Source organism: Hymenobacter sp. UYAg731 (genome assembly GCF_054061335.1).
The window spans coordinates 803,437-861,107 of sequence record NZ_JBSSEC010000003.1; the positions used below are offsets into that span (position 1 = coordinate 803,437).

Here is a 57,671-nt window from a genome sequence, read left to right on the forward strand (position 1 = left end):
ATCAGGTCCTTAAACAGGTTCACTTCTTCCGGAACGGCGTAGTTGCTTTCGTCCTTGTATGGGTTCTTCTCGGGGAACATGCCCTCGTTGATGTTCTTGCGGTTGAACTTCACGCCCTTGGCAATCATCTCCTCGCCGAAGCGGTGTTTGATGCCCTGCGACGTTTTGCCTTCCAGCAATTGCACCAGCTTATCAATCATGATGGCTTTCACGCCACGCAGTTCCTGCGCGTAAGTCCCTTTCAGGTCTTCCACTTCCTTTTTCGACTTGGCCCGGAGGTTTTTGTCTTTCTTCGGACGCGAGAAGAGCTTGGTGCCGATAACCACACCCTGCAGGGAGGGCGGCGCTTTCAGCGAAGCATCCTTCACATCGCCGGCCTTATCGCCGAAGATGGCGCGGAGCAGCTTCTCTTCCGGCGTCGGGTCCGTCTCGCCTTTCGGCGTGATTTTACCAATCAGAATGTCGCCTTCCTTCACCTCCGCGCCAAGGCGGATGATGCCGTTGTCGTCGAGGTTGCGCACGGCTTCTTCGCTCACGTTCGGAATCTCCGAGGTCAGCTCTTCTTCGCCGCGCTTGGTCTCGCGCACTTCCAGCTCAAACTCCTCAATGTGAATCGAGGTAAAGATGTCGTCGCGAACCACGCGCTCCGAGATGACGATGGCATCCTCAAAGTTGTAGCCCTGCCACGGCATAAAGGCCACCTGCATGTTGCGGCCCAAGGCGAGCTCGCCCCGGTTAGTGCCGTAACCTTCGCAAAGCGCCTGGCCTTTGGTTACCCGCTCGCCGCGCTTCACGAGCGGCGTCAAGTTGAGGCAGGTGTCCTGGTTGGTGCGGCGGAACTTGATGAGGTCGTAAGTGATACGCTCAGCATCGAAGCTCACCATGATGTCGTCGTCCGTGAGGTCGTACTTCACCACGATTTTGTTGGCATCCACGTAGTCAATCACGCCTTCGCCTTCCGACATAATCAGGGTACGCGAGTCGCTGGCAATACGCGCTTCCAGACCCGTGCCCACAATCGGAGCCTCGGGACGGAGCAGCGGCACGGCCTGGCGCTGCATGTTCGAGCCCATCAGGGCGCGGTTGGCGTCATCGTGTTCCAGGAACGGAATCAGCGAAGCAGCCACCGATACAATCTGGTTCGGGGCCACGTCCATGTAGGAGTACTCCGAAGGATTAACAACGGGGAAGTCACCTTCAAAACGGCCTTTCACCAGTTCCTGGGTCAGGTTGCCGCCTTCATCCAGCAGGGAGTTGGCCTGCGCGATGTGGTGGGTGTCCTCTTCCTCAGCAGTCAGGAATTTCACGTTGGGGCTCATGTCCACCTTGCCGCCTTTCACGTCGCGGTAAGGGGTTTCGATGAACCCCATGGCGTTCACGCGAGCATGCACGCACAGCGACGAAATCAGACCAATGTTAGGTCCTTCCGGCGTTTCGATGGTGCAAAGACGGCCGTAGTGCGTGTAGTGAACGTCACGTACTTCGAAACCTGCACGCTCACGCGACAGACCTCCCGGCCCCAGTGCCGATACGCGACGCTTGTGCGTCACCTCAGCCAGCGGGTTGGTCTGGTCCATGAACTGGGACAGCTGGTTCGTACCGAAGAACGAGTTGATAACGCTGGACAAAGTCCGGGCATTAATCAAGTCCACCGGCTTAAAGTCTTCGTTGTCACGCACGTTCATGCGTTCCTTAATGGTACGTGCCATCCGGGCCAAGCCCACGCCAAACTGGGCGTAAAGCTGCTCGCCCACGGTGCGCACGCGACGGTTGCTCAAGTGGTCAATGTCATCGACAATGGCCTTCGAGTTGCTCAAGCCTATCAGGTACTTCACAATCAGCACAATGTCCTGGTTGGTCAATACCCGCGACTCCTGGTCCATGCCAATCTGCAGCTTCTTGTTAATCCGGTAGCGGCCCACTTCCCCGAGGTCGTAGCGCTTATCCGAGAAAAACAGCTTCTGGATGATGTCACGGGCGGTTTCTTCGTCAGGTGCCTCTGTGTTCCGGAGCTGACGGTAAATCTGCTCCACAGCTTCCTTCTCCGAGTTGGAGTTATCCTTCTGCAACGTGTTGTAAATGATTGCGAAATCCGCAATGTTCACGTTCTCGCGATGCAGAATAACCGACTTCGCGCCGGCCTCCAGAATCACATCAATATCAGCTTCCTCAATCGTAGCATCGCGCTCCAGCAACACTTCGTTGCGGTCAATCGATACTACTTCGCCGGTGTCTTCGTCCACGAAGTCTTCCGTCCAGGTGCGGAGTACCCGAGCAGCCAGCTTGCGACCAACGGCTTTCTTGAGGTTTTTCTTGTCGGACTTCACTTCCTCCGACAAACCGAACAGGTCGAGAATGTCCTTATCCGTGCCGTAGCCGATGGCGCGCAGTAGCGTCGTCACCGGGAATTTCTTCTTCCGGTCGATGTACGCGTACATCACGTTGTTCACGTCCGTGGCAAACTCAATCCACGAACCTTTGAACGGAATAATGCGGGCCGAATACAGCTTGGTGCCGTTCGTGTGCTTGCTCTGGGCGAAGAACACGCCCGGCGAGCGGTGCAGCTGCGATACGATAACACGCTCGGCACCGTTGATAACGAACGAGCCCTTCACGGTCATGTAAGGGATGTTCCCAAGGAACACCTCTTGCTCAATCGTCTCGAAGTCCTCGTTGTCCTTATCATTGCAAACCAAACGCAGCTTAGCTTTCAGCGGAACTGAATAAGTCAAACCACGGTCGATGCACTCATCCACCGAATATTTCGGCGGGTCAACGTGATAGTCGATAAAGGTCAGTACGAAGTTTTCGCGCGAATCCGAAATTGGGAAGTTCTCGGCGAACACTTTGAACAATCCTTCGTTAGAACGACGCTCGGCAGCGGTTTCCAACTGAAAGAATTCCTGGAACGAGCGAACCTGCACGTCCAGGAAGTCCGGGTACTCGATAACCTTCTTAATCTTGGCGAAATTGATTCGCTCGGCGGCCGTTTTCTTCAGGGCAGCCGTCTTTGCTTTCGGTGTAGCCAATGCGATGGGGATTAAAAGATGGACACAGAAGCGTAAAAAGGAGGCCAAGTTGGCGGCCCGTCAACAACACGGGCCAGGCCCGCACTCCTTAACAAACTGATAACAGTATAGTTAGCTGACGCAAAGAAGCGCGAACTGGTTGGCTCGCGCTTTTGACACGCTACAAACAGGAAAAGACCTGGCTAAGTTGCCAGGTCTATCCTTATTCGAAGCGGGTCCGGAGATGCTTCAGGAGCAGAAACTACTTAACTTCTACTTCAGCACCGGCTTCCTCGAGCTGCTTCTTCAGCGACTCAGCCTCGTCCTTGGTTACGCCTTCTTTCACGGGCTTAGGAGCACCGTCAACCAGCTCTTTGGCTTCTTTCAGGCCCAGACCGGTCAGGTCTTTCACCAGTTTCACCACAGCCAGTTTGGCACCACCGGCAGCCTTCAGGATAACGTCAAACGACGTCTTCTCCTCAGGAGCCTCGTCAGCAGCAGCACCACCGCCACCGGCCATCATTACGGGAGCAGCAGCAGCGGGCTCGATGCCGTACTCGTCCTTCAGGATGGTTGCCAATTCGTTTACTTCTTTCACCGTCAGGTTTACAAGCTGCTCAGCGAATGCTTTCAAATCTGCCATTTCTGTAGATTGTTAAAAAAATGTGTTGTTGAAAATTTATTGTTGAAGTCGAAAAAGAGTTGGCGCTTAGGCGGCCTCTTTCTCGGAAAGCGTTTTGAGGATACCGGCCAGTTTGTTGCCACCGCTCTGAAGAGCCGAGATAACATTCTTGGCGGGCGACTGGAGCAGACCGATGAGTTCACCGAGCAGTTCCTGCTTGCCTTTGAGGGTCGTGAGACCTTCCAACTGGTCGGAGCCGATGTAGATGCTGGCATCCACATAAGCGCCTTTCAGCACCGGCTTGGGCGTAACGCCGCGGCCGTAAGCCTGCGCCTTATAGAAGTCGCGCAGCAGTTTGGCTGGAGCTGAGCCGCTCTCCGAAGAGAACAACACGCCCGACTGGCCTTTCAGCGCGGCATCCATTTCCGACGTGTCATGGCCGAGGGTATCAAGGGCTTTCCGGATGAAGGTGTTTTTGTACACCTTGTATTCCAGACCGCGGTTGAACGCCAGACGACGGAAGTCGTTGATTTTCGCCACCGACATCACCGAAGCATCGACAATGTAGAACGAGTTGTGCGATTGCATTTTTCCGCTCAACTCATCCACGAGGGTTTGTTTTTCTTCCCGAGTCATGTTTGGTTGGGTTAATTAGCTAGCGGAATTTACTTGGCTGTCCACCGGAACGGCGGGCGACATCGTGCTGCTGAGCGTGATGCTCTTGATGTAGGTACCTTTCGAAGACGAAGGCTTCAGGCGACCCAACGTCTGGATTACCTCCAGGGCGTTTTCGGCCAGCATGCTTGGGTCGAACGATACTTTACCCACGGAGCAGTGAATGATACCGGTTTTATCAACTTTGAAGTCGATTTTACCAGCTTTCACTTCCTGCACAGCCTTGGCTACGTCGGTCGTTACGGTGCCCGACTTCGGGTTCGGCATCAGACCACGGGGACCGAGCACACGGCCCAGGCGACCTACCTTAGCCATTACGGCGGGCATGGTGATGATTACGTCGATGTCGGTCCAGCCTTTCTCGATTTTCGAGATATAGTCGTCCAGACCCACGAAGTCGGCGCCGGCGGCTAGAGCTTCAGCCTCCTTGTCGGGAGTCACGAGCGCCAGAACGCGAACGGTTTTGCCAGTGCCGTGGGGCAGGGTGGCCACGCCACGAACCATCTGGTCCGCTTTGCGAGGGTCCACGCCGAGGCGAACGTCAATATCTACTGAAGCGTCAAACTTGGTGTAGGTAATGTCCTTCACCACGATTGCGGCTTCCACGAGGCTGCGCATTTGCGTCAGGTCGTGTTTGGCAAGGGCTTCCTTGCGCTTTTTGCTTACTTGTGCCATGTGTTCTTTCTCCGTTTAATTATTCAGCAAAAGGAGAAGTGCCACTGATGGTGATACCCATGCTGCGGGCCGTACCAGCTACCGACTTCATAGCCGACTCCACCTTAAAGGCGTTCAAGTCAACCATTTTCGTTTCGGCGATGGTGCGTACCTGGTCCCACGTCACGGAGCCCACTTTGTTACGGTTCGGCTCTTTCGAACCGCTCGTCAACTTAGCAGCTTCCATGAGCAACACCGGAGCCGGTGCCGTCTTCACCACAAAGTCGAACGACTTGTCGGTGTACATGGTGATGAGTACAGGACAAACTTGGCCGGCTTTATCTTGGGTGCGCGCATTGAACTGCTTGCAAAACTCCATGATGTTCAAGCCTTTGCTACCAAGTGCAGGTCCTACCGGCGGCGATGGGTTCGCTGAGCCTCCCTTTATCTGCAGTCGCAGATAACCTCTGATTTCTTTGGCCATTTGATTGGTTTGGCTGTGGCTCCTGCGTCGTAACTCGCACTTGCCTCAGTTTGTATAAACTCCTGTTTGGAAGCCCCGCCGACCCGGAGCAATTAGTCGGCGTGGTATAATCGATAAGGACTAAACCTCTTTTTCTACTTGGGTGTAGCTGAGTTCTACTGGCTGCGAACGGCCGAAGATTTTTACCACTACATTGAGCTTCTTACGCTCTTCAAACACCTCGTCCACATTACCGGAGAAGCCGTTGAAGGGGCCGTCCACCACTTTCACGAGTTCGCCTACAACGTAAGGCTTGTCGAGGGCGGCATCAACCTGCTGCTCAGCTTCATCCACGATACCGAGAATCCGGTTTACTTCGGTGATATGCAACGGAACCGGCTTGTTGTTCGAAGCGTCCTTTTTATCCTTGTCGCCAAGGAAACCAATCACGCCGGGCGTGCTGGTGATGATGTGGTCAACTTCACCGTGGCTGAGGTCAGCGTGGATGATGATGTAGCCGGGGTAGAGGTTCCGCTCGCGAACGCGCTTCTTGCCGTTACGCATCTCGAACACCTTCTCTACCGGAATCAGTACTTGCGGTACCAGTTCAGTCAGGCTATGCCGGCCGAGCTCCGTTTCGAGGTAATTTTTGGCTTTTTTCTCCTGGCCGCTCACGGAGCGCACCACGTACCATTTCAATTCGCCCATCTTGATTGCTGATTAGCGAAACGAGTTGTAAAACGCTTTAAGTACCGACTCAAAGCTGACATCCATGATGCCTACCACTACGGCAAACACGAGCGAACCAATCAGCACCAAGCCGGCGCTTTTCTGCAGTTCCGTCGTTGTGGGCCACGTTACGTTGTAACGCATCTCCTCGATGGTAGTGCGGAAATAATTGCTCATTTTGTCCATTGGTTGAGGAAATAACAGCGTTGCCGCTGATGACGACATGGAGCGGGCCAACTAGCCCAAATTGCACGAGTGGAGAGATTCGAACTCCCGTCAAAGGTTTTGGAGACCCGTATGCTACCGCTGCACCACACTCGTTTATTGACATTCCCGCAGAGCGCATTTCGCTAAAGGGAGTGCAAAGGTAAGAGAAACAGAAGAGAAAACAAATACTAGCTTCTGTTTCAGCGTAAAAAAGCCGCCCCCGAAGAAGTCGAGAGCGGCTTTTTTTACTGATTAAGCCGGAGCTTAGTCGAGAACTTCGGTTACCTGACCGGCACCTACCGTGCGGCCACCCTCACGGATAGCAAAACGGAGGCCTTTCTCCATCGCCACCTTGTTGATGAGTTCAACAGTGATGGTGATGTTGTCGCCGGGCATTACCATTTCAACGCCCTCGGGGAGGGTGATGATGCCGGTAACGTCGGTGGTACGCAGGTAGAACTGCGGACGGTAGTTGTTGAAGAACGGCGTGTGACGGCCACCTTCCTCTTTCGAGAGAACGTAGACTTCAGCCTTGAACTTCTGGTGAGGAGTTACCGAACCGGGCTTGCAGATAACCATGCCGCGACGGATGGCTTCTTTTTCAATACCACGGAGCAGCAGACCTACGTTGTCACCAGCTTCGCCACGGTCGAGGATTTTGCGGAACATTTCCACACCCGTAACCGTCGACTTCAGGCCAGCAGCAGCGCCCATACCCAGGATGTCAACTTGCTCACCCGAGTTGATAATACCGCGCTCGATACGACCGGTAGCAACAGTGCCACGGCCCGTAATCGAGAACACGTCCTCAACAGGCATCAGGAAGGGCAGGTCGGTCAGACGAGCAGGAATCGGAATGAACGAATCAACCGCGTCCATCAATTCCTCGATTTTGGGAACCCAGTTGGCATCGCCGTTCAGGCCGCCGAGGGCCGAACCCTGGATAACCGGAATGTTGTCGCCGTCGAAGTCGTAGAACGAGAGGAGCTCACGGATTTCCATTTCCACCAGCTCGAGGAGCTCGGGGTCATCCACCATATCTACTTTGTTCATGAACACCACTAGCTGGGGAACACCTACCTGGCGGGCGAGCAGGATGTGCTCACGGGTCTGGGGCATCGGGCCATCGGTGGCAGCTACCACGAGGATAGCACCGTCCATCTGGGCAGCACCGGTTACCATGTTCTTCACATAGTCGGCGTGACCGGGGCAGTCAACGTGCGCATAGTGACGGTTAACCGTCGAGTACTCTACGTGCGAGGTGTTGATGGTAATACCACGCTCTTTCTCTTCGGGGGCGTTGTCAATCGAACCGAAATCGCGCTTTTCGGCCAAGCCTTTGCCGGCTAGCACCTGCGTGATAGCAGCAGTCAGGGTGGTCTTGCCGTGGTCGACGTGACCGATGGTACCGATGTTTACGTGCGGCTTGGACCGGTCGAAATTTTCTTTAGCCATTGTAAAGAGTAAAAAAGAGGTGGTGAAGTGAATTTGAGGTAAAAATCGGAACCTACACGAAGAAAGCGAGACTCAGCCCCTACTGAAATAGAAAACTGTGCGTCGCTTGCCTGAGAGAACCGAGCCAGCAACTGGAATAATTCCGATTGCTGGACTTGGGTAATAATCTGAGCCATTTATGGGATTTGAACCCATGACCTCTTCCTTACCAAGGAAGTGCTCTACCACTGAGCTAAAACGGCTTATTCTGAAAAATGAGCGGGAGACGAGGTTCGAACCCGCGACCTGCAGCTTGGAAGGCTGCCGCTCTACCAACTGAGCTACTCCCGCAGATGGCATCCTACTAAAAAATGTGGGGGTAACAGGACTCGAACCTATGAACCCGAAGGAGGTGAGTTACAGTCACCCGCAATTGCCACTATGCGATACCCCCATTTTTGGTGCTCCCCAGCCGATTGCTGAGAGGCCTAACTCCTTCCGTTTCGCTGCTACCGAAGTAGTAGTGTTTCGTAAGGAGTCGCAAAATTAGAGGTTTTTTGACATAAGGCAAGGGGTACGGCAAAAAAAGGTTGTTCTTTTTTTGCCCATTTCCCGGAACTTGCTTTTACATAAGGTTATAAAATGCCTTGAGGCGGTCGTCAGTTTCCTTCTCACGAATGTTCTGGAGGGTAGCTTTGAGGCTGGGCATGGATGGGAGCAGGAGTGCGAGGCTCTTGTAGGCTCCCAGCCGGATTTCGTAGCGCGAGGCATTGCGGGCATAATCTTCCAGGATTTTCATGCCTTTGTCGCGCTCAACGGGCGGGATGTGGGTCATGAGCGTGCCGAAGGACTGGAAATAAGCATAGAGGTCGCCTTCGGTCACATCGGGCAGGCGGCGCAGGAACCAGGGGTACTGGTCGAGGCCACCGTTGAGGGCGTAGTAACTGGCAATGGCAACTAAGAGTGGGCTACTACTGGTGTTTTCGATGGCGGCTACTTGCTGACGCGTGGCAGGTTCGGGCTTTTTGGCCAAGACTTCGAGGGACGCGGCGGCTACGAGAGCGGAACTGTCACCGACGGCTTTCCCGTAAATGGGACCGTAGTTGCCATCGGCGAAGGTGGCGAGGGTGGTGATGGCCTGGGCGCGAACCCGGGATATCGGGTCGTTTATGGCGAGGCGTTGGATGTCCTTGCGCATGCCTTCGGGCTCGGGGCCACGGTAGCGACGGAGGTGGTCAAGGGCGACGCGACGCACGTTCCAGAATTTGTCATTAAGGGCGTTGCGCATCAAACTGCTCACGCTCATCTGGTCGGTTTTGTTCTGGAGCAGCTCTAGTACTTCGGATTTCTGCTGGTAGCTCTGGGCATGATAGAACTGAAAGACCAACTCATCAGTGGTGCGTTCTTCGTCGAACTGGGCCAGGAGCTGGCTTTCGCTATCGAATTTGACGAAAACCGGCTTTTGGCTGGCGGGAAGCTGGAAGGTCTGGTCGGCTTTGGTGACAGTGATGTGGTGCTCGGTGGGCTGGTTGCTGCCGGTCCAGACGGCCACGGTGACGGGCAGGCGGTAGACGGGCTGGAATAGGGTGTCCTGCGTTTGCTGCACGCGCAGGGCTACTTGGCCGTTGGCGTAGGTGTGGGTGATGCGCAACTCGGGGTGGCCGCGCTTGAGGAACCACTGGTTGAAAAACCACATCAGGTCCTCGCCGGTGGTTTCTTCGAAGGCTTCGCGGAGCTTGGAAATTTCGACGGCGGAGAGCTTATTCTGGGTGAGGTAACGGTTGAGGGAGGCGAAGAAGGCATCGTCGCCCACGTATTTGCGGAGCATATGAAGTACGCGGCCGCCCTTGTCGTAGGAATGGCGGTCGAGCATGTCCTCGCGGTTGGTGTAGCGGTAGCGGATGAGGGGCTCGCGCTTGGACTGGGCTTCTTCGAGGTAATTGTTGATTTTGATTTCCTGGACGAGGCCAGCTTCGTCGGCCCCGTACTTGTGCTCGGCCCAAAGGTATTCGGAGTAGTCGGCGAAGGACTCGTTGAGGGGCAGGTTGGCCCAGCTTTCGCAGGTCACGTAGTCGCCGAACCAGTGGTGAAATAGCTCGTGGGCTACAACAAATTCGGAAGTCTGGAAATTGGCATCGATAAGCTCGCGCTTAGAAATTTGCACGAAGCTGCCAAAGGTGGAAGCGGTGGTATTTTCCATGGCCCCGCTCACGTAGTCACGCACGGCTATCTGGGCGTATTTTTCCCAAGGATATTCGACACCCAGCTTTTTGGAGAAGAAATCCAGCATTTCGGGCGTATGGCCGAAGACGGCGCGGGCGGTGCCGGCGTATTTCGGCTCCACGTAGTAGTCGACGGGCTTGCCGTGCCAGGAGTCGCTCACCACGGCAAAATCGCCCACGACCATGGTGGCCAGGTAAGGCGCGTGGGGCTCGCTGAGCTTCCAGGTATCGGTGCGAGTGCCGTCAGGGTTGGCGTGGGAGGACGTGAGCATGCCGTTGGAAAGCGTTTTGAACTGCTTTTCGACGGTCATGCTGATTTCCTGGGTCATCCGCTGGTTGGGCTTGTCGATGGTGGGAAACCAGCAGGAACTAGATTCGGTCTCGCCCTGGGTCCAGATTTGACGGGGTTTGTTCTTCTCCGTGCCCAACGGATTAATGAAGTAAAGGCCCTTGTCGTTGGTGATGGCGGCGGAACCGCCCTGGGGCAGTTCGCTCGGTTTGGCTACGTACACGATGCGTACCTGGTAGGGCGTGGTGCGCGGATACGGGTGGTCGAGGGCGATGACGAGCTTGCGGCGGTTGTAGTTGTACGTGAGGTTTTTATTCTTTTTCTCGCCCACCAACTCTACTTTCTGCACATCGAAGCCCTTAGCATCGAGCACCAGCTCGGCCTGCGGGTAGAAATGCGAGCGCAACGTGAGGATGGCCGTGCCCAGCAGGTACTGCTTTTTGTAGTCGAACCGAACATCAAGCTTGGTGTCGATTATATCGGTAAGCATGGTGGCGGCGGGCTGGATGGGAGCCTCAGAAGGCAGCCAGGACGGCACCACGAGGCCAGCCGGCGCGGGCGCAGCGGCCGGCGCGGGTGCAGCCTTTTTATGAATGGGGGCTTTGCTAGGCAGTTTGCCCGAGCCTGACGTGCCTCTTTGCGCAACGGCCAGAAACTGTACGAATAACAACAGGCTGGTAATGCCCGGAACCAGATACTTCATGCCAACAGCTACAGGCGAAAAACGCCTCAATTTCTGAATTAATTTGAGATTTGGGCTACCTTTAACCCCACTTTCCTCCCATCCCATCCGCTTTCGATGTTCCAAATCAGCACCGCCCCCGACCAAGTTTGGGAAGTAGACTATCGCGCCAATGATGCTATCATGCTCAATGGCCAGCCGTTGGCCTGGGATGTAGTGGATTTGGGCGGAGGACGATTTCATGTGCTTTACGAAGGTCGCTCTTACAATGCGGAAATTATCGAAATTGACTACGCCACCAAAAACATGGTGCTGAAGCTGAACGGTCAGCGCGTAGCCCTGGCGGCTAAGGACCGGTTCGACCTACTCCTCGAACGCCTGGGCATGAGCAATGCCGCCGTGGCCAAAGTAAACGAGTTGAAAGCCCCCATGCCCGGCCTCATCGTAGATATTCGGGTGACGCCCGGTCAGACCGTGCAGAAGGGCGACCCGCTGCTGGTTTTGGAGGCCATGAAAATGGAAAACATCCTGAAAGCACCTGCCGATGGCACGGTAAGCAGCCTGAAAGTGAACCTGCGCGACAACGTGCAGAAAGGCCAGGTGCTGGTGCAGTTCGCCTAGCGCCCGCCGCCAATTTTAGCTTGAACTACTCAATATTCTCGACTTGAAATACAATCGCATCCTCCTCAAGCTCAGCGGCGAAGCGCTGATGGGCCAGCAGCAGTACGGCATCGACGCTGAGCGGCTGATGCAGTACGCCTCAGAAATTAAAAGCGTGGCCGCGACGGGCGTGCAGGTGGCCGTCGTGATTGGCGGTGGCAACATCTACCGCGGCGTGCAGGCCGAAGCCTTTGGCCTCGACCGCGTGCAGGGCGACTACATGGGCATGCTGGCTACGGTGATTAATTCCATGGCTCTGCAAAGCGCCCTGGAAAAGCTGGAAGTGAGCACACGCCTGCTTTCCGGCCTCACCATTCAGCGGGTGTGTGAGCCGTATATCCGGCGGCGTGCCGTGCGGCACCTGGAAAAGGGCCGGGTGGTAATTTTTGGAGCCGGTATTGGCTCACCTTATTTCACTACGGACTCGGCGGCTTCGCTGCGGGCCATTGAGATTGAGGCCGATGTGGTGCTGAAAGGCACGCGGGTAGACGGCATTTATACCGCCGACCCGGAGAAGGACCCCACGGCCACACGCTACCCCGAAATCACGTTTGATGAGGTATTGAGCAAGAACCTGAACGTGATGGACATGACGGCTTTCACGCTGTGCAAGGAGAATAACCTGCCCATCATTGTGTTCGATATGAACACCCCGGGCAACCTTGAGCGCCTGCTGAATGGTGAGGCGATGGGCACGCTGGTGAGCGCCGGCGGTACCGGCCCCGGCCGCGATGGCCGCAAACCAGTTCTTGAAGCCAAGCAAAGCCTGCTCCAGCCACTGGTAGGCAACCAACCGGAACAGGCGTAAGAAATTTTGAATGTTGAGTTATGAGGGCTGAAGTATTATTTCGGCCTCAACTCAACGTCATTCAACATTCAACCCTTAAAATTCAACCCTTCTAACGAGATGGACGAAGAAATTCAGTTTTACCTTGATGAGCTTGCCGAATCGATGGGCAAGGCCCTGGCGCACGTAAATGTGGAAATGAGTCGCATCCGGGCGGGCAAGGCCTCGCCGGCCATGCTTGATAGCCTGCGCGTGGATTACTACGGTACCCCAACGCCCATCGGTCAGATTGCCACCGTGACGGCCCCCGATGCCCGCTCGCTGCTCATTAAGCCCTGGGAAAAAAACATGGTGAGCGAGGTAGCCAAAGCCATCAAGAACAGTGATTTGGGCTTGAATCCGGTATCGGATGCGGATGGAGTGCGCCTCAATATTCCGGCCATGACCGAAGAGCGCCGCCGCGACCTGGTGAAGCAGGCCAAGAATGAATCCGAGGCTGGCAAGGTGCGCGTACGCGGCATCCGCAAGGATGTGAACGAGAGCCTGCGCAAGCTACTGAAAGAAGGGGCTTCGGAAGATGCCGTGAAAAGTGCCGAAGAGAAAGTACAGAAAACGACGGACTCTTACATTGCTGAGGTTGATAGGACGCTCAGTAAGAAGGAATCGGAGATTATGACCATCTGATTTGGCTGGTTGAAAACGAAGAAGCCCGGCGAATTATCGTCGGGCTTTTTTGTGGTGTTTGTTTCACGCAGTGTTTCGCGGTGTCAAAAAGCGCAGTGTTTCGCAGTGCTTTTCTATTTCAGCAATTCAGTTTCGACGATAGCGGGCACTAAGTAGCGGATGCTACGTCCTTGGCGCAGGCTTTCGCGGATATAGGTGGCCGAGATGTCGAGTAGCGGGGCAGCCATGACCTGCACGCGGGGAAATAGCGCTAGGTCAGGAATGGGCGAGCCGGGGCGGGGGTACACGTAGATATCGACTTCGGCCAGCAGGCGGGCCGATTCCTGCCAGCGCAGGAGACCGGGCAGGTTGTCGGAGCCCATGAGGAGCACGAAATCGTGCGTGGGGTGGCGTAGCCGTAGTGCATCGAGCGTGGCGATGGTGTAGCTGGGGCGCGGCAGGTCGAACTCGATGTCCTCGGCGCGCAGGCGCGGGTTGCCGGCAATGGCGAGCTGCACAAGGTGCAGGCGCTGAGTATCGGGCAGCAGGTCGGCAGCGGCTTTGAAAGGGTTGTGGGGGGTGACGACGAGCCAGACTTCGGCCAAATCGGTGCGCGTGGCGAAATGCTCGGCCAGGATGAGGTGGCCGGTATGCACGGGATTGAACGAGCCGAATAGCAGGCCTACCCGGCGGCCACTCATACGATGGCCGGCTCGCCGCTGATGAACTGGCGCACCAGCTTTTCGGCGTGGTCGGAGGCTTCGTCGAGGTTGTCGTTGACCACGGTCACATCGAACCGGCTTTCGAAGCCAAGCTCGAAATTGGCCTTGTACACCCGTGAGGATATGCTGGATTGCGAGTCGGTGGCACGAGCCTGCAGGCGCTGCTCCAGCACTTCGATGGACGGCGGACGGACGAAAATAGCCAGTGCCCGGTCCTTGTAGAACTCCTTGATGCTGAGGCCTCCCTTCACGTCGACATCGAGAATAGCATGCTTGCCGGTGTCCCAGATGCGTTCGATTTCGGACTTGAGCGTGCCATAAAAGGCACCCTCGTACACTTCCTCCCACTCCACGAACTCATCGTTGCGGATTTTGTCCTGAAAGTCCTGAACGGATATAAAATGGTAGTCCTTGCCTTGCACTTCGGCCCGGCCGCGACGGTCGCGGGTGCAGGCCGAGATAGAAAAGCTAAGCTCGGGCAACCGGTCCATGAGGCGGTGCACGATGGTGGTTTTGCCAGCGCCCGAAGGGGCCGAAAACACGATGATTTTGCCTTGCATCGCGCAAAGCTACCGGTATTAGGCCATTTGCGCACCTACACGGGCCAAAATGGCATCGTGGAGCTTGGCTGGAATGGGCTGGCGGGTTACGCGCTGGTTCAAAAAACCGATGAATACGCGCTGCTTTTCGATGTCGTCGAAGCAGGGCGAGCAGTCCGTGGCGTGGTCGTAGAGATAATCTTCGTCCTCGGCGGTCAGGGGCTGGCCTTCGATGAGTTGGTCTAGTACAGTATTCACTCGTTCGCAGTCGGGGCCATTATCCAAAATGGAAGCCGACGTGTTGGTTTCTTTAGTAGCGGATGGGTTCATAATTGAAAATGCAGGAAAGGGGTGAGAAGCAATGAAGTATGTGGCCGGGAATAATGCGTCCCGGTTGAAGACGTTAATTATTATCGGCCTCGGTTAGTTCCGTGTCGTCGTCTATTGCATCATTGCCATATCCCATTGACTGGGCGTATTTCTCGAGCTTATCCTTGAGAAAATTGCGGGCCCGGTGCAGGCGCGAACGCACCGTACCAATCGGAATATCAAGTACTTTGGCCATTTCCTCGTAGGTAAAACCTTCGAGGTCGCAAAGGATGATGACGGTACGAAAATCGACCGGCAAAGAATTTAGCGCGCTCGCAACTTCGTCGCCGATGAGGTCGCGGGTCGACTGCTGGCGCATATCGGACGAGGAAGCGCCAATTTCACCTTCGGCCTCCACGTCGTCGGGATTGTAGTAGCCCTCAATTTCGCTGTAGTCGACCTTGGCGGGCTGCTTGCTTTTCTTACGGAAGTCGTTGATAAACGAATTCTTAAGAATGCGAAAAAGCCAGGCCTTGGCGTTGGTACCGGGCTCAAAGTACTCGAAGAAGCGGTACGCTTTGAGGTAGGTTTCCTGAACCAGGTCGTTGGCATCATCCTCGTCGAGGGTGAGGCGGTAGGCAAAATTGTAGAGCGGGTCGAGCACGGGCATTAGCTCGGCCTGAAAACGCCGGTCTTTTTCCTCTTTGCTCAGTTTGACCCGTTCGGGGGAATCGCTCATACAGGTGGGCGGGGGAAATTGCAGGCCGAAACCTACGAAGGAATAGGGGATTATGACAAAAGCACCGGCTTATTAAGCTACTCGGAAAGGCGGGGTGGCCGAGTTGCTTCATGCCAATAACTGCCCGCCATGCGCCACTACCGTCGGCCAACCCAGGCCAAAAGTAGCGGAGCGCAACGTGCGGCGCATTGCCCGATGTACGGATTGCAGCGTCTGCTAGGTTGCGCTACGGCAAATAAGCAGCAAACTAACCCGACGAATCGGCCATTGTTCGGCGCTATATGGCATTTATTGTCCGACCGGCAGCGGCAGCCAAGCGGCTACCCGCGCCGCCACCGCTGCCGCCGCAATGGCCCGGATGCAGGTGCAGGCGGCGGGCTGCTGGCGGCAGTCGTCGCAATTCGGTCTATCAAAAACCATGAATTCGGCGTGCAGCCCCAGCGGGGCCCAGCGCCCGGGGTGCATGGGCCGGATGGGCGGGTACAGGCCCAGCGCGTGGCGGCCCAGCGCGGCGGCCAGATGCAGCGGGCCGGTGCTGCCAGCCACGAGTCCATCGGCGGCGGCGATGAAGGCGATGAACTGCGGCAGGCTGAGCTGGCCGGTGAGGTCGGCAGCGAGGAAGGTGGCATTTTCCCGGAGCCAGGCGGCCAGCTCTTCCCCTTCCGCCGCCGTACCGCTGATGAACACGCGGTGACCGGCGCGGTGCAGCAGCCGGGCAAGCTGGGTGAAGTTGTCGAGGCCCCACTCGCGGGCGCTGCCCCGGCTGCGCGGGTGCAGGATGACGTTGAGCTGGCCGGGCTGGCGCTGCTGAAGCAGCTGCTGGAACTGGGGGGCCAACGGCTCGGTGGCGTGCAGGCGCACCAGCTGGGCCACTTCCTCTATGGTGGGCGTGGAAGTATCACCTAGCGGCTCCAGCAGCTTCACATTTAGCTGAGCTTCGTGCAAAGGGGAGTGGCGGCGGCTGAGGGCCACCAGATGGTTGCAGGTGAGCCAGTGCTGCCAGCGGTTGCGGGTGCCAATACGCATGGAAATTTTCGCCTTTCGGGCGAGACGGGCCAAGGTTTTATTGGGGAAAACATGGATGATGGCAGCAGCAGCGTAGGCACGCAGGGTTTCGAGCTGGGCCGTTTCGGGTTCTTTCAGCAGCTCATCCAGGTCCAGAAAATCATCGACCCACGGACAGGCGGCAGCTACGGGCGCGGTGTACGTCCGGCCAATGAGCACCACCCGGCAGCCGGGAAACAGCTGCTTGAGCCGCCCGCAGACCGGCAGGGTCAGCACCACGTCGCCGATGGCATCGGTGCGGGAGACGAGGAAGGTGAAGGAATTTTCCGGGCTCATGCTTCGGCTTGTTCGGTGCGGGTTTTCAGCTTGGCGAATTTCAGGAACACGCCCCAGGCCGAGATGCCGGCGATGCAGAGGCCCGCGAAACCATCGAGAAAGCCGAGGCGGAAGATGTAGCTATGCACGAATTTCCAGAGCGGCTTGAGCAGCAGGTGGAACAGGCTGACGCGGGTACGGCCGCGCAGGACCAGTTCTTGGGCGGTGATGCTGGTGAACTTGTTGAGTTGGCTGACGTGCTGCGCGATGCTGTGGTAGCTGTAGTGCAGGGCATCGCCGGCGAGCGGGGCGGTGGTGAGGCCGGGGTTTACCTCGAATTTCTCGTGCAGGAGCAGGCCGGTCCAGCGGCCCAAGCGGCGGTCGTAGAGGCGCAGCTTGCGGTCGGGGTACCAGCCGCCGTGGCGCACCCAGTGGCCGCAGTAGTTGGTGAGGCGGGCCAGTGAGTAGGCGGCATGCTGCCAGTCGGCCTTGGCGGCGCGGATAGACTGGCGCAGCTCGTCGGTCAGGACTTCGTCGGCATCAAGCTGGAGAACGTGGTCGAATTGCGCCTGGCTGGTGGCGTAGTTTTTCTGCTCCACATAGCCGGCGAAGGCGTGTTGGAGGACGCGCACGCCGTGCTGGCGGCAGATTTCCACGGTGGCATCGGTGGAGAAGGAATCGACCACGAGCACGTCGTCGGCCACATCGGCCAGGGCCTGGAGGCAGCGGGCAATGTTGGCCGCTTCGTTGAAAGTGATGATGACGACGGAGAGAGGAACGGGCATGGGCGGGCAAATATCCGGGTTTTTACTGACCGGAGCTTCGGCCACCGGCGCAATATTTTCGTATCGCAACCCGCCGGGCGTGCGTAACTTGCGCCCGAATTCGTTTATCCACACATGAAAAAAACGCTCCTCCCCGGCCTGTTGGCCGCTGCTTTGCTGTCGCTCACGCTGCCTTCGTGCGGCCCGTCTGTCGCCGAGGGCGACGATGATATCGCCACCACCGCCCTGCCCCCGCTGCCCGCCGCCCCCGACACCACCAAGGGTGCCAAACAGCCCGAGCAGATGCGCGAGCTGAACTCGGTGAACGCCACGGAGGACATCAAGAAAATGCAGCCGCAGATGTAGGCCACGGATTGGCTCGGATTTCGTAGACACGCTGACTCGGGCTATTCCTGCTTTCGATATCATTGGGCCGTTACTGCTGAGGCGGTAGCGGCCCAATTTCTTTTTCTTCCGATTTGACTATCATGGAAAACAACATTGTGCTGCGCCGGGGCGTGGAAGCCGATTTGCCGCAGGTGCTGGGCCTGATTCAGGAGCTGGCCGAATACGAGAAAGCGCCGGAGGCCGTGACCAATACGCTGGCCGCCATGCAGCGCGACGGCTTCGGGCCGGCTCCCATCTTCGGCTTTTTCGTGCTGGAAAATGAAGCGGCTGAAGTCGTTGGGTTGGCGCTGTTTTACACCGCCTACTCCACCTGGAAAGGCCGGATGCTCTACCTTGAAGACCTAGTGGTGACGGAGGCAGCGCGGCGCGGTGGCCTGGGCCGACTGCTGTTCGATGCCGTGGTGGCCGAAGCCCGCGCCACCGGAGCCGTGCGCCTGAAATGGCAGGTACTGAACTGGAATGAGCCCGCCATCACCTTCTACAAAAAGCTGGGGGCCACCATCGAAGACGAATGGCTAAACGGCAACCTGGACGAGGCTCAGCTGGGGCAGTATAAAGTAGCAGCGGCGGCCACGGCCGTGGCCGCGCCGGCAACGGGGCGCAGCTTATAGCTTCCGGAGCGGCCGGCTAATACTCGTAGTCTGACTGGTCTTCCAGCAGTTCGGCGGCGGGCTGGGGAGCGGCTGCACCGATGCGGCTTACCTGCAGGCGCAGGTCCATCTGGGCCTCGTATCCGGCAATGCGGCGCACTACCTGTATGGTAAGCACAGCCGTGCCCAACATGAGCATGGCTGTAATGGCGTTTCCCCAGACCGCGCTTTGCAACTGCTCGGTGGTAGTGGCGTGGTTTTCCATCCGGCTAGTGACGTTGCTGACGATGCTATGCGCAATAAACAACAGCCACCAAGCCCGGAGCAGGCCGTGCGGTGTCACCTGCTCGAAAGCCACCAGCTGGGTTTGCCGCCATACCTCCCGCACGATGGAATAGGGCCGAAACATATTCAGAAACGGCACAAACCAAGCCCCGGCGGCCCAGCCTTCGCTGTGCTCTGTGGGGCGGCCCAGCGCATGCAGGTTCCAGTAGGCGCGGCGCAGCCAGCGAACGAACAATACAAATGATGTAATCAGCACAATGAGCTCAACCACGGCCAGCAGATTATGCGTGATGCCCAGCGGGGTAGCATCTATCTCATCGGTTCCGCGCCCGTTTCCGAGGAGGTTGAGGTAGCCAAAATCGGCCAGGATGACCAAGCTCAGTACGACCAACAGGCCCTGAAACATCGTAATTGTTTGCTGCGCCCGGGCAGCATTCTCGCGAAGCGTTATCATGGGTAGAATAAAAGCAAGCCGGAAGAGGAAAAGCTAGCCGGAGCAAGATAAGCACCCGCACCGGAACCAAAGTCCAACCTACAGCCGGGTGAATTTCTGGCTGCCCGTGCGGCCCTGCGCATCCTGCCAGCGCAGGACGTAGAGGCCGGGCTGCGTGACGGGCAGGTTCAGGGTTAGCACGTTTAGGCCGGTGGGCACGCTGAGGGCGGTGGCCATGATGCGGCGGCCCAGCACGTCATACACCCAAAAAATCACCGCGCCGTCGGCCGAAGCGGGGAACTGAAGACGCAGTTGGGGTTCGGTCACCGGATTGGGGAAGATGCTGACACTGTTATTCTCCGAACTGATGACGATGGGGGCGGCGCTGTCGAGCGAGCCATCGGGGCGCTGAAGGCGGAGACGGTAGTAGTGTAAGCCGCCGGGCGGCTGGGCATCCACGTACTGGTACTGGCTGGCGGGGGGGCGCGGGGCCACTATGGCCACCTGCTGCCAGGCGGTAGTGTCGCCGCTGAGGCTGCGCTCCACCACGAAGCGGCTCAGGAAGCATTCGTCGCGGGTGGTCCAGGTGAGAGTGGTGCCGGGACCGGCAGCGTACTGCCCGCTCAGGCCGGTGAGCGGCGCGGGCAGCAGGGCCGGGCCGCTACAGCCCAGGTTGCGAAAGCTGCGTACCCGCAGCACCTGTCGCCCGCCAGCCACCTCGCTGAGGGGGTTTAGCGCCCGGGTATTCTGGCCAACGCTCAGGGCGTAGTGCATCACCGCGCGGGGCAGGTTCAGGTGGTTGAGCTGCTGGGCGTGGCCTAGCTCATGCACGGCCACCGACTCGAAATCAATCTGGTTGATGCCCGCCGCAAACGGCCCGAACTGAAAGGGCGAAGCATCGTCAAACTGCATATCGATTTCCTTCACCCAGAACACCACTTCGCCATTGGTCGCGTAGCAGCCTTTGTAGTAGCTGGTGGTGCGGCCCAGCACGCGGGAAGGGAGCTCGGCTCCCTGGTCGAAGGCGACGACGTTCTGGCCGTCGTCGGCAATGGTGTTAGTGGTGTTGGAGGTGCCGGCATCCCAGTTCATGCCCGTCTGGCAGCGCCAGGTGGCCAGCGCCCGCTGCCAGGCCGCCGCCGGCGTGGCCGTGAAATTGGGACCGAAGTGAAAGGTGATGCCGCCGGTGGCATTCAGGGCAATGTGGTTGGGGCGCTGGAGGAGCTTGCCGTCGGTGCTTTCCACGTTGGTGAGGGCGTAGACGATGGTGACGACACCACTGCTTTCCACCGCCAGCTGGTCGGCAGTGGTGACGCGCACGGAGCCGGAGCCGGCGGGGTGGCCGCTGCTCACCGGGCTGCCGCCGCTGGCCGTGGAAGGCACCCGCACCTGAATTTGGTTATTGGTCCAGGCGAGGTAGTCTTCATCGCGGGCTTTCACACGGGTAGCGCCGCCATCGTCGGCGTTCCGGAACTCGACAAAGCCACTGCCCCGGGCGCTGCCAAAGCCGTCGCCGGTGATGGTGAGCACTGCGCCGGTGCCCGCCGTGAGGCTGACGGGCGCGAAGCCCGCGATGGTGGGGGCCGCTGTGCCGCGCCGAACGGGCGCGGGCGCTTTGGCCAGCGCCGGGTTGGTCAGCAACACTTGGCGCGCCTGCCCCGTGAGGCTGCCTATTGCCTGATAAAAGCCGGCATCCAACGCTTTGTACACGCGAAATGGCTCGGTGGCCGTGCCTTCGGCAGGGTCGAATTGGATGAAGCCCTGCTCACTGCCCACGGGGGTATAAGCCGGCGGGCCGGCCACCGGTAGCCCCGGCCAGGGCGCGGGCATCAGGAAGAAAACACCCTGCTGGCCGGGCGTGAGCCGCAGCGTGTTGGTAAGAAGCTGCTGGTCGAGGCCGAGGCGGCCGCCTTCGGTGAGGACGGTGAGGACGGTGGTGTCGGCCACCTGGCCTTTGAGCAATGAAAACACCCGCAGCCGGTGCCGGGTGAAGAGGTGATGGTGGCCGGCATCCCAGAAGCTGCGCGCATCGAGCACCTGCGCTTCGACAACCAGCACCGACTGCCGGGCGCGGCTGGCCGGCTCCAAGGGTAGCATCAAGCAACGCGTTTCGGCGGGAGCCGGGGTTTGGGCCAGCGCCGGGCCGGCCGTCATTGCCAACAGCCCCAACAGGCTCGCCCAACGGCGGCTTCCAATTCGATTGATAAGTAACGAAAACGACATAAGCAAGACAGAAGAGCGAGGGCCGCCGAAGATACGTAAAAGCCGTTTCGCCGGGACTTGAGCGGCTTCAAAAAGTGGACTTATTCCCAACCTGCGGGCGCGGGCTGGGGCTGCCACTGCGGCGAGCTGCCGGCCACCACGGGCCAGCCGTCGGCATCATATTCCAGCCGGGCCAGGATGAGCACGCGGCGCGAGTAGCCCTCGGAATCGTCGATGGCGTCGAAGGTGGGTTGGCGGGGGTCGATGGCGTGGCAGGCCAGCCAGTCCTGGCCGGCAGCGTCGGTCACCACGCAGTTGTGGCCGGGGGCGTGCCAGTGGGCATTGGCGACGAGCAGGGCGGCATGGGGGTTGGCCGTGGCGGCGGCGTAGGTCTCGAAGGGGCCGGTGGCGTGGCGGGCGCGGGCCACTAGCACGGCGTAGTGGGCGTGCGGGCCGCAGCAGTTGTCGCCCGAAAAAAACAGGTAGTACCAACCGGCGCGGTGATGCACCCAGGCCCCCTCGATGAGGCGGTGGTAGTCGGCGGGGTCGTCGGAAACGCTGGGATGCAGCACGGCCACAGCCTCGCTGCCAGACGCGAAGCGCAGGCGGTCATCGGCCAGCTCGCGCACCCAGATGGGGCCGAAGCCTGAGCCCCAGTACAGTAGCCGATGGCCGGTGGCGGGGTCGTCAAACGCCATGGGGTCGATGCAGGTGAAGCCGGGGCCGGGCAGCATCGGCCGGCCACAGTCCGCGAACGGGCCGGCGGGCGCATCGGCCACGGCCACGGCCAGGCTGAAAGAGTTGACTCCATCGGGCCGGGCGGAGTAGTAGAGGTAGTAGCGCCCGCCGTGCTCGCTGACGTGCGGGGCCCATATTTTCTGGCTCAGCTGGGCCCAAGCGGGCTTTGCGGGTAAGCCTTCGCCGAGGTATTCCCAGGCCACCAAATCGCGGGAGCGCGCCACTTGCAGGTTGATGATGAGGCCCGCCCGCTTGGTTTGGGTGCCGTAGGCGTAGTACCAGCCATCGGCAGCGCGGATGAGAGTAGGGTCCGGGAAGTTGTCGTCGATGACGGGATTGGTGAACACGGGCGGGGTACAGCTAAGAGTTAAAGGTTAAGAGTTTAATATTCTAATGGCCCATGTTAACTCTTAACCCCTAACTCTTACCCAACCTCGCGCTGCTGTTGCAGCCAGAGGCAGGCCGAGGCGAGGTCATTGAAAGTGCCTACCAGGGGGTTGCTGATGGGGTCTACCCGCTCCTCGGTGGCTTGCCGGGCCTGCAGGCCGTGGGGCAGAACCCAGGCAAAGTACCGCAGGCCGGCAGCCCGCATTTCTTCCAGCCACCGGCTGCCCCACTGGGTGCGCTGCATATGCACGGCGAGGATGTTGGTGCCGTCGCTCAGGATTTTCTGGCAGGGCCACTGGCGCAGGCAGGCCAGCATCTGCTCGCAGGCGGCCTGCGCCAGGGTGCCGTCGTAGGTGCCGCGCAGGTCCACGTAGAGCCAGCGGTTCGGCTCGTCGTGGCCGATGAATAAGGCAGGAGAATCGACAATAGTTTGCAAAGGCAGAGCAGGGAGCAGGGCGGGCAATGGCGTTTAGCGCACCAAATAACGATACAAAACCTTTCCCAGCCCCGGATTTCACCGTCTTACCACTGGGCGCAAATACTTTGCCGGCCGCGCATCCATCTGCTGCTGCCGGGCGCTAGCTTTGTGGTTCTGCTTGCGCCGGAAGTTTGCCCAAACCCCGGGAAACGGCTTGCTCTCGTCCTCACTCCCACCCTACTCGCTGATGTTCAAAAAAAGTGTTGCCCTGCTAGCCTTATTGTGTGCGCCGTTTAGCCTGCTGGCCTGGGGCGTGGTGGGCCACCGCGCCGTGGCCAAAATTGCCGAAAACCACCTTTCTGCTTCCGCCAGGCGCGAAGTGGCCCGCATGCTGGGCCACGAAACCATGCCGCTGGTGAGCACCTGGGCCGATGAGCTGCGCGCCGACCCGCAGTTCCGCGACACGGCCCCCTGGCACTACCTCAACGTGGCCACTGGGCTCGATTTTGCCGCCTTCGTGAAGCAGCTGAACGACCCGGCCACCCTGGCCCCCGCCGCGCCCACCAACGCCTACACGGCCTTGCTGCAAGCCCGCCGCGACCTGAAAGACCCCCAGAAAACCGCCGCCGAAAAGCTCGTGGCCCTCAAATTTGTGATTCACTTGGTGGGCGATGTGCATCAGCCGCTGCACGTAGGCCACGCCGAAGACAAGGGCGGCAACAGCATCATGGTGAACTGGCGCGCCAAGGAAGACACCAACCTGCACAGCGTGTGGGACACGGCCCTGGTGGAATATCCCGGCTTCACGTACAGCGAAATGGCCACGGCCTACGACCACGCCACGCCCGCCCAAATCAAGCAGTGGCAGAAGGACGACATGACGACCTGGCTTTTCGAGTCGTACCAGCTTTGCACGCCCATCTACGCCAGCGCGGCCACCCCGCCCACCAAGTTCGACTGGCACTTCTACCCCACCTTTGGCCCCACCGTGGAGCAGCAGGTGCTGAAAGCCGGCATCCGGCTGGCCGGGGTGCTGAACGAGGTGTTTGATAAGTAGGCAGTGTTTGGCTCCGGCAGAAGCACCCCGAACCAAAAAGGCCTTTTTGCTCACGCAGAAGGGCCTTTTTCACTTTCAACCCCTCATGGCTTGTCAACCGCCCGGAAGCATAGTAGCCAAAGTTGTTTCTGCCCAAATTATCATAAAATAGCTTATATACTTATTATATTGATAACAAAGACTGTTGTTTATTAAAATCAAATCCAAATAAGACGTCTTTTGTTAAATTTCTGACTTGGCCATAATCTTTTTTACACGCACTAACCGCACTGTATCAGATGCTTTTGTGCTGTATGATATTTTTGTTAAATAGTTGTTATCACCCCTGACTAAAAAGGCGGGATATTGCATTACAAATTAGAAGGCTTGTATTCCCGGGCCTCGTGAAGATTGCCGCATTATCGGATAATCATCTTTTCATTTTTTTCATTTTTTATGACGAATTCTTACATCCGTAACCCTTGGGCCAGCCGTTTGCAGCAGGCTGGCTTGGCCGTGCTGCTGGCGGGCGGAGCGGCCGGAGCCGCGCAGGCACAGACCCTGAACTACACCCCCAGCACGGCGACGAACGTGGCCGGCACCTACACCGACCTGGGCACGACGGGCACGGCCATCGCCACGGCCAACACCGACGATGACAACTCGGCGGCGCAGGCCATTGGGTTCACGTTCAATTTCAATGGCACGGCCTTCACGCAGTTTGTGCTGAACACGAACGGCCTGCTACGGCTGGGCAGCGCGGCACCTTCATCGGTGGCGGCGTTTCCGCCGTTTGCCCAAACCCCCGAGTCCGGCCCGGTTTCCGGCACCAACGCGGCCGATATCAACCTGATTGCGCCCTTCAACCTGGACTTGGGCCCCGGCACCGCCGGCGGCACCGAGTACCGGGTGGTTACCACGGGCACGGCCCCCAACCGGGTGTGTACCATTCAGTGGAAAAACGTGGCCGATAAGCCGCAGGCGGCTTCATCCACCGTTAGTGTAGTTATCGCCACGCAATTCGACAACTTTTCCTTTCAGGTAAAGCTCTACGAAACCACCAACAACGTGGAGTTTGTGTACGGTACCGCCACGGCTAGCACGGGTGTAACGAATGCTAAGTACGCGGCTGTGGGCATCAAGGGAACGGCGCCGGCGGCCTCGGTGCTGGCCACCAAGGCGTCGACGGGGCTGTGGTCGGCAACCACCTTCTTCGTGGGTCCTTACCTCGCCTCGGCGGCGGGCAACGCCCACAACGTCCGCCAATCGGCTCTGCCGGACGCGGGCCGCACCTACCGCTTCGCTCCCACGCCGACCAGCGACGCGGCGGTATCCGTTATCTATACGCTGGGCAAAATAGCCAGCCCCGGAGCCCTGCCGCACGCCGTGCGGGCGGTGGTGACCAATGCTGGTATCTCGGCCCAAACCAACCTCGACGTAACGCTGAACGTGACCGGAGCCAACACCTTCACCGATACCAAGCGGGTAGCCTCGCTGGCGGCGGGTGCTTCCACCACGGTTACGTTTGCCAGCTACCCGGCCACGCTGGCGCTGGGCACCAACACGCTCACCGTGACGGTACCGGCCGATGGCAACAACACCAACAACACCGCTACCTACGGCCAGCTGGTAACGGCCGACCGCGTATCGTACACCGACCCGTCGGCTCCGGGGGTGGGGGGCATCGGCCTCGGCAATGCCATTCTGGCTTCGAAGTACACGCTGCCGGCCGCTACGACCATCGGCGACGTGGTGCTGACCTTTGCTCCTACTACCGGCACTGCCACCAACACGGCCCCGTACCAGCTGGTCATTTATGATGCTACGGCGGCGGGTGGCCTGCCCGGCGCACTGCTCTACACCTCGCCTACGCAGAACCGCACTTCGGCCGGCGGGGCCGTCACGCTCACGGTCCCTAACATAGCGGTACCAACCAGCTTTTTTGTGGGTGTAAAGGAAACCAGCGCCACCAACATGGCCCTTTCTTACCAGACTGAAACCCCCATCCGCCCCGGTGCCTTCTTCTACCTGCCGGGCGGCACGGCCACCTGGCTCGACTTTGCGCCCAACAACTCGTTCCGCTTTGCCATTGAGTTTGGCACCGTCGTACCGAACTGCGCCCCACCCACGACCCTGGCCGTTGGCAACATCACGGCTACCACGGCCAGCGTGTTCTTCACTGCCCCCACCACTGGCACTACCAATTACGAAGTGCTATACGGTCCGCCCGGCTTCGCCCTCGCCACGGGCACGCTGGTAACGGCTACCACCGCGCCCGTGGCCCTGAGCGGCCTGACGCCCGCTACCACGTACCAGGTGTATGTGCGGAGCAACTGCACCGCCGGCGGCACCAGCAGCTACGCTACGCCCGTCACGTTCACCACGCCCTGCAGCCCCAACCAGACGGTTGCGGCTTTCCCCTACAGCCAGAACTTCGACACCCTGGTGCCGGGCCAGGTGCTGCCCTGCGGTTTCAGTGTGCTTGATGCCAATGCTGACGGGGCTACCTGGGCCGTCTCGGCGTCCAACCCCAACTCGGGGGCCAACAGCATCCGTTACCGAGGCTTGGTGCTGAACAACGTGGTGGCCAACGACTGGTTCTTCACCCCGCCGCTGGCGCTGCTGGCCACCTCGCGCTACCAGGTGGCTTTCCGCTACCGCGGCGAAGGCATTGCCAACAGCCCGTCGAACTACACCGAGCGCCTGGAAGTGAAATCGGGCACGGCGGCCACGGTGGCCGCCCAAACCAACCTGCTGTTCACCAACAATGCCATCACCAACACCAACTACGCCTTGGCCGATGGCACGTCGGTGCCGGTAGTGGCGCTGCTGCCGGCAGGCGCAAGCACGCAGTACGTGGGCTTCCACGTAATGAGCGCGGCCAATCAGGGCAACCTCTACATCGACGACGTGACGGTGACGGCTGTTTCCATTACGGCTACCTCGGAGGCGCTGCTGCGCGCTGTGAGCGTGTTTCCCAATCCCTCGACCACGGGCGTGTTTGACCTGGAAATCCACGGGGCCAATGCCAAGGGCAGCCTTGATGTGCAGGTGACCAACACGCTGGGCCAGCGGGTGTACTCGGGCGCGGCCCGCGACAACTACACCAACCGGCTCGATTTGAGCGGCCTCGCGGCCGGAATCTACTACCTCCAGGTGCGCAACGGCAACGAGCGCCTGACCAGTCAGGTAAGCATTGTAAAGTAGCGCGGGCGGCCGCACTATTTCGCAGAACATCTTGTCAATGAAGCTGTTTAGCAATTTTGATTTTTAATTGGTTGTTATCCTGAGCAGCGCAAAGGACCTTATCACGTTTGGAAGTTTATCGGGCGGATGCCGTTCAGATGTGATAAGGTCCCTTGCGCCGCTCAAGATGACAAACCTTTCGAATAGCTAAACAGCGACAAACTCATTCTTCATTCGCAGCAGTGAACAACTGCTACTCCAAGCATTTTTATTTCCCCACATTTCACATTATATGAACGTATTACCTACTCAATCGGGCTATCGCAAGCTGGCACTGGCCATTGCGCTGGCCATGCCGGGCATGGTGCTGGCCCAGGAGGTTACTCCGGGCACCCAGGTACTGGCTTCGTTCGCGGTGAAGGCCCGGGCGCAGGGCCACCTGACGGCGGCCGACGTAGCCAGCCCCACCGTCACCAGCTCTTACACAGATGCCAGCACGGGCCTCACGCACACCTACTTGCAGCAGCGGGTGAATGGCCTCACGGTGTTCAATGCCAACGGGGCAGTACACACCGATGCCAGCGGCAAGGTGGTGTATTTCAACCAGGATTTCCTGGCGGGAGCAGCGGCAGTAGCCCCTTCGGCCACGCCGGGCCTCACGCCGGAGCAAGCTGTGGGAGCGGCGGCCAAGGGCCTGAGCCTGCCCACGCCCGTAGCCCTGCAACGCGTGACGGAAGGCCGCGCGGCCGACGGCATCGTGTTCAACAAAGGCGGTATTTCGGAAGAAAACATTCCGGTGCGGCTGATGTACCTGCGCGTTGATAACAAGCTGGTGCTCGTCTGGAACGTGACCATTGCCCAGCTCGACCAGCAGCACTACTGGAACGCCCGCGTGGATGCGCAAACCGGCCACCTGCTGGACCGCAACGACTACACAGTGAGCGAGCAGACCACCTTCCGCCAGCACGTAGCGGAGGCGCAGGCCCGGCGCAAACTGGTACCCACTGTCGCCGCAATAGCCCTGGATGCCCGGGCAGCCAAAGAAATCAAGGCCGCGAAAGGCGTGAAAGGCACAACAGGCGTAGCCAACAGCATGACGGTCATTCCCGTGCCGTTCGAAAGCCCCGACCTGTCGCCGCGCGTGGTGGTGCCGTTCAGCTCGTCGAACCCGCTGTACTCGCCCTACGGCTGGCAGGTGGGCGACAGCCGCGCCCCCGCCGCGTTCTTCGCCGATTCTTACTCGCTGCTGTTGAGCGGCAAGCAGCTCACGCGCGGCAACAACGTGGCCGCCTACGACGACAACGCGACGACGGTTTCGGGCAACGGCAACGCAGCTTCTTCCACCAACTCGCCCGATGGCGGAACCAACCGCGACTTCGACTTCCCCTTCAACCAGACCCTTGGGCCTCGTGACCCTAGCAACCTGGCGGCCGGCATTACCAACCTGTTCTATTGGAACAACATGCTCCACGATGTGATGATGAGCAAGGGGTTTGATGAGGTATCGGGCAACTTCCAGTACAAAAACATCGGCACCCAGGGCTTGGGCAATGACTTCGTGCGGGCCGAATCGCAGGACGGCAGTGGCCGCAACAACGCCAACTTCTCGACCCCGGTAGACGGCAGCAGCGGCCGGATGCAGATGTACCTATTCGACAACACCGGCGCTAATGCCTTGACCGTGACCGGCGCGGCCAGCGCGGCTGGCAGCTACCGCTTTGCTTCGGTGGCCTTTGGGCCGCGCCTCACCAAGCGGCCGGTGGCCGGCCGGCTGGTGCTCGTAAATGACGGGGTATCGTCCGATGGCGGCGACCACGGCTGCGCCTCGCCTTTTGTGAATGCAACGGCCATCACCGGCAATGTGGCTTTCATCCAGCGCGGCGGCTGCCCCCAGCTTACTACCCTTAACCCACGGGCCAACAACACGTTTGCTCCCAAGGTGAAGCGTGCCCAGGACAACGGCGCGACCGCCGTTATCGTGTTCGACTCGTTGGGTACGACCACCAATCTGGTCAATTTTGGCGGCACCGATACGGTGGGCATTCGCATTCCGGCCATTTTCATTAGTGGTGCCGACGGCTTCCGGCTGCGGGCGGCCCTGCTGGCTGGCAACACCCTCAACGTAAACGCGGCCCTGGGTCCGGATTTCGACGGCTCGTTTGATAATGGCGTGGTATCGCACGAGTTTGGCCACGGCATCACCAACCGCCTCACCGGCGGCCCGGCCAACGCCAGCTGCCTCAACTCCGCCCTTGGTAACCAAACCATGGGCGAAGGCTGGAGCGACTTTTTTGCCCTCTGGATGACCACCCGCCCCGGCGATGACGGTGCCACCAACCGCTACGTGGCTACCTACGACAACGGCAACCCCTACGCCGTGGGCCCGGGCTTCCGCGCTAAGCCATACTCCACCAACTTCTCGCAGAACAACTACACCTATTCCCAGCTGGGCACCGCCACCGGCCGCTACCAGGAAACCCACGACGTGGGCGAAGTGTGGACCACGGTGCTCTGGGATTTGAACTGGCAGTTTATCTACCGCTACGGCTACAACGCCGACTTCTTCGGGGCCACCGGCGGCAACAACAAAGCCCTGAAACTGGTGCTTGATGGCTGCAAGCTGCAAGTGTGCAACCCCGGCTTCCTCGATGGCCGCGACGGCCTGCTGCGGGCCGACTCGCTCACCAACCGGGGTGCCAACGCCGGCCTGATTTGGAACGTGTTTGCGCGGCGGGGCATGGGCTACAGCGCCGTGCAGGGTGACCGCGTGAACGGGGCACCCCGCGTGACGGGCATTGTGCAGGCCTTCGACCTGCCCCCCGGCACTCCGGCCGTGGCCTTATCGAACAAGAGCGGTGCCATCATCGGCAACGCGCTGGAGGCGTACCCTAACCCCGCCCAGAACATGCTCACCGTGCGTACGCAGCTCACCAGCACCAAGCCCGTACAAGTGGACATGCTCGACCTGCTGGGCAAAACCGTGCTGCGGACCGTTTCGGTACCGGCCGGCCAGATGCAGCAGAGCGGCGTGGAGCTGAACACCAGCCGCCTGGCCGCGGGCATCTATATGGTGCGCGTGACCACCAGCGAAGGCACGTACAGCACCAAGGTTAGCGTGCAGCGCTAAGCTTTCGGTAGCTTACCTAAGGCAAAAAAGCCCGGCTTCGGCCGGGCTTTTTTTATGGCCAGCTGTGCCGCCCTACCCCACCAGCGCCGGCCGCCTGGCGAACCACGGCCGGGCCTGTTCCAGCTGCCCGGCCAGTCGGAAGAGGACATCCTCGGCTCCGAGCTGCGCAATAAATTGCACGCCGCAGGGCAGGCCGTCGGCGGTCCAGTGCAGGGGCACCGACATGGCGGGCTGGCCCGTGAGGTTGGCCACCTGGGTGTAAGGCGTTTTTTCGAGGCTCTGCTCGGCCAGCTTCTCCACGATACCGGAGCGGCGGATGAGGCCGCCGAGGCCGAAGGTATTCACCAGCTTCAGCAGCTTTTGTTCCAGCGGCTTGGGCTGCAACTCGCCGATGCGGACGGGCGGCGTGGCCAGCGTGGGCGTGAGCAGCAGGTCGTAGGTTTGGTGGAAGCGGCCCATGCGGCGGGCGCTGTCGTTCCAGCTGTGGCGGGCGGCGGCGAAATCGGCTGCGGTGTAGGTGCGGCCCAGCAGGCCCAGCAGCCAGGTGGTCGGCTCCACATCAGCGGGCCGGGCGGGGCGGCCCAGGTGCTTGGCCAGCGCCGCGATGCTGGCCCCGGTTTCGCCAAAATACAGCATCAGGAAAGCCGCAGCCACGGCCCGGCCATCGAAGGGCAACGGCACCTCCTCTAGTTCATGGCCCAGGCTTGCGAGCAGTTTGGCCGCTTCCAGCACGGCCGTGGCGCACTCTGGGTGCAGGGTGCTGCCCAGCGGGTGGCCCAGGCTAAAGCCGATGCGCAGGCGGCCGGGGGCACGGCTCACTTCCTCCAGATATTGCCGGGCCGGATTGGGCAGGAAGTACGGCGCGCCCGCGTCCGGCCCTTGGGTGGCATCGAGCATGGCCGCGCTGTCGCGCACCGAGCGGCTAAGGACGTGCTCCACGGCCGCGCCCTGCCACTTTTCGCCCTGCTCGGGGCCGGTGGGCACGCGGCCCCGGCTGGGTTTCAGCCCAAACAGCCCGCAGCACGCCGCCGGAATCCTAATGGACCCACCCCCATCTCCCGCCCCGGCCACAGGCACGATGCCCGCCGCCACGGCCGCCGCCGCGCCGCCGCTGCTGCCGCCGGGCGTGTGGCCGAGGTGCCAGGGGTTGCGGGCGGGGCCGTGCAGCCGAGGCTCGGTCACGCCCATCAGGGCAAATTCGGGGGTGTTGGTTTTGCCCAGAATGTTGAGGCCGGCGGCCTGCCAGCGGCGCACTAGCTCGGCATCCTCCGTGGGCACAAAATTGCGCAGCGCCCGGCTGCCCGAGGTGTGCGGCGCACCAGCATACTGCGCCCCAAAATCCTTGAGCAGAAACGGTACGCCGCCGAATGGCCCGGCCGGCAGTCCGGCGGCGGCACGCGCCCGGGCCGCCTCATAGAGCGGGTACACCACGGCATTTAGCTGTGGATTTATTGCTTCGGCACGGGCAATGGCGGCGGCGCACAACTCGGCGGGCGTGAGCTGGCCGGCGCGCACAAGAGCCGCTTGGGCTAGGCCGTCGAGCCGGTCGTATTCGGCAGGTGAAATCATGGGCTAAATGTAGGCGGGACCGGCCGGGCAATCTGAAACAGGTGCGGCGGGCGTATGTCGGACAGCGGCTTGTGAAAGACCCGAAATTTCGTTATATTTCCACGAAGTATCAGCACAAAAACAACAAAGACTGTCCAGCCAATCATCCTAATGGTCACGCCTATCTTTCGGATTTCTGACTACCAGCAAGCCCTCGATTTTTACATCGATTGGCTGGGGTTCCGGATTGATTGGGAAGACCGGTCCGAGCAGGAGCCGCTGTATATGCAGGTGTCGCGCGGCAGCATCGTGCTGCACCTCACCAACTACCCCCAGGAAAGCTGCGCCGGGGCCAAAGCCATTGCCGAAATCAACGGCCTGATTGCCTTCCACTACCTGCTCACGAAAAAGGACTCGATATTCCCCAGTCCGGCCTTGGAAAAAACCACTTGGAGCGACAAAGTGATGCAGGTGGAAGTGACCGACCCGTTCGGCAACAGCTTGGTGTTCTCCGAAATCTGCGCCTGACTCAGCGCCGGCTACAGGCTCAGCAGCTCCCGAAACCGCACCGACTGTTGCCGCGACACCTCCACCTCGCCTCCTCCGCGCAGCGTCAGCTTCAGCGTGTTGCTGAACCAGGGCTCGATGCCGGCAATCCACTTGAGGTTGATAATCTGCTGGCGGTTGACGCGGAAAAACACCTTCGGGTCGAGGCGCGCCTCCAGCTGCTGCAAGGTGCGCGGGATGAGCGGCTGGTGGTTCTCGAAGTGGATGCGGGTGTAGCTGCCGTTGATTTCAAAGAGCTTGATGTCGGCCAGCTTCACGAACCAGCACCGCTCGCCGTCCTTCACAAACACCTGGTCCTGGGCCGTGAGGGGTGCTTGCGGTGCTTCCTCAATAGGGCCGGCGGGGGCCACCATTTCGGCCGGCACCGGGGCGCTGCGGCGGGCACGGGCCTTGGCCAGGGCGGCGGCCAAGCGGGCTTCCTGCACAGGTTTCAGCAGGTAATCGAGGGCATTGACGGCGAAGGCTTGCAGGGCGTATTCGTCGTAAGCCGTGGTGAAGATGACGTGCGGGGCCGCTTCCAGCGAGGCCAGCAACTCGAAACCGGTCTGGCCAGGCATCTGCACGTCGAGCAGCAATAAATCGGGCTTAAGGGCCTGAATCTGGGCGCGGGCCTCGTCGGCGTGGCGGGCCTCCCCCACCACCGCCACATCGGGGAAAGCCTGGAGCAGGTGGCGCAGCTCGGTGCGCGCTAGGCGCGAGTCGTCAACGATTAATACGTTCATGCAGAAGCGAGGGTAAGGGCCGGAGCGGTGGTGAGCAAGGGCAGCCGCAGCTCGGCCGTCACGGTGTCGGCCTGCCGGGCATCGTTGCCGATGGCGAGGCTGGCCGTGGGGCCGAACAGTAGCTGGAGGCGCTCGTGGGCATTGGGCAGGCCGATGCCGGTATGGTCGAGGGCGGCGGGGTTGGGCAGGTAGCGGCCGGGGTTGCGCACGGTGATGAGCACCTGGCCGGGCCGCTCCAGCTGGGCCGAAATGTGAATGGCGCCCCCGCCCGGCCGGGGCGCAATGCCGTGCTTGATGGCGTTTTCGACCAGCAATTGCAGCGTCATGGGCGGCAGCAGTACTTCCAGCGTGGTGGGGGCCACGTCGAGGGTGAAGCGCAGGCGCTCTTCGAGTTGCAGGGTTTCGAGGGTGAGGTAGTGGTCCACTATTTCGAGCTCGCGGGCCAGCGGCACCTGCTCGCGGGTGTTGAGCTGGAGGGAATAGCGCAGCAGGTCCGAAAGGTGCGTCATCATCTCGCGGGCGCGGGCCGGGTTTTCCAGCACGAGGGCGCGGATGTTGTTGAGGCCATTGAACAGGAAGTGCGGGTTAATCTGGGCCTTGAGGGTTCGCATCTCGGCGTCGCGCACGGCGGCAGTCAGCTTCCATTTTTCAATTTCGGCCTGCCGCAGGTTATCAAAATAATGCAGGCTGAAATACGCCGCCGACCACAGCAGCATGAAAAAAAACGAGTTGGCCGTGTAGCCCACGTATTGCAGCCACGGAAAGCCTTTGCCGCTCTGGCTGGCCGGGTCAACCGCCCAGAACAGCCCCGTCACGAGCACCCCGGTGAGGGCCATGCTGCCAATGGACACCAGCAGATTGCCCAGCAGCAGCCGGGGCAGCAGCGTGGCCAGCGGCAGGCGCGTCCAGCCCCGGCGGCGCAGGTAGAGCCGCAGCAGGTGGCTGCCCAGTAGCATCGAGCCCGCCACGATGGTTTCAATGGGAATAATTATCGGCTTGTACTTGCCAAAAACCACAGATAGCACGCCGCCCAGCAAGCCATACGCGCCCCAGCCGCCCACCTGCAGAATCCAATACAAACGCGGGCGGGCCGAGGAACGGGGCATGGTTACCAATGAATAAGCAGTGAAAATTTACCGAAAGCTACCGGGCCATCGCGGCCGGTTGGTAAGCCGAAACGCGCTGGCGGTAGAGCGCAAACAGCATCCCCGCCAGCACCAGCAGACACCCTAGCACGAACAGCGGCACCCAATAAGGAGCTGTGGTGGCCGTGCGCAGGCCAATCAGCAGGCAGCCCACCGAAATTACGCCCGCCATCACGGCAAACGGCGGGGCCTTATAGAACCAGGCATAGGGAAAGAAATGCGCCCCCGTGATGATGCCGTAGGTCATGATGAAATATGCGGGATGGTAGCTGAAAATGAAAATCAGAAACGGAAAGTAGAACAGCTGCGCGAAGTTCAGCCACAGTCCCAGCGGCTGTAGGGGGTTGTCGGGCAGCGTCCAGGTAGTCCGAAACACCTTCGAAAGCGCCCAGGCCAGCGGCAGCGTGAGCGCCCCCACAAAGAAGGTGATAAACCCCCGCTGCGCCGCCGAGCCCGGCAGCGTCCAGACGAAGGCAATGCCCGCCCACACCACGCTAGCCGCCACAATAAAGTCGACCCCATTCTTGGCCTTTACCGACAGCTCCAGCCGCAGCGCGTCAAAATCTTGTTTCAGCAACATCGTAAATAGGTACAGAAAACGGTAAGATTGAAATGAAAACGAAGCGAAAGCAAGCGCCCGGGCCGCAGTTGCTACCCGAGAGCACGCCAGCCGCAGGCTACTTCCTGGCCACGGCCGGCTGCTTCAAAAATGCATCGGCCTGCCCGAAAAGCCACGCCGTGTCGTCATACATCAGGAAGTGGCGGCCGGCTTCCGACATCTCGATGCGCGCCTGCGGCAGCTTGGCATATTGCTGCGCAAAGATGGCGCGGGTGCTCTCCTTCGTCGAGCCGTACTTGGCGTAGGCGGCCCAGGCTCCCAGCACCAGTACCGGCTGCTGAATCCGGCTGATGTCGTTGCGCAAATCAATCGTGTACATATCGTACATAGCTTGGGCTGTGGTGGCGGGGTCCGACGCAGTGCCCCAGCGGACCACCAGAGTCTGGCGGGCGGTATCGGTCACCATGCCGGCCACCATCTGGCGCTGAGCGGCAGCGGGCATATGGCCCTGCTTCATCTGCTGGCGCATCTTATCGGCCGTGGGCCGCACGGTTTCCACGGTAGCAGCCGGGTTCTGGATGGCCGCCATATAAGGCAGCGAATCCACAATCACGAGCGGGCCGATGGCCTCCGGCTGGGCCGCGCTCAGGGCCAGGGCCAGGAAGCCGCCCAGGCTGTGGCCTACGACGGTGGGCTTGGTCAGCTTCTGGGTTTTGATGTAGGCCAGGAGCTGGTCGCGCACGGCGGGCAGCAGCGGGTCAGCCAGGGTGGCGGCCGGGGCCGTGCCGGCAAAGCCTGCCAGTGAAATGATGTGGCACTGGTACTGCGTCTGGTAGTGGGCCACGGTCTCATCCCACACCGCGCCAGCGCAGTTCAGGCCGGGAATCAGCAGCATGGGCTTGCCCTTACCCATCACCCGCACCGTGAAAGTGGGATGCGAGGCGGGGTTATCAGCCCCGATTTTGGCAGCGGGCGCGGCGGCCGGAGTAGCCGCGAAAGCGGAGCCAGCGGCACTCAACAGCAACAGCGACAAGGACAGGCGGCGGGCGAAAGCAGAAGTTTTCATCGGGTAAGTGTGGGGTGATTGGTGATTGAATGACCCAAACTTACCGGCCCGCCGCAGCGGCCGAAACGGAATTTAAGCGAACGGTATCCCAGCCGGCTGAACGGGCGGAATGACGGCTGAATGGAAACGCGTAACTGTGCGGACGGGCTTCGACCCACAGCCCCGTTTGTCATGCAGAGCGCAGCGAAGCATCTTTACCTCGGAAGTAATCCAATTGCAAAGATTAGTATTGCGGTAAAGATGCTTCGCTGCGCTCTGCATGACCGTTCTTCAGTTACCCTGCCTTCTGTTCTACTTCCCTCCCATCCCCACCAACCCGTTCAAATAGCTTTCCAGATTGGTGTAGCCATCCGTAGCGCGCAGGGCGCGGTCGGCGGCGTCTTTCGGGTTCAGGCCATTGGCTTTTTCCCACGCATCGGGCATACCGTCGTGGTCGGTGTCGGCGGGTGCGGCGGTGGATTTCAGCACCGGCCAGGCTTTTTGCGAAATGCTGTAGGGCGTGCCGTGCGGGTAGTGCCCCTGCACGTCGATGATGGTGCCGGTGCGGGTCCGCACCTCGCGCACAATGCGCTGGTCCAGTGTGTCGCGCTGCGGGCAGATGGCCCCCGCGCCGTTTAGCACGGCCTCATAGGCGGCGGGGGCCGTTTGCAGGGCCAGCGCGCCGAGGTCGAATGGGGTTTCTACTTTCGACTGCGCGGTGTCGGCGGGGGTGCCGCCGTTCATCACCACGCCGCGCCAGTTGCGGGCCGTCACGGCGGGGGAGCCGTCCACGTAGTTGCCGGTGAGGTAGAACTTGCCGTAGGGCAGGCGGCCTTTTTCCTTGTCGATTTTGTACGGGTTCAGCACCTGGGCCTGCACCTTGGGGTTGGTGCTGGGGCCAGGCTTGTAGTAGTTGTTCACGATGTTGTAGTTGCCCCCCTCGCCGGCGTACACGTTGTTTTCGCCCCAGTCGTAAATCACGTTGTTGCTGAAATCGGCATTCTCGAAGCCCGCCGGGTGCGTGTAGCGGCTGCCGTTGAAGCGCGGCGTGCGGTTTTTGCAGTGCGCAAACAGGTTGTGGTGAAACGACGAATGCTGCCCGCCCCAAATGCCGCCAAACCCGTGCCGCTCATAGTCGGCATCGTCCTTTTCGTAGTGGTAGGAGTAGTTCAGCGGCTCCGCAATGAGGTTCCATTGCAGGGTGGTGCTGTCGCCCTCGTACACGCTCATGGCCTCGTCGGTGCTCCAACTCATCGAGCAATGGTCCACGATGAGGTGGTTGTTGCGGGTACCACCGAAGGCATCGTCGCCACCCGCGCCGTCCACAAAGCCGCCATTCTGGTTCTTGTCGCCCATCCGCAAGCGGATGAAGCGGATAATTACATTATTGGCCTTCACCGATACCGGGTAATCAGCCAGGCAAATGCCGTCGCCGGGGGCCGTCTGGCCCGCGATGGTGGTATTCGGCTTGTTGATGAACAGCGGCGAAAGCAGATGGATGGTGCCCGACACCCGAAACACGATGGTGCGGTCCGGGGCTTTGGCCGCATTCAGCATCAGGGCGTGGCGCAGGCAGCCCGGCTGGTTGTCGTCGAGCAGGTTCGTGACTTCGAGCACCGTGGTGGGCACGGCCGCCGTGCCCCGCCCGCCGGTGGTGAAGCGCCCCGCGCCCTCGGCCCCGGGAAAGGCTACCAGCCCCTGCGCCCAGCTCGTCGCTGGCAGCAGCAACAGGCTTAGGGCCAACAAATGAACCACCCGCACCGGGCGCAGGCTAGAAAAAGAACGGTTAGAAAATTTGAACATACTGGTTGGTTGAGGCAACAACTTAAGCCCCGTTGCGTGAATAGGGCATGAAACGTCCCATTTTGAAACTAAGTAAAAACCGGGCCAGTTGATTGGTATGGTTTCCTCAGCAGCTTTCGTTCAAGCAGAAAGTGCTGGCCTGGAAAGCAGCATTCCGATAAAAATTATTAACCTTATTAGTATAACTTAATTATTAAGCAATATCTTCACATACCCTCCTGCCTTCGTACTTAATACCCGCTTACCCATGCGCCCATATTTCCTCGCCTTCGTAGCCGCCCTTCTTGCCATAGGAAGCAGCCAGACCGTTGCCGCGCAAAGTGCCAGCACCCTGTCGCCCTCCGGCAATGTCCAGGACCGCATCGCCATGTCGTCGCGGCCCACCGCCAGCAGTGCGGCGGCCCAGCCGCGCCTGGAGTGCGCCCCGCTCACCGGCACCATTTTTGAGCCCAACGGCCGGCCGCTGGTGGGTGCCACGCTCCTCATCAAAGGCACCCACGACGTGTACGTGACCGATTCGGAAGGCAAGTTCCGCCTCACCGACCCCGTGTACCAGGGCCAGACGCTGGTGGTGGGCGCGGCCGGCTACACGCCCCAGGAAATTGCCCTTAGCGACTGCACGCTGCCCCGCCTGGTGCTGGAGCAGGCCGAGGGAGCGCGCATCAAGCGCAACGGCAAGCGCGCCGGCCAGGTCGTGCGCCTCAACAACCGCAATACCAACCTGAAATAAGCGGGCCGGCATTCGGGCTGGGCTTCGGCTGGCCGCGGCTGTCCGAACGATGGTCTGACTGGAGTGGTACCTCGGCTTTAAAGTTGGGGCATCACTCCTTTTTTTGGCCTGCTGATGATGAAGAAACACGGCCAGAAACGCAAAACGGCCCATGCAAAGCCATTGATTTATAGCAAGATTAAACAGACATTAAAAATTGATTAATACAGAAAAATAAATAATTTATACTATATATAAAATTAATCATTAAATTAGCCATTATTCTCCAGTATCCGAGGATGGGAATGATGGCTGAATCTGGCGCATAGGGCGCTGAGTCGGCATTGGACTATTGTCTCGCAACGGCCAGCATATGAGCTCATTGGTTTACTTTCGCGCTTGGGTTTTGGGGTTGCTGGTGGCGGGGCTATTGCTGGGCTCGTGCGTATCGCAGCAACAGCTGCCTTATCTGCAAGGGAAGGACTACTCGACCCGGGCGGCGGTGCAGGTCGATAATGAGCGGCAGGTGTACCGGCTCCAGCCCGGCGACGTGCTCAGCATCCGGGTGCAGAGCGTGCAGCCGGCCCTGAACGACCTGTTCAGCGTGACCAGCGGGCAGAATATCCAGAGCGGCGACCCGGGCAACATTTTTGTCTCCGGCTATTCGGTCGATGATACCGGCAGCATCAACCTGCCCACGGCGGGGCGGCTGAAGGTAGCCGGCCTCACGGTGGAAGAAACCCAGCAGCTTATCCAGAAGGAAGTGGGCCGCTTCATGCGCGAATCCAACGTGCTGGTTAAACTCACCAGCTTCAAGCTCACCATCTTAGGCGAAGTAAGGTCTCCCGGGCGCTACTTCGTGTACAACTCGCAGGCCACGGTGCTGGAGGCACTGGGCCTGGCCGGCGACATCGGCGAATTCGGCAACCGCACCAACATCAAGCTGATTCGGCAGACGCCCAAGGGCTCGGAAGTAGTGCTGCTGGACCTGACCGACCCCAACCTGCTGCGCTCGAAATACTACTACCTGCTGCCCAACGACGCCCTGTACGTGGAGCCAATGAAGGCCCGCACCAGCCGCGGCAATGCCAACAACCTCGGGTTGGTGTTCGGCGGCTTATCGACCATTATTCTGCTCCTAAGCTTCATCAAGGCTAATTGAGTTAAGAATTAAGGGTTAGGGGTTAAGATTTAAAAAACACGGAGTCCGCATCTCAACTCCTAACTCTCAACTTTTAACTCCTAACTCAATCGCCCCACCTTTTTCTGCTTCCCGCTATGGAAACCCGGCCCGCTCCTGATGAGATTGATTTGCATGCGCTGTTTTTTAAGCTGCGTACGCGCTGGCCGCTGTTTGTGCTGGCCCTGTTGGTGGCGGGCAGCTGCGCCTACCTGTATTTGCAGGTGAAGGCCCCGGTGTACGCCTTCCGCTCCACCATGCTGCTCGGCGACCAGGGCACCGGCTCGAAGCAGGCCCAGGAGCTGCTCCAGCTGCTGCAAGTGCGCGACAAAGGCGTGAAAATGGAGGACGAAGTGGGCGTGCTCACCTCGGCCGAGTTTGTGCGGCAGGCCGTGGCCCGGCTGCCCTACGCCGTGAGCTACTACGCCCAGCCCACCACCTGGCTGAACAAGGTGCGGACTTTGCAGGTGCGCGAGCGGGCGGCGGGCGCGGTGCCGTTTCGGGTGTGGGTCGATTTGCAGTCGCCGCAGCTCACCGGCGTGCCCATTTACGTGGAGCCGGCCGCGCCGGGTCGCTTCCGGCTACGCGCCACGGCCAAAAAAGGCGGCCTGTTCAGCCTGCCCACCAGCGAACGTATTTCCGATATATCCGATGTGCAGGTGGACCAGACCGCCGCCTGGGGCGATACCGTGCGCTCGCGCCTGCTCACGGCCGTCATCCAGCCGGAGCCGGGCATGCCGTTTGGACAGGAGCCGGCGGCCTATTACTTCGTGCTGAATGACCTGAACGGCGCGGCCGGCCAGTACCAGGGCAGCCTGGCCGTGCGGCCCATCGACCACGAGTCGCGCATCATCGAGCTGACCACCAAAAACACGGTTTCGGCCAAAGGCACGCAGTTTCTGGACACGCTGATGGCACAGTACATTGGCGAAGACCTGCGCGAAAAGGACCAGACCGGCCGCAAAACGCTGGCGTTTCTAAACCAGGAAATTGACAAGCTTTCGGGCAAGCGGCGGCAGTCGGCCGAGGCGCTGGCCACTTTCCGGGCCACGCGCGGGGTGCTGGACGTGGCCGCGCAGTCGAGCACCGGTATTCAGCGCATGAGCGGGCTCGAAACCGACCGCGCCCAGGTGGCCACCCGCCGCAAGTACTACCAGAACATGCTGGGCTACCTGCGCGCCAACCGCAACGCTAGCCAGGTAGCCTCACCCAGCAGCGCGGGCATTGAGGACCCGGTGCTCAACAGCCTGATTATGCAGCTGAGCAACCTGAACGAGAAGCGGGCCGAGCTGAGTGCCACCGCCAGCGGCGAAAACCCGCTCCTGACCGTGCTCGACGGCCGCATCCGCAACACCAAGGAATCCCTGATTCAGACGCTGGCCAACATGAGCCGGGCCAATGATATTTCCCTGCGCGACCTTGACAGCCAACTGGGCCAGGTGCGCGGCCAGATGAGCCAGATGCCCGAAAGCGAGCGGCAGCTGACCTCGCTGAAAAGCACCAGCGACTTCAACGAAAAGAACTACAACTTCCTGGTGGACAAGCGCAATGAGGCCGCCATCGCACTGGCTACCAATGCGACGGATAAAAAAATCATCGACCCGGCTCAGCAAACCAGCGCCGGCCCGGAGTCGCCGAAGCCGATGCTGGCCTGGCTAATGGCCGCGCTGGCGGGCGTGTTGCTGCCCACCGGCCTGGTACTGCTACTGGACAAGGCCAATCGTCGCATTCAGGGCCGCGAGGATTTGGCCGAAGTCACCAGCATTCCGCTGCTGGGCGTGGTGGCGCACGGCTCGAAACAGGACAAGGTGACGATGCTGCAAGACCCCAAGGGGCCGATTGCGGAGTCGTTCCGCTCCATTCGGGTGAATTTGCAGTACCTGGCGGCGGGGATGGATAAGAAGGTGCTGGGCGTGACATCGTCGATTCCGGGCGAGGGCAAGACCTTCTGCGCCGTAAACATTGCCACCGAGCTGGCCATGGCCGGCCGCCGCGTGATGCTGGTGGAGACCGACCTGCGCCGCCCCACCGTGGCCGGCTACTTCGACCTTGACCCTGTGCCCACCCACGGCCTGGCCAGCTACCTGCGCGAGGAAAGTACCCTGGACGAAGCCTGCCGCCCCAGCGGCATCGCCCACCTCGACGTGATAACCTGCGGCCAGATACCGGCCAACCCCACCGAGCTGCTGGAGCGCCCGCGCATGGGCGAGCTCATCGCCCAGCTCCGCGCCGAGTACGACTACGTGGTGCTCGACACGCCGCCGGTAGGTTTCGTGGCCGAATACTTCGTGCTGGTGCGCTTCCTCGACGCCAACATTTATGTGGTGCGCCACAACTACACCGAGCGTGCCCTGGTGAACCAGATAAACGAGTTGCACCAGTCGCAGCGCATCAAACAGTTATACATGATTATCAACGACATGCATTTCAGTCGCAACTACGAGTACCGGTATAAGCAGAAGGCTTATGCTTATGGGTATTGAGGGAATAGTGAACGATGAAAAGGGACCTATCGGCCGTCATGCAGAGCGCAGCGAAGCATCTTGCCCACCATCACTAATCCAATCGACAGGAATTACTACTGCGGTAAAGATGCTTCGCTACGCTCTGCATGACAACCTGATGATTACAGGTTTATAACAGAAACATATACACTCACCCCGAAATGGCCTCCACCGAACCCCAAAACCTGACCGTGGCCACCGTCAATGGTGTGAAGTGGACGATGACGGCCACCATCGTGAATTCGGTGCTGCAAGTGGGCTACACCGCCGTGATGGCGCGGCTACTGAGCCCGGCCGCCTTCGGGCTGGTGGCGCTGGCGGGCGTGATTCTGCGCTTCGGGGTGTATTTCGCCAAGATGGGCATGGAGCGGGCCATTATTCAGAAGCCTGATTTGACGGAGCGTGATGTGCGGGCGGCATTTACGTCGTCGGTGGTGCTGGGAGTGTTTTTCGCGGGGCTGCTGGTAGCGGGCGCGCCGCTGGCGGCCAGCATCGTGCAGCAGCCCGAGGTGGTGCCGGTGGTGCGGGCGCTGGCGCTGGGCATCCTGTTCAGCGCCCTCAACGGCACGGCCATGAGTTTGCTGCACCGCGCCATGCGGTTCCGGGCGCTGGCTATTTTCGAGATGGCTTCGTTCCTGATAAGCTACCTGGGGCTGGGCATGGTGCTGGCCTGGCAAGGCTTCGGGGTGTGGGCGCTGGTGGGCGCTACGCTGGGCCAGGGGCTGATAATGAGCGTACTGGCCTACGGTGCGGTGCGGCACACGCTGCGGCCGCTATTCAGCTGGGAGGCGTATAAGCCGCTGCTGGCCTACGGCAGCCGGATGTCGGCCATCAGCTTCGTGGAATTCGTGACGCAGTCGCTGGATACGCTGCTGATTGGGCGGCTGCTGGGGCCGGCGGCGCTGGGCATCTACACGCGCGGCGGGCTGCTGATTGGCTTGCCGGTATACCTGCTTTCCAGCAACGTGGCCAAGGTGGTGTTCCCTTCCTTCAGCCAGGTGCAGGCCAACCGGGCGCGGCTGCGCGAGGTTTATTTAAGCAGCATCACGCTGGTGGCCATGATTATTACGCCGGTGTGCGCCGGCGCGGCGGTGGCCGCCCCGGAAATCGTGCGCGTGATGCTGGGCGAGCGATGGATGGCGGCCGTGCCCATTCTGCAGGTCATCAGCGTGACGTACGTGCTGAGCGCCGTCACCATGTTTGCCGGGGTGGTGTGCGATGCCACGGCGGCCCTCAGCCACAAGCTGCTGCTCACGTTGGTGTGCCTGGCGGCGCTGGCGGCACTGCTGTTTGTGGGCAGCAAGTTTGGGCTGGTGGGCGTGGCCTGGGCCATGGTGGGCTGCGAGCTGCTGCGCACGGCTCTGTATTCCAATATCATGCGGCGCGAGCTGGGCGCGGCACCCTTCGCGGTGCTGAGTGCCTACGGGCCGGGCGTGCTGGCGAGTGCCGTGGCGGCGGCGGCCATTGCGGCGGTGCGTCTGGGGCTGCTGGGCCTGCACGCGCCCGCTCTGGCCATCCTCATCGCCGAAGTGCTGACGGGGGCCGTGGTGCTGACTGGCCTGGTGCTGGTGCGCCCGCCCGTGCAACTGCGCACGGTAATGCGCGCCCTGCTGGCCCGTCTCACCGGCACCCACGCCACGGCTACCGACCGCCTGATACCGCGCCTGCTGCACGCCTTAGCCGCCCGCCTGGCCCGACAGGCCGGCGACGCGCCGGCCACGGTACCTGCCCCCACTACTGCTATTGCCATCGAGCTGGAAGCCGAAATGCCGGCCGAAACCCAACCCACCCATTTCTCCACCGCTGAAACTGAGCTCGCTTAGCTCCCTGCCCTGGCTATGAAAATCCTGTACGAACCCGAAACGTTTTCCATTCAGGATGTGGGCGGCGTTTCCCGCTATTTCTACGAGCTCATTGACCACGCCGGGCCAGAGGTATCCTGCGAGCTGCCCGTGGTGCTCAGCAACAACATTTACCTGAAGGACCGCAAGCACACCCGCCACCTGGGCCTGCTGCCCGGCGTGCAGGTGCCCGGCCTGTGGCGCATGATGCAGTACGCCAACCGCCGGGCTTCCTGTAAGGCCATTCAGCGGCAGAAGTTCGACGTGTTTCATCCCACCGTGAACGACCAGACCTGGTTCCTGGATTTGCTGGGCAAGAAGCCTTTTGTCATCACCATTCACGACATGATTCCGGCTCTGTTCAGCGAGTATTACCAGCACACCGGTACCGACCTGAGCACGCTGGCCAGCCGCGCCGCCCGCATCATCACGGTATCGGAAAACACCCGGGCCGACGTGCTGCGCCTGCTGCCCGTACCGCCCGACCATGTGACCGTAGTCCACCACGGCCACGCCGTGCGCCACTACCCCTACGAGGAAACCGTGGCCGCCCCCGACGATTACCTGCTGTTCATCGGCAGCCGCCGGGCCTACAAGAATTTTGGCTGCCTGGTGAAGGCCTTCGGGATGCTGCACGCCGAATACCCCGGCCTGCACCTGATGTGCGCCGGCGGCGGTCCCTTCACCGAAGAGGAAATGGCTCAGTTGCGCGAGGCAGGCGTGGCCGGGCGCGTCCACCAGCTCGGCTACCTCTCCGATGGGCAGCTGCACCACCTCTACCACCGGGCGCGGGCTTTCGTGTTTCCTTCTCTTTATGAGGGGTTTGGGTTTCCCATTCTTGAAGCCTTTGGGCAGCAGTGCCCGGTGGTGCTCAGCAACGCCTCATGCTTCCCGGAAATCGCGCAGGACGCGGCCCTCTACTTCGCCCCGCACGATGCCGACGACCTGCACGAACAGCTCGACCGCGTGCTCTACGACCGCGCCCTGCGCCAGATTCTGGTGCGCCGGGGCCAGGACCGGGTACGCGATTTCACCTGGGCCCGCACCGTGGCCGACACGCACCGCGTGTACGAGGAGGCCCGGGAAGACTCGCCGATGCTGGCTTGCTGAGGCTGTTTGAAAGAACGTCGAATCCAAAGCACGTCATGCTGAGCGGAGCCGAAGCATGACGGCTACTGTATTTGCTAAAACACCCAAAACGCCCACCGATATGAAGCTAAGCCTACGGTTCCTATACCTGCTGCCGATACTCGGGGTCATTGTCACGGACCGCGCCTTTACGGAGTTTGCGCTGGCCGATGAGGGCTCGCCGGTGCTGGCCAAGTTTGGGCTGCTGCTGCTGGCTACTTCGCTCGGCTTTTCGGTGCTGTATTTCCGGTATATGCAGCCGCTGATGCGGCGCTGGTTTCTGGTGGTGGTGGCCGTGCTGGGCGGGCTGGCGCTGGAGTCATACGCCGGCTGGGGCTCGTGGATGGTGTACCCGCACGTCTTCGCCAAATTTTTGATAATGAGCCATGTGTTTGGCTTGTATGCATTTTACCGCCGGTTTGGGCCGCCGCCGTTTGGGCTGCTAATGGGCATCATAATGCTGGGCCTGCTGGCCGACCTGGCCGTGTACCACCCCGACGCGCTGAGCCTGTCGGCCTTCCTGGACAATGAGCGCGGCTTTGCTTCCACGTCGGCCATGCTGCTGCTGCTGCCCACGCTCTACTACCTCAATCAGTACCTGACGCGGGGCGGCATGGCGCGGCTGTTGCTGTTTTTTATGGGCGCGGCGCTGGTCATCTTCTTGCAGCACCGCTCGGTGTGGGTGGCCATGGGCGCGGCGCTGGCCCTGAACGCGGTGCTGCTGATGCTGGGCCGCGTGGAAGGTGCTCGCCTGAGCTCGGCCCGGCTGCTGCCCATGGTGCTGCTGCCGCTGTTCGTGCTGATTTCGGGCGGTTTGGTGGCCCTCAGCGACCCCAAAGTGGTAAAGAAGCTGGAGTCCAGCCTGGGCGATATCCTGCACCCCGACAAGCAGGGCACCGGTAGCTGGCGGCTGAAGCAGTTCGAAGCCTACCAGCCGTATCTGGATGAATACCCCATTGCCGGCATGCGCCTGAAAGGGTTTGAGCTGCCGGTGCAGTTCTACACGCTGGCCGAGGATGGCGGCGGCCAGGTGCAGGTGTGGGCCGACGGCACCGGCCACCATTTCCACAGCTTCTACGTCGACCGGCTGTTCTATTTCGGCATTCTGGGGCTGCTGCTCACGCTGCTGCTGCCGCTGCTGCTGCTGGGCCGCCGCCTGCTGAGCCGCGCCCCGCTGCCACCCACATCGGCGGTGCTCATCGTGTACAGCATCAGCTCATTGGTGTATAGCATTTCCTACGACTGGCCGCTGTATTTCTTCGGCCTGCTGGGTCTCTCGCTGGCCGCTGCCGCCGAGCCGGGCCGGGTGCCCGCACCCGCGCCAGCCACCCCGCAACCCGCCCGCCAGCGCCTGCCCCGCTTCGACTCTTTCGCTACCCCCAGCCATGCCAACGCCGCCGACCTCGTCCGCCCCTGAGCTGGCCACGCCCGTGCTGCTCATCGTGTTCAACCGCCCCGAGGCGGCGCGACGCGTGCTGGCGGCCGTGCGTCTGGCCCAGCCCACCCACCTCTACGTGGCGGCCGACGGCCCACGCCCCGGCCGCCCCGCCGATGAGGCACTTTGCGCCGAAACCCGCGCTCTGATAATGAGCGAAGTAGACTGGCCCTGCACGGTCCGGACGCTGTTTCGGGACGACAACCTGGGCTGCGGGCTGGGGCCGGCCACGGCCATCGACTGGTTTTTCCGGCACGAACCGGAGGGCATTATTCTGGAAGACGACTGCCTGCCCACGGCCAGCTTCTTCAGCTTTTGCGACCAATTGCTGCGCCGCTACCGCTACGATAGCCGCGTGATGCACATCAGCGGCAACAACCTTTCCCGCGAGGCCCGGCGGCCCGCCGCGCCCGGGGCCGATTCCTACCATTTCTCGGGGCGGGTGCATAGCTGGGGCTGGGCCACCTGGCGGCGCGCCTGGCGGCACTTCGACGTTCACCTCACGCTGCTGACCGAGCTGCGCCGACGCGGCGAGCTGGCCAATATCTACCCCGCCTGGCTGGAGCGGCAGTACTGGCTGCGCAAGTTTGAGGCCGTGCGCCTCGGCCCGCAGCCGCCCCACATCTGGGACTATCAGTGGCACTTCGCGGTGGCGTGCAACGGCGGCCTCACCATCATCCCGGCCGTGAATCTGGTCACCAACATTGGCTTCGGGGCCGACGCCACCCACACCTTCGACCCGCACGACCAGGACGCCCACCCCGCCGCGCACGAGCTGGCGTTCCCGCTGCATCACCCGCCCGCCGTGCTGCGCGATGCCCGCCGCGACGCCCGCCACTTCCGCGAACATCTGGCCGGCCGGGCCTGGGCGGCGGTGCGGCGGCTGCTGGCCCCGGCGCGGCCGGCCGTAGCGCCGCCAGCTCCGGCTATTACTCCGCCGGCCCGGCCGGTGGCGGCCCCGGTTGCTCATCCTCACCCTGTTTCTGCATTATCGTCATGAATGTTCTCGTCTCCTCCTACGCCTGCAATCCCGCCCAGGGCGGCGAGTGCGGTAACGGCTTCCACTGGGCCTGGGGCATGGCGCAGCGCGGCCACCGCGTGTGGTGCCTCACCACGCCGTATGGCCGGCTGGGCATTGCCACTTTTCTCGCCAATAATGCCCACGAAGGCGCGGCCGGGCGCATTCAGTTCGTGTACCCGCAGGTACCCGGCTGGGTGCAGTTTCTGTACCGCTGGCAGTTCGGGGTGTACCTGCACTACTTCATCTGGCAGTACTCGGCCTGGCGGCTGGCGCAGCGGCTCGACCAGGAAGTTGATTTCGACCTCGTCCATCACGCTACTTATAGCAGCCTGAAAATGGGCTCCTGGCTGTGGCGGCTGGGCAAGCCGCTGGTGTACGGCCCGGTGGGCGGCGCGCAGAAAGCCCCCATCGCCTTCCGCCAGTATCTGCCCGACTGGTTCCAGACCGAAACCCTGCGCTCGGCCTTCACTTGGGTGCTCACTACCTTCGACTACAACCTGCGCCAAAACCTGCGCCACGCCGCCCTGGTGCTGGCTTCCAACGACGAGTCGGCCAACCTGGCCCGGCGGCTCGGGGCCAAACGAGTCGAGCTTTTCCTCGATACGGGCCTGTCGGAAGCCTTCCGGGCGGCCGAGTTTCCGGCGCGGCCGGCGCAGCCGGTGTTGCAGCTGCTGTGGGTGGGCCGATTGTACCCCAATAAAGCCCTGCCGCTGGTGCTCGATGCCCTTTCGCAGGTCGATAAGCGGGTGCCGTTTCACCTCACGGTGCTGGGCGATGGGCCGATGCGCGACCTCGTGCCCGGCTGGATTGCCCAGTACGGCCTGGTGGGCCGCGTGACCTGGCGCGGCAGCGTGCCGTGGGCCGAAGTACACGCCGCCATGCTCAGCAGCGACGTGTTTTTGTTCGGTTCACTGCGCGATTCGTTCGCCTCGCAGTTTATGGAAGCGCTGGCCACGGGCCTGCCCATCATCACGCTCAACCACCAGGGTGCCCGCACGTTCCTGCCTGATACGGCCGCTATCAAAGTATCGGTCGAGTCGCCGGCCGTGGCCACCGCCGCCATGGCCCGGGCCGTGGAATACGTGTACGACCGCCCCGAAGCGCGCCGCGAAATGGGCCGGGCTGGCTACGAGTTTGCCCTGCGCCAGACCTGGCCCCAGCGCCTCGACCGCTTGCTGGCCATGCTGCGTGACCTGGACCTGGCCCCCACCAAGCATTCCCTCACGCTGGGCCGGCGGCGCGGGCTGCCGCTTTCGCGCCTGTGGCGGCGCGGCCTCGCTACCAGATTCCCCCTGCCTCACCCCCGCCTCTCATCTTAGCTGCCGCTCTCTCCACCCTTTTCTGCAAGCTGTGCCATGCTTTACGTTGTTATCCCCGTCTTCAACCGCCTGCCCTACACCCGGGCCTGCCTGGTTTCGCTCCGACAGCAAACCCGCGCCGATTTTCGCGTTATCGTCGTCGACGACGGCTCCACCGACGGCACAGCCGACGCTTTGGCCACCGAGTTTCCGGAAATGGAAGTGGTGACCGGCGACGGCAACCTCTACTGGACGGCCGGCGTGAATGCCGGCATCCGCCGCGCCCTGGCCCTGGGGGCCACCCGCGTGCTCACGATGAACAACGACGTGCTGGCCCTGCCCGATTTCATCCAGCAAATGCTGGCCTACGCCGACCAGCACCCCACCGCCGTGCTGGGCGCGCTGGAACTGGACGCGGCCACCGGCGAGCCCGTGTACGGCGGCGAGCGCCTGGACTGGAGCACCAACACCCGCCACGACCTGCTCACCGAGCTTGCGCCCGCCGAGCGCCACGGCCTGCACCCCGTCACGTACCTGCCGGGCCGGGGCCTGCTCATCCCGCTGGCCGTGATTGAAGCCATTGGCTTGTTTGATGAAAAGCGCCTGCCGCACTACCTCGCCGATTTCGACTACACCAGCGTGGCCCGCCGCCACGGCTTCCCGGTATTTTGCAACTACGACGCCCGCCTCAGCACCTACCCCGACGAAAGCGGCCAGGAGCAAACCCGCCGCCAGCGCACCCTGCGCGGGTATCTGCAGCATTTGTTCGGGATTCGGGGCGGTGGCAACCTGCGCAACTTCACGCACTTCTCCCTCAAAAACTGCCCCCGCCCCTACCTGCCCTACTTCCTGCTGAATGGCTACGCTAGGCGGCTGGCGGGGTATTTTATGCACTAGCTCTTGGCAGGCAAAAACGTCATGCTGAGCGCAGCAATATGCGCGTCGGACTTGCCGGTCCGACCGCCCTAGGCGGTCCGACCGGTTGAAGCAACAACGATTTCGTCCTTCCAGAAACCGGTCGGACCGTCTAGGGCGGTCGGACCGAAGCAACTGCGGTTATTACTGCACCAATACTGAAAACCTACCTGCTGTCTCCCGCTTCACATCACCCCCAATCCCTTCCTAACGCTATGGTAATTCTTACCCAGGACCCCAACGGCTTCGGCAACTGCCTGCTGCTCACTTCGCACTTTCTGGTTAATGCCGTGGAACACGACTACGAGCTGGCCATTCCGGTTTTCGAAAACTACGCGGCTTATTTTGAAGGCACCGTGGGCCAGCGCGCCAGCTTTTTCGGCCGCCTGCCGGTGCGCCTCTACCCCGGCCAGCCCGTGCCCGATGTGCTCCACCGCGTGCTGCAATGGCGCGTGGGGCCGCCCGTGCTCCTGCGCCTGCCGTGGCTGACGCGCCTGCTGGGCGTGCGCCTCGTGGGCGACGTGCCCACCGGCGATGTCGACCTCAACAGCCCCGACTACCTGGCCCAGGCCCACGGCCCACGCCACCTGATAGTACACGGCTGGCAGTACCGCGACAAGCCCAACTTTGCCCGGCACAGCGACCTGTTGCGGCGTTTCTTCCGGCCCATCAAGCCGCACCGCGATGCCGTGGCCCAGGTGCTGGCCACCAACCGCGCCCACGCCGACGTGCTGGTGGGCGTACACATCCGGCGGGGCGACTACGCCGGCTGGTACGGCGGGGCCTACCTGTACGCCAACGCCACCTACGTGCGCGCCATGCGCGAAATGCGCGCCCTGTTCCCCGCCGATGCGCGGGTGCGCTTCCTGCTGTTTTCCAACGAGCCCATTCCGGCCGAGGACTTCGCCGAATTCGACACCGGCCGCTCCACCGACCACCCGCTGGAAGACCTGTATGCCATGGCCGGCTGCGACTACATCATCGGCCCGCTGAGTACCTACTCCATGTGGGCGTCCTTTTATGGCCGCGTGCCGCTCTGCCACCTACACGGCCCCGACCACCCCGTGGAGTCGTTGGAGCAGTTCGTGGTGTTTGAAGACCAGGAAACCGTGCGCTGGGAATCGGAAAAAGTGGCCCTGGCATGAGGCCGCCCACTTCCTGGCCGCGCCCGGCGGCCCGCGCCTTCGTGCTGGTGGCCCTGGCCGGCGCGGGCCTGCCGGCGGGCTGCGGGCGGCACCCCAGCGGCCCGGCGCAGCTCATTATTCACCACGGCGGTACCTACACGGGCACTTTCGGCAGCACCGATTCCAGCCTGCCCTGCGTCAGCATCCAGACCACCGAGCCGGTCACGCTCAGCGGCTGCGTGCTGGCCGGGGCCGGCAACCTGATTGAGGCCACCCGGGGCGGGGCGCAGCTCAACATCGTGAACTGCCAGGGCTACGGCCTAGCCCAAAGCCTCGACAATATCCGCCACGGGCACTTTCTGGAAGCAAACTCGGCCCGTTCCGTGCGCCTGGAGCACAACTACATGGAGCACACCAGCGGCATCAGCATCTACGAGTGGAGCGGCGACGGCACCCCCGCCCAAACGCTCACCGTGCGCTACAACTCGGCCCGCAACCTGGACGGCCGCTACCGCAACGGCGGCAGCACGCCCGTCAATTTCCTGGGCCTGAACGGCCTGCCCAACCTGGCCAACATCGAAGTGGCCTGGAACCAGGTCATCAACGAGCCCAACCAGTCGCTGGTCGAGGACAACATCAACTTCTTCAACTCGGGCGGCACCCGCACCAGCCCGGCCCGCCTGCACGACAACTACATCCAAGGCGCGTACCCCGTGCCGGCCACCAGCGCCACCTACGCCGGCTCGGGCATCACGCTGGACGGCACCGGCCGCGCGCCCATCACCACCACCGCCTGGGTGGAGGGCTACGATAACCAGCTGGTAAGCACCTGCGCCGCCCTGAACATCGCCTCGGGCCACGACAACCACTTTCACGACAACCGCATCGTGACCAGCGGCCTGCTGCCCGATGGCTCCCGCCTGGTAGCCAACTACGCCGGCATTGGCGTCTGGAATGCCTACAAGCAGCCGCCCACCGTGTTTTTCCACAACCAGGTGAGCCATAACGTAGTGGGCTTCGTGCATTGGGGTGGCACCACGCCCCTGCCCAACCGCCAGGACCTGAGCACCGGCGCGTGCCCCACCTGCACCGGCACCACGCACCTGCCCAACCCCATCACGCGGCAAACCGAGCAGGACGAATGGAACCTGTGGCAGCACAAGCTGCGGATGCAGCACCTGCACGTAGGGCCCGCTTCGGCCCCGGCCCGGCCCCAAATGCGCCTCCAGCAGCCTCCCAAAGCCGATAGCGGAGCCATGCGGAGCATTATGACCTCATTCAGGACAAATTAAACCTGATATCGTATCTCAAATTAATTCAATTGGTGCCGGGAATTACCCGCCTTCAGTTTAGATATAAATATTGCATATATTTAATATAATGATTTAGGCCATATTGCATTTTACAAAGTATTGCAAATTTTATTCGGCTCAAATATTTAGTTTAATTAAATATATATAGCGGTTACAAAAGCATTAGGAACATTTTACAGCTAGTTAAGCAGCCGAGCCTGGCAGTTCGGTCCAAAGCCGCCCGGAAGCAGACAAGACCCATTCATTATGTTTAAATGGGCTTTACAGAGGCTACTTTGATGAAGTTTGCCTGGCCACCCGCAGCTTACCATAGCGCCATTATCAATCCGGAAAACGTATTCCGAAGGCACATTCGTACTAACGAGCAATTCTAAATTGCATTTTATGATATATAACGAATTGTATCAGAGGGCTTGGAACAAATAGATTTTTGGCTGGGTTGAAGGGGCCAATGCCAATCATTTTTTTCGTTTCAAGTTTTGTAAGAATGCAAAAAAATCTCAAGCACACCTCCGCTCTTTCTCCTGTAACGCGTCCTCTCACCGGTATTCTTTCTGCGGCCATCGGTTGTTTCCTCACGGTAGCAACGGGCCTGAACCCGGCAATGGCGCAAGCACCTAGCGTTAGCTATTCCGGTCCGCTCACTATTACGCAGGGCGGCACCTATACTGGCAACTACCGCAGCACCGATTCTAATGTGCCGGTTATCACGATTCAAACCACGCAACCGGTTGTTATCGAGAACTGCGTGCTGGCCGGTGCCGGCGATTTAATTGACGCCAAGAACGGCGGCAGCAGCCTCATTATCCGCAACAACAAGGGCTACGGCCTGTCCCAAAGCGCCGACAACACCCGCCACGGCCGCTTTATCGAGGTGAACTCGGGCAAGTCGGTGGTCATTGAGCACAACTACTTCGAGCACACCACGGGCATCGACATTTACCTGTGGGGCGGCAACGGCACGGCCTCGCAGACGCTGACCATCCGCTACAACCAGTCAAAAAATCTGGACGGCCGCTACCGCAACGGCGGCGGCACCTATTGCAACTTCCTGGGCATGAACGGCGCACTCGGCCTGGCCGGGGCCGAGATTGCCTGGAACGAGGTGCTGAACGAGCCCAACCAGTCGCTGGTGGAGGACAACATCAACTTCTATAACTCCTCGGGCACCTCGGGCAGCCCGCTGAAGCTGCACGATAACTACGTGCAGGGTGCCTACCCCTACCCCGCCACGGGGTCGAACTACACGGGCTCGGGCATCACGATTGACGGCGACGCCCAGTCGGCCAGCGGCGCTACGGCCTTTATCAATGGCTACAACAACCAGTTGGTGAGCACCTGCGCGGCCATGAACATCGCCTCGGGCCACGACAACCACTACTACAACAACCGCATGGTGACCAGCGGCCTGCTGCCCGATGGCTCCAAGATGCCCGCCGGCTACGCCGCCGCCGGCCTCTGGAACGCCTACCAGCAGTCGGGTTCGGTGTTCTTCAACAACGACATGACCAATAACTTCATTGGTTTCTTCTTCCAGGGTGGCAACACGCCCTACACCAACCGCCAGGACACCAGCCCCGGTGCTTGCCCCACCTGCACGAGCATCACGCACATTGCCGACCGCCCGCTGACCTTGGGCGATGAGCAGGCCGAATGGACCTTCTGGCAGCAGAAACTGTCGCAGAACGGCATCACGCTGGGAGCCGGCGGCACCAGCGGCGGCGGCGGCACCACCACGCCTACGACGCCGACCGCGCCCAGCGCCCCCACCGTTAGCCTGAGCGCGCCGAGCACCGGCACCGTGGGCACGGCCCTGAACCTGACGGCCACCGCCGCCGCCGCCAACGGCACCATCACCAAAGTGGAGTTCTTCAACGGGGCTACCAAGCTCGGCGAAGACCTGACGGCTCCTTACGCCTTCAGCTACTCGCCTACCGCTGCCGGCACGCTCAGCCTCACGGCCCGCGCTACTAACAACGCGGCTGCTGCTACTTCAACGGCTGTTTCTTCGGTAACCGTGACGGCCGCTACCACCACCACGCCGCCCACCACGGCCCCCGGTACCGGCACTACGCCGGCCAACGCCACCTTCGTGCGGGCCATTAACGTAGGCGGCACGGCTACCACCGTCGACGGCCTGAGTTTTGAAGACGGCAACAGCGCCGCCAACTTCCAAATCAACGGCTCGCCCTTCGCCAACCAGGGCGTAACGCTGAACCCGGCTACCGACGCCGCCCGTGCAGCCATGATTCGCGCCTCGGTGTATGACCCCAACATCAGCGCGGCCGTGAGCGGCGTGGCCAGCGGCACCTACAGCGTGTACCTCTACATGTGGGAAGATAACAACCCCGTGACCCTGGACATCAGCCTTGAAGGCCAGACCGTGCAGTCGAACTACAGCAGCGGCTCGGCCGGCCATTGGGACCGCCTCGGCCCCTTCACGGCAGCCGTAACCGACGGTACCATCAACATCGGCACGTCGAGCAGCAACAACAACAACCTGTCGGGCATCGAAATCTGGAAGCAGACCTCGGGCACTACCACGCCCACGACTCCAACTACGCCTACGACGCCGACCGCGCCCAGCGCCCCCACCGTTAGCCTGAGCGCGCCGAGCACCGGCACCGTGGGCGCGGCCCTGAACCTGACGGCCTCGGCCGCCGCCGCCAACGGCACCATCACCAAAGTGGAGTTCTTCAACGGCACCACCAAGCTTGGTGAAGACCTGACGGCTCCTTACGCCTTCAGCTACTCACCTACCGCCGCTGGCACGCTCAGCCTCACGGCCCGCGCTACCAACAACGCCGGCGCGGCCACGACTTCGGCCGCAGCTAATGTGACCGTAACGGCGGCTACCACTACGCCGCCCACCACCACACCGCCCGCTACCACCGCGCCCACCTTCGTGCGGGCCGTGAACCTGGGCGGCAAGGCCATCACCCTCGATGGCAATAGCTGGGCCGCTAGCGCCAGCGCCACCAACTTCAAGACGACCGGCCTCAGCACCTTCGCCAACCAGAACGTGACCCTGACGCCCGCCACCGACGCCACCCGCGCCAGCATGATTCGCGCCTCGATGTATGGCAACAGCACCGGCGTGGCCCTGGGCGGCGTAGCCAGCGGCACCTACAGCGTATTCCTGTATGTGTGGGAAGATAACAACTCGGAAAACTTCACCATCTCCCTCGAAGGCAAAACCGTGCTGAGCAACTACAACAGCGGCTCGGCCGGCCACTGGGACCGCCTCGGCCCCTTCACGGCCAACGTGACCGATGGCACGGTGAACATTGCCACCAGCGGCGGCACAGCCAATATCTCGGGCATCGAGCTCTGGAAGCAGGCCACGCAGCTGCCCTAGTCGGCTCTTCTTCATTGCGCGACGCGCACCGGCTCAAAAGCCTGGCCCCTGCGGCCAGGCTTTTTTGGTTTTGGGGTTGGCCCGCGCCGGTCCGACCGCCCTAGGCGGTCCGACCGGTTGTCGTTGTTATGGCCAGTTGGCGTTGCGCACTAAAACGGGCTTGCGGCAACCGGTCGGACTGCCTAGGGCGGTCGGACCGGCGCGGGCAATTAGGTTGCTACAAAAGCTCCACTGTAGTATAACCGGGTTTTTTTGTCGGAAAAACATTTAAGTTGATTCTTAATATATGAATCTTAATATAATTTACTATCTTGCTATCACCTCCGCTATCCGGGGGTATCCGCACGCCATCTTTTACCTCATTTTCATCGCTGCTTATGAAATGCGCATTAATTACTGGAATTACGGGCCAGGACGGGGCCTACCTCGCTGAGCTGCTGCTGGCTAAAGGATACGAAGTACACGGCATCAAGCGCCGCTCGTCGATGTTCAACACCGACCGCATCGACCACTTGTATCAGGATTTGCACGAAAAAGACGTGCGCTTTAAGCTGCACTACGGCGACCTGTCCGATGCCACCAACCTGATTAGAATCGTGCAGGAAGTGCAGCCCGACGAGATTTACAACCTCGGGGCCATGTCGCACGTCAAGGTTTCGTTCGACACGCCCGAGTACGCGGCCGATGTGGACGGCCTGGGCACGCTGCGCCTGCTGGAAGCCATCCGCATTCTGGGTCTGGGCAAGAAAACCCGGCTTTACCAGGCCAGCACCTCGGAACTGTACGGGCTGGTGCAGGAGGTGCCGCAGCGCGAAAGCACGCCATTTTACCCCCGCTCGCCCTACGCCGTGGCCAAGCTCTACGCCTACTGGATTACGGTGAACTACCGCGAAGCCTACGGCATGTATGCCTGCAACGGCATCCTGTTCAACCACGAAAGCCCGCGCCGGGGCGAAACCTTCGTCACGCGCAAGATTACGCGGGCCGTGGTCCGCATTGCGCTGGGTTTGCAGGACCGGCTGTACCTCGGCAACATGGACGCCAAGCGCGACTGGGGCCACGCCAAGGACTACGTGGAAGCCATGTGGCGCATGCTGCAGCAGGACGAGCCGCGCGACTACGTCATTGCCACCGGCGTGACCACCCGGGTGCGCGAGTTTGTGCGGCTGGCCTTTGCCGAATTGGGCATTGAAGTGGATTTTGCGGGCGAAGGCGTGGCCGAAGTGGGCTACGTGGTGGCCTGCCACAACCCCGACTTCCAGCTGCGGGCCGGCCAGCAGGTGGTGGCCGTGGACGCGGCCTACTTCCGCCCCACCGAGGTGGAATTGCTCATCGGCGACCCTACGCGGGCCCGCACCGAGCTGGGCTGGGTGCCCAAATACGACCTGGCCGGCCTGGTGAGCGACATGGTGCAGAGCGACCTGACCCTGTTCCGGCGCGACACCGTGCTATTGCAAGCCGGCCACGCCGTGCTCAGCTACCACGACGAGTAGCCGGCCCCGGGCGCGGGCTGCCGCGCCGTTTCTCCGTTTCGCTTTCGCTTTTTTACTCATGGAAAAGAATTCCAGCATCTACATCGCGGGCCACCGGGGCATGGTGGGCTCGGCGCTGCTGCGCGAGCTCACGCGCCGGGGCTATACCAACCTCATCACCCGCACCTCGGCCGAACTCAACCTGCGCAACCAGGCCGCCGTGGCCCGCTTTTTTGCCGAAAACCGGCCCGAATACGTGCTGCTGGCCGCCGCCAAGGTGGGCGGCATCCACGCCAACAACACCCTGCGGGCCGATTTCATCTATGAAAACATCATGATTGAGGCCAACGTGCTGCACGAAAGCCAGCGCTGCGGCGTGCGCAAGCTGCTGTACCTGGGCTCGTCGTGCATCTACCCCAAGCTGGCCCCGCAGCCCATCCGGGAGGAATACATCCTCACCGGCCCGCTGGAGCACACCAATGAGCCCTACGCCATTTCCAAAATCGCGGGCGTGAAGATGTGCGAGGCCTACCGCGACCAGTACGGCTGCAATTTCATCACGGTGATGCCCACCAACCTCTACGGCCCCAATGACAACTACGACTTGGAAAGCTCGCACGTAATGGCCGCCCTGCTCCGCAAGTTTGCCGAAGCCGTGCAGCTGGACCTGCCCCGGGTGGACGTGT

General features: G+C 61.1%; 48 protein-coding genes and 4 tRNA genes (2 of these 52 only partly in view). 23 read left to right on the top strand and 29 right to left on the bottom strand.

The annotated features are described in order from the left end of the window. The 13 genes from rpoB to ACVWYF_RS11675 form a co-directional block, all read right to left on the bottom strand. Positions 1-2,999, bottom strand: the 5' portion of a protein-coding gene (gene rpoB / locus ACVWYF_RS11615) for a DNA-directed RNA polymerase subunit beta (RefSeq protein ID WP_457068226.1). 871 nt of this gene lie to the left of the window's left edge; only the first 2,999 of its 3,870 coding nucleotides appear in the window; it begins with the start codon at positions 2,997-2,999; its stop codon lies off the left edge, out of view. Between the two features lie 271 nt (positions 3,000-3,270). After that, positions 3,271-3,651 (bottom strand): 50S ribosomal protein L7/L12, encoded by a 381-nt coding sequence (rplL, locus tag ACVWYF_RS11620; RefSeq protein WP_168672191.1) that lies wholly within the window; start codon positions 3,649-3,651, stop codon positions 3,271-3,273. A gap of 66 nt (positions 3,652-3,717) precedes the next feature. Beyond that, positions 3,718-4,266, bottom strand: coding sequence for a 50S ribosomal protein L10 (gene rplJ, locus ACVWYF_RS11625; RefSeq protein WP_457068031.1), 549 nt, complete (start codon positions 4,264-4,266; stop codon positions 3,718-3,720). Between the two features lie 15 nt (positions 4,267-4,281). Next, positions 4,282-4,980, bottom strand: coding sequence for a 50S ribosomal protein L1 (rplA, locus tag ACVWYF_RS11630; protein ID WP_210521228.1), 699 nt, complete (start codon positions 4,978-4,980; stop codon positions 4,282-4,284). Positions 4,981-4,999: 19 nt separating this feature from the next. Beyond that, a complete protein-coding gene (rplK, locus tag ACVWYF_RS11635; RefSeq protein ID WP_210521229.1) occupies positions 5,000-5,443 on the bottom strand; it encodes a 50S ribosomal protein L11 in 444 nt (147 codons plus the stop codon). Between the two features lie 120 nt (positions 5,444-5,563). Continuing rightward, positions 5,564-6,130, bottom strand: a complete 567-nt coding sequence (gene nusG / locus ACVWYF_RS11640; protein ID WP_168672195.1) for a transcription termination/antitermination protein NusG — start codon at positions 6,128-6,130, stop codon at positions 5,564-5,566. 12 nt (positions 6,131-6,142) lie between these two features. After that, complete coding sequence (gene secE / locus ACVWYF_RS11645; protein WP_457068034.1) at positions 6,143-6,328, bottom strand: preprotein translocase subunit SecE; 186 nt, start codon at positions 6,326-6,328, stop codon at positions 6,143-6,145. A 73-nt stretch (positions 6,329-6,401) separates the two neighbouring features. Continuing rightward, a tRNA-Trp gene (locus ACVWYF_RS11650) sits at positions 6,402-6,472 on the bottom strand. 150 nt (positions 6,473-6,622) lie between these two features. After that, complete coding sequence (gene tuf, locus ACVWYF_RS11655) at positions 6,623-7,813, bottom strand: elongation factor Tu (protein ID WP_168672198.1); 1,191 nt, start codon at positions 7,811-7,813, stop codon at positions 6,623-6,625. Positions 7,814-7,983: 170 nt separating this feature from the next. After that, positions 7,984-8,055, bottom strand: a tRNA-Thr gene (locus ACVWYF_RS11660). A gap of 15 nt (positions 8,056-8,070) precedes the next feature. Continuing rightward, a tRNA-Gly gene (locus tag ACVWYF_RS11665) sits at positions 8,071-8,143 on the bottom strand. Positions 8,144-8,166: 23 nt separating this feature from the next. Beyond that, positions 8,167-8,246 (bottom strand) — tRNA-Tyr (locus ACVWYF_RS11670). Between the two features lie 171 nt (positions 8,247-8,417). Further along, positions 8,418-11,006 (bottom strand): M1 family aminopeptidase, encoded by a 2,589-nt coding sequence (locus ACVWYF_RS11675; RefSeq protein WP_457068036.1) that lies wholly within the window; start codon positions 11,004-11,006, stop codon positions 8,418-8,420. Between the two features lie 96 nt (positions 11,007-11,102). Between ACVWYF_RS11675 and ACVWYF_RS11680 the strand changes: the two genes are divergently transcribed. The 3 genes from ACVWYF_RS11680 to frr all read left to right on the top strand — a co-directional run bounded on the left by ACVWYF_RS11680 (position 11,103) and on the right by frr (position 13,116). Beyond that, positions 11,103-11,606, top strand: coding sequence for a biotin/lipoyl-containing protein (locus ACVWYF_RS11680; protein ID WP_457068038.1), 504 nt, complete (start codon positions 11,103-11,105; stop codon positions 11,604-11,606). 43 nt (positions 11,607-11,649) lie between these two features. Beyond that, positions 11,650-12,453: a UMP kinase gene (gene pyrH / locus ACVWYF_RS11685; RefSeq protein ID WP_457068041.1), complete on the top strand. Its 804-nt coding sequence runs from the start codon at positions 11,650-11,652 to the stop codon at positions 12,451-12,453. Between the two features lie 99 nt (positions 12,454-12,552). Then, positions 12,553-13,116, top strand: coding sequence for a ribosome recycling factor (gene frr / locus ACVWYF_RS11690; protein WP_457068043.1), 564 nt, complete (start codon positions 12,553-12,555; stop codon positions 13,114-13,116). 113 nt (positions 13,117-13,229) lie between these two features. Here frr and nadD read toward each other — a convergent pair whose 3' ends face one another. From nadD to ACVWYF_RS11720, 6 genes are all read right to left on the bottom strand, one after another. Beyond that, positions 13,230-13,796, bottom strand: a complete 567-nt coding sequence (gene nadD, locus ACVWYF_RS11695; RefSeq protein WP_457068045.1) for a nicotinate (nicotinamide) nucleotide adenylyltransferase — start codon at positions 13,794-13,796, stop codon at positions 13,230-13,232. Further along, positions 13,793-14,377 carry a guanylate kinase gene (gmk, locus tag ACVWYF_RS11700; protein ID WP_457068047.1) on the bottom strand — a complete coding sequence of 195 codons (585 nt, stop codon included), beginning with the start codon at positions 14,375-14,377 and terminating at the stop codon, positions 13,793-13,795. The genes nadD and gmk overlap by 4 nt, the downstream gene beginning before the upstream one ends. An 18-nt stretch (positions 14,378-14,395) precedes the next feature. Beyond that, entirely contained in the window at positions 14,396-14,686 is a 291-nt protein-coding gene (locus tag ACVWYF_RS11705; RefSeq protein WP_457068049.1) for a hypothetical protein, read from the bottom strand. A 73-nt stretch (positions 14,687-14,759) separates the two neighbouring features. Further along, positions 14,760-15,404 (bottom strand): sigma-70 family RNA polymerase sigma factor, encoded by a 645-nt coding sequence (locus tag ACVWYF_RS11710; RefSeq protein ID WP_457068051.1) that lies wholly within the window; start codon positions 15,402-15,404, stop codon positions 14,760-14,762. Between the two features lie 288 nt (positions 15,405-15,692). Then, on the bottom strand, positions 15,693-16,745 hold the full coding sequence (locus ACVWYF_RS11715; RefSeq protein ID WP_457068054.1) for a glycosyltransferase family 9 protein: 1,053 nt from the start codon (positions 16,743-16,745) through the stop codon (positions 15,693-15,695). Beyond that, positions 16,742-17,509 carry a glycosyltransferase family 2 protein gene (locus ACVWYF_RS11720; protein WP_457068056.1) on the bottom strand — a complete coding sequence of 256 codons (768 nt, stop codon included), beginning with the start codon at positions 17,507-17,509 and terminating at the stop codon, positions 16,742-16,744. Before ACVWYF_RS11720 ends, ACVWYF_RS11715 begins: the two co-directional genes overlap by 4 nt. Before the next feature lie 114 nt (positions 17,510-17,623). Here ACVWYF_RS11720 and ACVWYF_RS11725 point away from each other — a divergent pair, with 114 nt between their 5' ends. Both ACVWYF_RS11725 and ACVWYF_RS11730 read left to right on the top strand, forming a co-directional pair. Then, positions 17,624-17,854, top strand: coding sequence for a hypothetical protein (locus tag ACVWYF_RS11725; RefSeq protein ID WP_457068058.1), 231 nt, complete (start codon positions 17,624-17,626; stop codon positions 17,852-17,854). Positions 17,855-17,976: 122 nt separating this feature from the next. Further along, on the top strand, positions 17,977-18,507 hold the full coding sequence (locus tag ACVWYF_RS11730; RefSeq protein WP_457068061.1) for an N-acetyltransferase family protein: 531 nt from the start codon (positions 17,977-17,979) through the stop codon (positions 18,505-18,507). A 16-nt stretch (positions 18,508-18,523) separates the two neighbouring features. Here ACVWYF_RS11730 and ACVWYF_RS11735 read toward each other — a convergent pair whose 3' ends face one another. The 4 genes from ACVWYF_RS11735 to ACVWYF_RS11750 form a co-directional block, all read right to left on the bottom strand. After that, a complete protein-coding gene (locus ACVWYF_RS11735; RefSeq protein ID WP_457068064.1) occupies positions 18,524-19,225 on the bottom strand; it encodes a DUF4328 domain-containing protein in 702 nt (233 codons plus the stop codon). A gap of 78 nt (positions 19,226-19,303) precedes the next feature. Further along, positions 19,304-21,427, bottom strand: a complete 2,124-nt coding sequence (locus tag ACVWYF_RS11740; protein ID WP_457068066.1) for a matrixin family metalloprotease — start codon at positions 21,425-21,427, stop codon at positions 19,304-19,306. 80 nt (positions 21,428-21,507) lie between these two features. Further along, a complete protein-coding gene (locus ACVWYF_RS11745) occupies positions 21,508-22,491 on the bottom strand; it encodes a glycoside hydrolase family 43 protein (protein WP_457068068.1) in 984 nt (327 codons plus the stop codon). Between the two features lie 77 nt (positions 22,492-22,568). Next, on the bottom strand, positions 22,569-22,967 hold the full coding sequence (locus ACVWYF_RS11750) for a hypothetical protein (RefSeq protein ID WP_457068070.1): 399 nt from the start codon (positions 22,965-22,967) through the stop codon (positions 22,569-22,571). Positions 22,968-23,196: 229 nt separating this feature from the next. Between ACVWYF_RS11750 and ACVWYF_RS11755 the strand changes: the two genes are divergently transcribed. The 3 genes from ACVWYF_RS11755 to ACVWYF_RS11765 all read left to right on the top strand — a co-directional run bounded on the left by ACVWYF_RS11755 (position 23,197) and on the right by ACVWYF_RS11765 (position 30,298). Further along, positions 23,197-24,006, top strand: coding sequence for a S1/P1 nuclease (locus ACVWYF_RS11755; protein ID WP_457068072.1), 810 nt, complete (start codon positions 23,197-23,199; stop codon positions 24,004-24,006). Between the two features lie 435 nt (positions 24,007-24,441). Further along, positions 24,442-27,192: a T9SS type A sorting domain-containing protein gene (locus tag ACVWYF_RS11760; protein WP_457068074.1), complete on the top strand. Its 2,751-nt coding sequence runs from the start codon at positions 24,442-24,444 to the stop codon at positions 27,190-27,192. A 271-nt stretch (positions 27,193-27,463) separates the two neighbouring features. Continuing rightward, on the top strand, positions 27,464-30,298 hold the full coding sequence (locus ACVWYF_RS11765) for a M36 family metallopeptidase (protein WP_457068076.1): 2,835 nt from the start codon (positions 27,464-27,466) through the stop codon (positions 30,296-30,298). Positions 30,299-30,370: 72 nt separating this feature from the next. Here the strand turns inward: ACVWYF_RS11765 and ACVWYF_RS11770 are convergent, their stop codons facing one another. Next, a complete protein-coding gene (locus ACVWYF_RS11770; RefSeq protein ID WP_457068078.1) occupies positions 30,371-31,867 on the bottom strand; it encodes an amidase in 1,497 nt (498 codons plus the stop codon). A 150-nt stretch (positions 31,868-32,017) separates the two neighbouring features. Between ACVWYF_RS11770 and ACVWYF_RS11775 the strand changes: the two genes are divergently transcribed. Next, positions 32,018-32,374: a glyoxalase superfamily protein gene (locus ACVWYF_RS11775; RefSeq protein WP_457068080.1), complete on the top strand. Its 357-nt coding sequence runs from the start codon at positions 32,018-32,020 to the stop codon at positions 32,372-32,374. Between the two features lie 11 nt (positions 32,375-32,385). Here ACVWYF_RS11775 and ACVWYF_RS11780 read toward each other — a convergent pair whose 3' ends face one another. The 5 genes from ACVWYF_RS11780 to ACVWYF_RS11800 all read right to left on the bottom strand — a co-directional run bounded on the left by ACVWYF_RS11780 (position 32,386) and on the right by ACVWYF_RS11800 (position 37,687). After that, complete coding sequence (locus tag ACVWYF_RS11780) at positions 32,386-33,135, bottom strand: LytR/AlgR family response regulator transcription factor (RefSeq protein ID WP_457068082.1); 750 nt, start codon at positions 33,133-33,135, stop codon at positions 32,386-32,388. Next, on the bottom strand, positions 33,132-34,241 hold the full coding sequence (locus tag ACVWYF_RS11785; RefSeq protein ID WP_457068084.1) for a sensor histidine kinase: 1,110 nt from the start codon (positions 34,239-34,241) through the stop codon (positions 33,132-33,134). The genes ACVWYF_RS11780 and ACVWYF_RS11785 overlap by 4 nt, the downstream gene beginning before the upstream one ends. 37 nt (positions 34,242-34,278) lie before the next feature. Further along, a complete protein-coding gene (locus ACVWYF_RS11790; protein WP_457068087.1) occupies positions 34,279-34,860 on the bottom strand; it encodes a DUF7010 family protein in 582 nt (193 codons plus the stop codon). A 97-nt stretch (positions 34,861-34,957) separates the two neighbouring features. Further along, complete coding sequence (locus tag ACVWYF_RS11795; RefSeq protein ID WP_457068090.1) at positions 34,958-35,905, bottom strand: alpha/beta fold hydrolase; 948 nt, start codon at positions 35,903-35,905, stop codon at positions 34,958-34,960. A gap of 291 nt (positions 35,906-36,196) precedes the next feature. Further along, a complete protein-coding gene (locus tag ACVWYF_RS11800; protein WP_457068093.1) occupies positions 36,197-37,687 on the bottom strand; it encodes a pectate lyase family protein in 1,491 nt (496 codons plus the stop codon). A gap of 247 nt (positions 37,688-37,934) precedes the next feature. Between ACVWYF_RS11800 and ACVWYF_RS11805 the strand changes: the two genes are divergently transcribed. The 14 genes from ACVWYF_RS11805 to ACVWYF_RS11870 form a co-directional block, all read left to right on the top strand. Next, a complete protein-coding gene (locus ACVWYF_RS11805) occupies positions 37,935-38,417 on the top strand; it encodes a carboxypeptidase-like regulatory domain-containing protein (RefSeq protein WP_457068096.1) in 483 nt (160 codons plus the stop codon). A 352-nt stretch (positions 38,418-38,769) separates the two neighbouring features. After that, positions 38,770-39,558 (top strand): polysaccharide biosynthesis/export family protein, encoded by a 789-nt coding sequence (locus ACVWYF_RS11810; protein ID WP_457068099.1) that lies wholly within the window; start codon positions 38,770-38,772, stop codon positions 39,556-39,558. 116 nt (positions 39,559-39,674) lie between these two features. Next, positions 39,675-42,059, top strand: coding sequence for a polysaccharide biosynthesis tyrosine autokinase (locus ACVWYF_RS11815; RefSeq protein ID WP_457068102.1), 2,385 nt, complete (start codon positions 39,675-39,677; stop codon positions 42,057-42,059). 182 nt (positions 42,060-42,241) lie between these two features. Further along, positions 42,242-43,903: a lipopolysaccharide biosynthesis protein gene (locus ACVWYF_RS11820; RefSeq protein WP_457068105.1), complete on the top strand. Its 1,662-nt coding sequence runs from the start codon at positions 42,242-42,244 to the stop codon at positions 43,901-43,903. A gap of 15 nt (positions 43,904-43,918) precedes the next feature. Beyond that, positions 43,919-45,031, top strand: a complete 1,113-nt coding sequence (locus ACVWYF_RS11825; RefSeq protein WP_457068108.1) for a glycosyltransferase family 4 protein — start codon at positions 43,919-43,921, stop codon at positions 45,029-45,031. 100 nt (positions 45,032-45,131) lie between these two features. Then, positions 45,132-46,466 carry an O-antigen ligase family protein gene (locus ACVWYF_RS11830; RefSeq protein WP_457068110.1) on the top strand — a complete coding sequence of 445 codons (1,335 nt, stop codon included), beginning with the start codon at positions 45,132-45,134 and terminating at the stop codon, positions 46,464-46,466. Then, positions 46,435-47,484, top strand: coding sequence for a nucleotide-diphospho-sugar transferase (locus tag ACVWYF_RS11835; protein ID WP_457068112.1), 1,050 nt, complete (start codon positions 46,435-46,437; stop codon positions 47,482-47,484). Before ACVWYF_RS11830 ends, ACVWYF_RS11835 begins: the two co-directional genes overlap by 32 nt. Continuing rightward, positions 47,481-48,824 (top strand): glycosyltransferase family 4 protein, encoded by a 1,344-nt coding sequence (locus ACVWYF_RS11840; protein ID WP_457068115.1) that lies wholly within the window; start codon positions 47,481-47,483, stop codon positions 48,822-48,824. Before ACVWYF_RS11835 ends, ACVWYF_RS11840 begins: the two co-directional genes overlap by 4 nt. Positions 48,825-48,860: 36 nt before the next feature. Then, positions 48,861-49,700 carry a glycosyltransferase family 2 protein gene (locus tag ACVWYF_RS11845; RefSeq protein WP_457068117.1) on the top strand — a complete coding sequence of 280 codons (840 nt, stop codon included), beginning with the start codon at positions 48,861-48,863 and terminating at the stop codon, positions 49,698-49,700. A gap of 233 nt (positions 49,701-49,933) precedes the next feature. Further along, positions 49,934-50,863, top strand: a complete 930-nt coding sequence (locus ACVWYF_RS11850) for an alpha-1,2-fucosyltransferase (RefSeq protein ID WP_457068120.1) — start codon at positions 49,934-49,936, stop codon at positions 50,861-50,863. After that, the gene (locus ACVWYF_RS11855; RefSeq protein WP_457068122.1) at positions 50,860-52,134 is read left to right on the top strand and encodes a hypothetical protein; all 1,275 of its coding nucleotides are present in this window, start codon (positions 50,860-50,862) and stop codon (positions 52,132-52,134) included. The genes ACVWYF_RS11850 and ACVWYF_RS11855 overlap by 4 nt, the downstream gene beginning before the upstream one ends. A gap of 508 nt (positions 52,135-52,642) precedes the next feature. Next, entirely contained in the window at positions 52,643-55,513 is a 2,871-nt protein-coding gene (locus ACVWYF_RS11860) for an Ig-like domain-containing protein (protein WP_457068124.1), read from the top strand. Between the two features lie 377 nt (positions 55,514-55,890). Next, a complete protein-coding gene (gmd, locus tag ACVWYF_RS11865) occupies positions 55,891-57,006 on the top strand; it encodes a GDP-mannose 4,6-dehydratase (RefSeq protein ID WP_457068127.1) in 1,116 nt (371 codons plus the stop codon). Positions 57,007-57,064: 58 nt separating this feature from the next. After that, on the top strand, positions 57,065-57,671 hold the 5' portion of the coding sequence (locus ACVWYF_RS11870) for a GDP-L-fucose synthase family protein (protein ID WP_457068129.1). Its footprint extends 344 nt past the window's final position; 607 of the gene's 951 nt are visible here — the first part of the coding sequence; it begins with the start codon at positions 57,065-57,067; its stop codon lies off the right edge, out of view.

Coding starts and splice junctions, on each gene's coding strand:
- rplL (WP_168672191.1), bottom strand. CDS start 3,651: ATGGCAGATTTGAAAGCATTCGCTGAGCAGCTTGTAAACCTGACGGTG.
- rplJ (WP_457068031.1), bottom strand. CDS start 4,266: ATGACTCGGGAAGAAAAACAAACCCTCGTGGATGAGTTGAGCGGAAAA.
- rplA (WP_210521228.1), bottom strand. CDS start 4,980: ATGGCACAAGTAAGCAAAAAGCGCAAGGAAGCCCTTGCCAAACACGAC.
- rplK (WP_210521229.1), bottom strand. CDS start 5,443: ATGGCCAAAGAAATCAGAGGTTATCTGCGACTGCAGATAAAGGGAGGC.
- nusG (WP_168672195.1), bottom strand. CDS start 6,130: ATGGGCGAATTGAAATGGTACGTGGTGCGCTCCGTGAGCGGCCAGGAG.
- secE (WP_457068034.1), bottom strand. CDS start 6,328: ATGAGCAATTATTTCCGCACTACCATCGAGGAGATGCGTTACAACGTA.
- tuf (WP_168672198.1), bottom strand. CDS start 7,813: ATGGCTAAAGAAAATTTCGACCGGTCCAAGCCGCACGTAAACATCGGT.
- ACVWYF_RS11675 (WP_457068036.1), bottom strand. CDS start 11,006: ATGAAGTATCTGGTTCCGGGCATTACCAGCCTGTTGTTATTCGTACAG.
- ACVWYF_RS11680 (WP_457068038.1), top strand. CDS start 11,103: ATGTTCCAAATCAGCACCGCCCCCGACCAAGTTTGGGAAGTAGACTAT.
- frr (WP_457068043.1), top strand. CDS start 12,553: ATGGACGAAGAAATTCAGTTTTACCTTGATGAGCTTGCCGAATCGATG.
- nadD (WP_457068045.1), bottom strand. CDS start 13,796: ATGAGTGGCCGCCGGGTAGGCCTGCTATTCGGCTCGTTCAATCCCGTG.
- gmk (WP_457068047.1), bottom strand. CDS start 14,377: ATGCAAGGCAAAATCATCGTGTTTTCGGCCCCTTCGGGCGCTGGCAAA.
- ACVWYF_RS11705 (WP_457068049.1), bottom strand. CDS start 14,686: ATGAACCCATCCGCTACTAAAGAAACCAACACGTCGGCTTCCATTTTG.
- ACVWYF_RS11710 (WP_457068051.1), bottom strand. CDS start 15,404: ATGAGCGATTCCCCCGAACGGGTCAAACTGAGCAAAGAGGAAAAAGAC.
- ACVWYF_RS11715 (WP_457068054.1), bottom strand. CDS start 16,745: ATGAGCCCGGAAAATTCCTTCACCTTCCTCGTCTCCCGCACCGATGCC.
- ACVWYF_RS11720 (WP_457068056.1), bottom strand. CDS start 17,509: ATGCCCGTTCCTCTCTCCGTCGTCATCATCACTTTCAACGAAGCGGCC.
- ACVWYF_RS11725 (WP_457068058.1), top strand. CDS start 17,624: ATGAAAAAAACGCTCCTCCCCGGCCTGTTGGCCGCTGCTTTGCTGTCG.
- ACVWYF_RS11730 (WP_457068061.1), top strand. CDS start 17,977: ATGGAAAACAACATTGTGCTGCGCCGGGGCGTGGAAGCCGATTTGCCG.
- ACVWYF_RS11735 (WP_457068064.1), bottom strand. CDS start 19,225: ATGATAACGCTTCGCGAGAATGCTGCCCGGGCGCAGCAAACAATTACG.
- ACVWYF_RS11740 (WP_457068066.1), bottom strand. CDS start 21,427: ATGTCGTTTTCGTTACTTATCAATCGAATTGGAAGCCGCCGTTGGGCG.
- ACVWYF_RS11755 (WP_457068072.1), top strand. CDS start 23,197: ATGTTCAAAAAAAGTGTTGCCCTGCTAGCCTTATTGTGTGCGCCGTTT.
- ACVWYF_RS11760 (WP_457068074.1), top strand. CDS start 24,442: ATGACGAATTCTTACATCCGTAACCCTTGGGCCAGCCGTTTGCAGCAG.
- ACVWYF_RS11765 (WP_457068076.1), top strand. CDS start 27,464: ATGAACGTATTACCTACTCAATCGGGCTATCGCAAGCTGGCACTGGCC.
- ACVWYF_RS11770 (WP_457068078.1), bottom strand. CDS start 31,867: ATGATTTCACCTGCCGAATACGACCGGCTCGACGGCCTAGCCCAAGCG.
- ACVWYF_RS11775 (WP_457068080.1), top strand. CDS start 32,018: ATGGTCACGCCTATCTTTCGGATTTCTGACTACCAGCAAGCCCTCGAT.
- ACVWYF_RS11780 (WP_457068082.1), bottom strand. CDS start 33,135: ATGAACGTATTAATCGTTGACGACTCGCGCCTAGCGCGCACCGAGCTG.
- ACVWYF_RS11785 (WP_457068084.1), bottom strand. CDS start 34,241: ATGCCCCGTTCCTCGGCCCGCCCGCGTTTGTATTGGATTCTGCAGGTG.
- ACVWYF_RS11790 (WP_457068087.1), bottom strand. CDS start 34,860: ATGTTGCTGAAACAAGATTTTGACGCGCTGCGGCTGGAGCTGTCGGTA.
- ACVWYF_RS11795 (WP_457068090.1), bottom strand. CDS start 35,905: ATGAAAACTTCTGCTTTCGCCCGCCGCCTGTCCTTGTCGCTGTTGCTG.
- ACVWYF_RS11800 (WP_457068093.1), bottom strand. CDS start 37,687: ATGTTCAAATTTTCTAACCGTTCTTTTTCTAGCCTGCGCCCGGTGCGG.
- ACVWYF_RS11805 (WP_457068096.1), top strand. CDS start 37,935: ATGCGCCCATATTTCCTCGCCTTCGTAGCCGCCCTTCTTGCCATAGGA.
- ACVWYF_RS11810 (WP_457068099.1), top strand. CDS start 38,770: ATGAGCTCATTGGTTTACTTTCGCGCTTGGGTTTTGGGGTTGCTGGTG.
- ACVWYF_RS11815 (WP_457068102.1), top strand. CDS start 39,675: ATGGAAACCCGGCCCGCTCCTGATGAGATTGATTTGCATGCGCTGTTT.
- ACVWYF_RS11820 (WP_457068105.1), top strand. CDS start 42,242: ATGGCCTCCACCGAACCCCAAAACCTGACCGTGGCCACCGTCAATGGT.
- ACVWYF_RS11825 (WP_457068108.1), top strand. CDS start 43,919: ATGAAAATCCTGTACGAACCCGAAACGTTTTCCATTCAGGATGTGGGC.
- ACVWYF_RS11830 (WP_457068110.1), top strand. CDS start 45,132: ATGAAGCTAAGCCTACGGTTCCTATACCTGCTGCCGATACTCGGGGTC.
- ACVWYF_RS11835 (WP_457068112.1), top strand. CDS start 46,435: ATGCCAACGCCGCCGACCTCGTCCGCCCCTGAGCTGGCCACGCCCGTG.
- ACVWYF_RS11840 (WP_457068115.1), top strand. CDS start 47,481: ATGAATGTTCTCGTCTCCTCCTACGCCTGCAATCCCGCCCAGGGCGGC.
- ACVWYF_RS11845 (WP_457068117.1), top strand. CDS start 48,861: ATGCTTTACGTTGTTATCCCCGTCTTCAACCGCCTGCCCTACACCCGG.
- ACVWYF_RS11850 (WP_457068120.1), top strand. CDS start 49,934: ATGGTAATTCTTACCCAGGACCCCAACGGCTTCGGCAACTGCCTGCTG.
- ACVWYF_RS11855 (WP_457068122.1), top strand. CDS start 50,860: ATGAGGCCGCCCACTTCCTGGCCGCGCCCGGCGGCCCGCGCCTTCGTG.
- ACVWYF_RS11860 (WP_457068124.1), top strand. CDS start 52,643: ATGCAAAAAAATCTCAAGCACACCTCCGCTCTTTCTCCTGTAACGCGT.
- gmd (WP_457068127.1), top strand. CDS start 55,891: ATGAAATGCGCATTAATTACTGGAATTACGGGCCAGGACGGGGCCTAC.